Source organism: Trinickia sp., assembly GCF_051953955.1.
Lineage (GTDB): Bacteria > Pseudomonadota > Gammaproteobacteria > Burkholderiales > Burkholderiaceae > Trinickia.
The window spans coordinates 56,943-99,306 of record NZ_JBQCIF010000116.1 but is presented as its reverse complement, the minus strand read 5'-3'; the positions used below and the strand labels follow the sequence as shown (position 1 = coordinate 99,306).

Genomic DNA, 42,364 nt, shown 5'->3' with positions numbered 1-42,364 from the left:
CAAAAACTAAATAATGCCAACAAGCATCATAATTGAATTTTCTCCGGCATCATTTGCGTCGTGAATCCGAGCTTCGACGGGCGCAAGATATATCGTCACTTTGTCGATGATTTGCAAGTTAAGAGAATCCATTTTTTAAATCAGAATCATACACGCGATAGCGCGAGCGCAACGACGGCGGGCGCAGCAGCCCGGTTTTTATTGGGCGCTCTAGAGGAGTGGATCCGCGATGCCGACCTGACGGTTCACGTAAGACAGTTCACAGAGCCGCTCAAGCGCCTATGCGCAAGCGCGGCACCCGCCATTCCTCCGCCCCGCTATGTTGCCATGACGATAAGGGCGAACGGAAACGTCGCAATTGATGACGACTTACGCAACACGTTACCGCCTCTTTTCAAACTCGATCTTAATGTCAAATCCAGCACGCTAACTGATTTTCTCAACCACGCCGCAGTGGCGAGTTTTCACCGACTTTCCTGCGAGGTTCCCTCTGTCTGCTCGCAATGCGGAGCAAAAGAAGTGTGCCGCGCCGGTAGCGGGCTGGGAGAATCCGTGCTTCATCGATACAGCTTCGTCAAAAAATTCAACAATGCAAGTCTATTCTGCTCCAGCCACAAAGCCATCATCATTCGTCTGGAACAATTTGCGCTTTCACACGGCATTTCATGGTCAATCATCGAAAGAAACATGGCAAAGATGTCGACGCACTCCATTCAAATCCCTTGATGTCATCAGCCACAAAATCTCATGGAAAACCAAATTCTTGTCAGCCATCATTGCCACATTAATCTCGCTCACAACACCAACTCTTGCATTTCCAAAAAATGGGAACGATTTCATCCCCCATAGCAGCAACGATGCAAGAATAACTTTCACGGTGCCTACTGCGGACGGGACCAAATTTCCATTTTTCGGCAACGAAATTTTATCCTATGATGGTGCGCGCCTGCGGTACTACTCATCAGACAACTCATCAAGGGAATTACCGCTGGTGATCTTCCTACCCGGCAGCGGTTGTGCCGGTGCTTTTTCAATATCTGCCGACAATCATCGAACCGCCGGCCCGGAAGCGTTCGCCCTCCAATTCAAGGCGAATGCGCGGCTAATTGTCATGGAAAACCCCGGCATTGAAAACCGCTTCGCACGCGAAACCGGGATCGACTGCTCGCCGGCGTTCCAGCGAATGGAAAATCTAGAGGTGCGAGTGGCAGCGCTGCAAGCCGTCGTGGACGATGTCCGGAGTCGTAACTGGCTTCATCCGCATTTCATGATCGTCGCCGGGTCTGAAGGCGTGGCATGGGCCACGCGCTTCGCGACCTCGTCGACGAATGTATCGCATCTATTGTTGATCTCCGGGTTCGGAATCGGGCAACCCCTAGCGACCGTCCACGCTGCGCTCACGGGTTGGGGAAATTGGAGCTTCGTCGGCGACGAACCGAGCGGTGCGCAAGGACGACTGCGATCGACGTTGGCACGGTGGGAGCAAGTACGTCGAGGGACCGACCTCGAGGGAGGCAAGACAATCGCGGGCCACGATCAACGCTATTGGCGCTCGATTGGCACTGCTTCACCCGCCGAAGATGCATTAGGAACAGCGGCGCAGCTTTACGTGGTTCAGGGAGGCAGTGACGAAAGTTCGCCTGCCGTGAATTACGAGGCGGGCTTAGCCTACCTCGTGGCCCACAATCGCCCCTTCGTGTCCGAGTACATTCCGTGCGGTGATCATTTCTTGATCTGCCAAGGCGATGGCGGTGTTCCTCGAAATCTTCAAGACGTCATCACGCACGGCATGGAATGGTTCCTGACGGGCCGGTTGATGAAATCCTCGGTAGCCGTATTCAATCCCTTCGATGCACTCCGATAGGCGATGCCACATGCCGGCGAATGACCGACGATCTCCGTTTCGACGCGAGGCCAAGGATGCGCAGCGAGCACAACCATTCGGCGGAATCGTGCTCGTCCGCCCCGTGCCGCTGACTGTGCTGACGGTCACCGCGGCAAGTATGGCGTTCAGCTTGACACTGCTGCTTGCGCTCGGCAGCTACACGCGTCGCGTCGGCGTCGCAGGCATCGTCACGCCGGACACGGGACTCGTCAAGGTCTACGCCCCCTACCCCGGCATCGTCATTCGTAAAGCCGTGGTCGAAGGTGAGCGCGTCACGAAGGGGATGACGCTTTACACGGTTTCGACCGATCTTCAAAGCTCGACAGAAGGTCACACTCAGGCCGCCTTGATTAAGCAGGCACACCAGCGCAAAAACTCGCTGCTGCATGAGACCGAAACAATACGGCAGCTCCATGAGCGCGAGCGCGATACCCTAACAGACTCCGTAGCCAGTCTCCGCGTCGAACTTGCACGACTTGACGATCAAATCGCGAGCCAACAACAACGTATCTCGATCGCCGCCGAGGGTGTCGCCCGCTACCAGCGGCTGCTAGCGCAGGACTTTATCTCGACTGATCAATTTAGAGAGCGACAAGTCGACCAGCTCGATCAAAAATCGAAGCTGATCGCTCTGTGGCGCGACCGCGCCAACGCGTCACGCGCACTCAAGCAAGCATCGGGTGAATTAGCCAGCCTCGAGCTACGCCAGCAAAATCAGTTATTGCAGTTGAGCCGCACGACGATGGACGTTGACCGGATGCTCATCGAGAGCGAGGCCCGGCGCGAGCTAGCCATTACCGCACCCGAAACGGGCATCGCCACCGCAGTCATTGCGGAACCTGGGCAAATGGTCGATCCCACACATCCAGCGGCGAGCATTGTCCCCGACGGGGCCCGCTGGCAAGTTTTTCTGTTCGTTCCAAGCACCGCTGTTGGCTTCGTGCAGATCGGCGATTCCGTACGTGTCCGATATCTCGCTTACCCGTATCAAAAATTCGGCCAATATCACGCCCGCATAACATCCGTCGCTCGCACCGCATTGTCCGCCGAAGAACTATCGAAAAGCGGGATGATGGCGGCCACAAACACTCACGGAAGAGACGGCACTTTTTATCGCGTGACTGCGCTTCTCGATGAGCAGGGCGTGACCGTGCACGGCAAGCCACACCCACTGCAAGCCGGCATGATGCTCCAAGCAGACATCTTGCAGGAACGCAGACGCCTGTATGAGTGGGCGCTCGAACCACTCTACACCGTTACCCGCAAACTCTGATTCCGCCCGTCCTCATGCCCATTGTTCACGGTCTTTCGTTCGGCGTTGCCAGCAAGCTACCCATGCTCGTGCAAGCCGAAGCTTCCGAATGCGGACTTGCATGCCTTGCGATGATCGCCGGGTACTACGGCCATCACGTTGATGTCCCGACGCTGCGCGGCCGCTTCGCGACGTCGCTAAAGGGGATAGCACTTCCGAGAATCATCGAAATAGCACATCGACTCCAGCTCGGCACGCGTGCGCTGCAGCTCGACTTGCATCAGTTCGGGCAACTGCGAACCCCATGCATCCTGCATTGGGACTTCAATCACTTCGTCGTGCTGAAGGAAGTGAAGGGCAACAGTGCAGTCATTCACGATCCTGCGCAAGGCATTCGCAAGCTCTCTCTCGACATAGTCTCGCATTCATTCACCGGCGTCGCCCTCGAGCTCTGGCCAACCGGTAATTTCAAACACCGCAAGGCAGCGCCCATCGTCAAAATACGCACGCTGCTAGGCCCTATATCTGGATTGAGGCGCTCGCTCGCCATAATGCTCGTGCTCGCACTTGCGCTCGAGGTCTTCATTTTGGTTCACCCGTTCTTCTTGCAATGGGTAATCGACGAAGCGATAGTGAGCTCCGACCAGCAGTTGCTGACGTTACTAGCTTGCGGCTTCTGCGTACTGCTGTTGCTGCAAAAGGCGATCAGCGCGATCCGTACATGGGCACTCATGTACTTCGGCACGACCCTCAACATTCAATGGCGAGCGAATGCATTTGTGCGCCTTCTCGGCCTGCCCATGCGCTATTTCGAGCGGCGCCACCTGGGCGATGTCATCTCCCGATTTGGTGCAATCGACACGATCCAGCAGACGCTTACCACGTCGTTTCTCACCGCCGTCATCGACGGGCTGATGTCGGTTATAACGTTGGCGATGATGCTTGCTTACAGCCCTGCACTCGGCTGTGTCGCGCTAGCTGCGATGGCGCTGTATGCGCTAACGCATGCCGCCTGTCATCGGCCCCTGCAACGCGCGAACGAAGAGCAAATCGTATGCGCAGCAAAGCAGGAGAGTCACTTCCTCGAAACAGTGCGCGGCATAAAATCCATCAAGCTGTTCAACCGTCAAGATCAGCGCCATATGAGATGGCTATCCTTGCTTGTCGAGCAGATCAATGCCAACCTCCGAGTTCAAAAGCTGCAGCTGCTCTATCAAGAATTCAACGGCTTACTGTTCAGCCTCGAAAGCGTTCTCGTCATCTGGCTTGGCGCGCGCATGGTCATAAACGGTGAGTTCACAGTTGGCGCGTTGATCGCTTTCAATGCATACAGGATTCAGTTCGATAGTCGCGCCAGTAGCCTGATCGATAAGTGCTTCGAAGCGCGCATGCTGCGACCTCATGCCGAGCGACTTGCAGACCTCGTGCACGCTGAACCCGAGTCGAGCACGGACCTGCGCCACGAGCCCGACGAAGTGGAAGACCTTATTGCAAGTATCGAATGCGAACAGATCGTCTTTCGCTATACAGACGGCGAGCCTGCTGTGCTCGACGGGCTTTCCCTCTCGATCAAAGCCGGCGAATCCGTGGCGCTCGTCGGAGCGTCCGGTTGTGGCAAAACGACCTTCATGAACATCTTGACCGGAATGGTTAAACCGACGGATGGCAAGGTCCGCATAGGCGGCGTGGAACTCGAACGGCTAGGATTAGCTCGACTACGCAATCTTATCGGAACGGTACTACAGGACGACATCCTCTTTGCTGGATCGATCGCCGACAACATCAGCTTCTTTGATCCGCATGCCGACGCCAGGTGGATCGCCGAATGCGCGACGCTCGCCGCGGTACATGAAGATATCATCGCGATGCCGATGGGGTATAACACGTTGATAGGCGATATGGGCACCGTTCTATCGGGCGGTCAAAAGCAACGGGTACTGTTGGCTCGTGCACTATACAAGCGCCCGAAGATTCTTTTGCTCGACGAGGCGACGAGTCACCTCGATCTGCAGCGCGAACACCAAGTTAACGTCGCGGTCAGCATGCTAAAGATGACGCGGATCATCGTCGCGCATAGGCCTGAAACCATCGCTTCCGCCGGCCGAGTACTGACACTGTCCAATGGTCGGATCACGCCACGTGCTGAGACAGCCGAGGAAACACCCGAGGCGCGTGGTATCAAAGCGTCGAAGCCCCGTTAGGCAAGCGGCCGATGAAACGTCGATGCGCCCTTACTGCGGCAGCCGTCATGCTCTCAAGCGTCCCTGCCGCCGCAGGGCACACGCTCGATCATTATCGCGTCCGCGATAACGTCTCTGCGATCACAACACCATCGCCGGTTACCGGCATGCTATGCCCAACACTGCCGGACGCGCGACCGCTCAAGCTCGAGGATGCGATAGTGCGAGCGATCTGCGCGCATCCTCAAGCCCTCAAATCCTGGTCGGCGGCACGCGCACGATTCGCCGCGCTCGGCATCGCCGATGCGGCCTATTTGCCAACGCTCGCGGCGACTGCTGGGTACCAGCGCGAAACGCAATCTGCCCCCGACGACAGCGGCAAGCACGGACAGATTGCTGAGTCTCAGACCTCGTTCAATGCTTATGGGACGCTCAACATGAGTTGGACGCTCTTCGATTTTGGCAAGCGCAGTGCCACACAGCGGCAAGCTCGCGCCTTGTTGTTCGCCGCAAATTCGGTGCACGACGCGACGCTTCAGGCGGTTCTTTTCAAGGCCGTCGAAGCGGTCTATGCGGTGTGGGATGCGCAAGCGTCGGTCGACGGGGCGAGCCGGGCTGAATCGATCGCACGCAAGAGCCTCGCACAGGCAACTGCTAAGCATGTGTCTGGTGCAGGAACACGTTCCGATGAACTGCAGGCGCGCGCCAGCTATCGGCGCGCGACGCTCGAGCGCGTCAATGCCGAAGGGCATTTGCGGTCGGTAATCGGTGCACTCTGCGTAGCACTTGGGCTCGACGCGAACATGCCCCTCAGGGTCGCCGCCGAGGACCGAGAAGCGGACGAGGATGCGCTCGCACACATGGAATCCGACGTTGACGAGTTAATCGAGAGCGCAAAGCGGTACGCACCAAAACTTTTGGCCGCTCGGGCGAACTTGGACGCGTCGCGCGCGGAGATCGATATCGCGCGATCTCAGGCTCGTCCAACGATCGCATTGGTCGGCAGCGTGGCCCGAAGAAATCCGGGCTCCGCTTCGCGGTCCGGCAGCCCGGCCAGCAGCGGCACAGTCGGCATTCGGATGACGATCCCTCTATTCGACGGCCTGACATCCCGCTACGGCATCCAACGCGCCGAAGCGCGAGCCGAGATGCAAGAAGCCGAACTGCGCGATGGCGAACTTCAGGTATCGCTCGAGGTTTGGAGCAGTTATCACGACGTGCGGACCAGCGCAGCGAATCTCGTGAATTCGCGGGATCTACTTGATGATGCTCAGAGCGCGCTTGACATGGCGCGCGGCCGCTACGACGAGGGCGTTGGTACGTTCACGGAACTGCTAACTGCACAGTCGATGCTCGAGGAGGCTCGAAATCAGCGACTAAGAGCCATTTCAAAATGGCGTGACTCGCGTCTCAGACTGGCTGCAAGCCTCGGCAGACTTGGGCTTTGGACATTCGCTCAGTAACAAAATGCCGGCACGTGCATTGAGTGACCTGCCTCACTAGGAACCGTTATTCGCCCTCGTTTCAACGCTGCCTGCGTGGGGTCATGCAAAGCGCGCGTCACTGCGCGCGCTCGACGACAGCCCGCTACCTTCCCCAGCGGTACGCGAAGAGTAAATCCATCCTAAAAATGAGCCACGGACGGCCGCTATCCGCTTTCCATCTGCACTATCGCTTTGTCCACCTTGGACATTGCATCTGCCATTTCAACAGATGGCTTCAGCTTATCGAACACCCCATCCATTCGCTCATAGAGGAAACTGACATGCACCCGAAAGCGACTATTTCAGCCGTCTTCCTAGCATTTGGCTTCGCAACATCGGCCCATGCCACCTCCTCCATCGATTTCGTCGACAGGAAGGACTCCGTCCCGACCTATTCCGCCGTGCGCTGCGTCGCCGTTCATTCCGACGGGCACGCCTATCGCGCCGCCTCACAGCCGGACGGCAACGTCTCGGCCGTGCTCCTCGCCGATCTTCTCGTGGGAGACCCAGGCAAATACGCAGTCGAGTGCACGGCCTCGCTCGATCGCAGCCACGAGCGCTATACCGCAAAATTCGAAGCGGTCAAATTAAGGAAAAGCGAAACAGGAAATGAAGCACCCGAATATGATGAAAATAATTTTGGCTACGGCGTCAAGGTCCCGCTATCTCAAACCCGCAATCGCTGTTACGACAAGGACTCTCGCCAGATGAACCAAGCATGCCTCGACGATTACTATGGAAACGGGCGCTACTTTCTCGAAGCGTATTCCCCCGCCCCGGATGTGACGTTCAATGAGAACAGGGAATACAACTCCAACGTCGGCGTCTTCCTCAAGAACAATCCACGGCACCCGGAAGAAAATACCCGGCCCGTAAAGGCCCAGAAAGCAGCGAGCATCGTATCGCCGTTCCGATAAGCCCTCGCAAACCTTCGCAAACCTTCGCAAAAACGCTCGCAACCACGGCACGCGGGGCCGATCTCCGATCACCGGCAACGAGGCCGCCGCGAGAAACCCTCTCGCGCGGCGGCTTCCACCTCAAGGTCAAGGCTCCAAGTTCAACTCTTGGATCTTGCGCGTGATCGTATTGCGGCCGATGCCGAGCCGCTCCGCGGCTTCCACCTTGCGGCCGCGCGTGAAGTCCAACGCCTCGCGAATGACGGCTGCCTCGAAGCGCCGCGCAAGTTCGTCCATGACGTCGGCGGTGTTCTCGCGCAGCATGCGCGCCACTTCCGCACGGAGCCCGCTCTCCCACACGCTGACGGGCGAACTCGTCGCGACGCCGGCGAGCGCGGCCGGTGCGAACGCGCTGCCGTTGCGCTCGACGTCAGGTAGCGCCGCGGCGCTGGCCGAGGCCTGCACGGCCGCGGCAGGACCGGCAACGATGTCCGCGCTGCCCTCCGGCGTGCCGCCCGGCACGAGATCGGGAGGCAGGTCTTTGATTTCGATCGTCTGCGCCGGCGCCATCACGGTAAGCCAATTCGCCAAATTTTCGAGTTGACGCACGTTGCCCGGGAACGGCAGCGTCGCCAGATAGGCGAGCGCCGCATCCGACACGCGCTTGGGCTCCACGCCGAGGTCGCGTGCGCTCTTCTGCAGGAAATGACGCGTGAGCAGCGGAATGTCCTCGCGCCGTTCGCGCAGCGGCGGCAGACGCAAGCGGATGACATTGAGGCGGTGATACAAGTCCTCGCGGAACAAGCCCTGACGCACGCGCGATTCGAGATTCTGGTGTGTCGCGGCAATCACGCGCACGTTCGCGCGCAGCGGACTGTGGCCGCCGACGCGATAAAACTGTCCGTCCGACAACACGCGCAGCAGCCGCGTTTGCAGATCGAACGGCATGTCGCCGATTTCGTCGAGAAACAGCGTGCCGTTCTCGGCCTGCTCGAAGCGGCCTTGCCGCATCGCCTGCGCACCGGTGAACGCACCGCGCTCATGGCCGAACAGTTCGGATTCCAAAAGATCCTTCGGTATCGCGGCGGTATTCAAAGCGATGAACGGCCCGTTCGCACGCGGGCTGTGCCGGTGCAGGGCGCGCGCGACGAGTTCCTTGCCGGTGCCCGACTCGCCTGTGATCAAGACGGTCGCGGCGGAATGCGAGAGCCGGCCGATCGCGCGAAACATGTCCTGCATCGCCGGCGCCTGCCCGAGCATTTCCGGTGCATCGGCCAGGGCGATCTCGCCTGCCTGCGCACCGCGCAGGCTCTCGTCGACGGCGCGGCGTATCAGCTCGACGGCCTTGTCGATGTCGAACGGCTTGGCGAGGTATTCGAACGCGCCGCCCTGAAACGCGGCCACCGCGCTGTCGAGATCGGAATAGGCCGTCATGATGATGACGGGCAATTCGGGCATCCGCTCGCGTATCGCCTGCAGCAACTCGAGGCCCGAGGGGCCGGGCATGCGGATGTCGGAGACGAGCACTTGCGGGCTCTCGCGCTCGAGCGCGGCGAGCGCCTCGCGCACGTTGGCGAAGCTGCGTGTCGGGAAATTCTCGCGGGCCAGCGCTTTCTCGAGCACCCAGCGAATCGATTGGTCGTCGTCTACTATCCAGATCGGCTTCATGGAGTGGGTCTTATCAATTGACGAGCGGCAACAAAATCTGAAATTCGGTGTGTCCAGGGCGGCTCTCGACTTCGATCAAACCATCGTGCTGCTGCACGAATGTCTGCGCGAGCGTCAAGCCGAGCCCACTGCCGTCCTCGCGGCCGGACACGAGCGGATAAAAAATGCGATCGCGGATGTCCTCGGGAATCCCCGGCCCGTTGTCGATCACCCGCAAGTCCAATGCCAATCGGAACAGGCGTTTGGAGATCGTCACCTTGCGCGCGATCCGCGTGCGGAGCGCAATGCGCGCATCGCCCTGCCCGATCCGCTCGCGCAGCGCCTGCGCCGCATTACGCACGATATTGAGCAGCGCTTGAATGAGCTGCTCTTTGTCGCCGCGCAGGTCGGGCACGCTCACGTCGTAGTCGCGCTCGATCGTGAGACCGCGCGGAAACTCGGCGAGAATCACGGCGCGCACGCGTTCGCACACTTCGTGAACGTTGACGTCGCCGACGACGTGCGGATGCCGATGCGGTTCGAGCAAGCGGTCGACGAGCGTTTGCAAGCGGTCGGATTCCTTGACGATCACCTGCGTGTATTCGCGCAACTCCTGACGCTCGCGCCCGCCGAGCTCCAGTTCGAGCAATTGCGCAGCGCCGCGGATCCCGCCGAGCGGGTTCTTGATCTCGTGCGCAAGGTTACGGATGAGCTGCTTGTTGGCGATGGACAAATCGTGAATGCGCTCTTCGCGATCGGTGCGCAGATGGCGCTCGTTCTCGAACAATTCGAGCAGCACGTAATCGGGCGCGCTTTCGAGAAAGCCGATCACGACGTGCGCGTGCAACGGTTCGCGCCCCGGCCGCTCGAGCACCGCATCGAGGTGCGTCGCATGAAAACGATGCTCGGCGATCGCGGCAATCGTCGCAACGAGTTCGTCGCCGTTCGCGAACAGCTCGGGCCACGACATCTGCATCAATTGCCGGCGCGATAAATCGAGCATCGATTCGGCCGACGGATTGGCAAACGCGACGCGCAGCGCGCGCTTTTCCAGCACGAGCGTGACGGTCGGCAGCGCTTCGAGCCCCGGCAGCAGTCCCGATTGCGCAAGCACCGCATCGTCGGAAAGCGGCTCGGCACGGCCTTGTTTCGCTTTCATCAAGTTCTTGAGCACCATCGTCGACTCAGAAGCGCCAGCGCGCTACGAACAAAAAAGGGACGGCTCCGCCGTCCCTTCGAGACTGAGCTCGGACATGCGCTTCGCCGACGAAAACGACGAAGCGCATCGCATCGCTTACAGCGAGTAGTACATCTCGAACTCGATCGGATGCGTCGTCATGCGGAAGCGTTGCAGTTCGCCTTCCTTGAGTTCGAGGTAGGCGTCGAGCATCGAATCCGTGAACACGCCGCCGCGCGTGAGGAACTCGCGGTCCTTGTCGAGCGCTTCGAGCGCTTGCTCGAGGCCGGCGCAGACGGTCGGGATCTTCGCGTCTTCTTCGGGCGGCAGGTCGTACAGATTCTTGTCCGCGGCTTCGCCCGGATGAATCTTGTTCTGCACGCCGTCGAGACCGGCCATCATCAGCGCCGAGAAGCACAGGTACGGGTTCGCCATCGGGTCCGGGAAGCGCGTTTCGATACGGCGGCCCTTCGGATTGCTCACGTGCGGAATGCGGATCGAAGCCGAGCGGTTGCGAGCCGAGTAGGCCAGCTTGACCGGCGCCTCGAAGTGCGGCACGAGACGCTTGTACGAGTTCGTCGTCGGGTTCGTGATCGCGTTCAGCGCACGTGCGTGCTTGATGATCCCGCCGATGTAGAACAGCGCGAATTCCGACAGGCCGGCGTAGCCGTTGCCCGCGAACAGGTTTTGGCCGTCCTTCCAGATCGACTGGTGCACGTGCATGCCCGAGCCGTTGTCGCCGACGACGGGCTTCGGCATGAACGTCGCCGTCTTGCCGTACGTGTGCGCGACGTTATGGACGATGTACTTCAGTTGCTGCGTCCAGTCGGCGCGCTGCACGAGCGTCGAGAACTTCGTGCCGATTTCGTTTTGGCCTTGGCCCGCCACTTCATGGTGGTGCACTTCGACCGGAATGCCGATCTGCTCGAGCAGCAGGCACATCTCCGAGCGCATGTCTTGGAACGTATCGACCGGAGCGACCGGGAAGTAGCCGCCCTTCGTGCCCGGACGGTGACCCGTGTTGCCGCCTTCGAATTCCTTGCCCGACGACCACGGGGCTTCTTCCGAGCCGATCTTGACGAAGCAGCCCGACATGTCCGTATTCCACTGGACCGAGTCGAAAATGAAGAATTCGGGTTCCGGGCCGAAGAAGGCGGTGTCGCCAAGGCCCGTGCTCTTCAGGTACGCTTCGGCGCGCTTCGCGAGCGAGCGCGGATCGCGTTCATAGCCCTTGCCGTCTGCCGGCTCGACGACGTCGCACGTCAGCACGAGCGTCGGCTCTTCATAGAACGGATCGATGAAAGCCGTGTTCGGGTCCGGCACGAGCAACATGTCCGAAGCCTCGATGCCCTTCCAGCCGGCGATGGAGGAACCGTCGAACGCATGGCCGCTTTCGAACTTGTCGTCGTCGAACGCAGACAGCGGCACCGAGACGTGCTGCTCCTTGCCGCGCGTATCGGTGAAGCGAAAGTCGACAAACTTGACGTCCTCGTCCTTCACGAGCTGCATGACGTCGGCCACGGATTTACTCATATCCTCTTCTCCATTTAATAGGTTCGGCGGTTCTTCGCTTCTTTCTAGCTTCGGCTCATCGCGCCTGCCGACGCCAAAGCCGAGGTTGCAAGCGATCGCCGCCGGTAAAAGCAGCTTCCATGCCAAGCGACGCATCCGCCGCTGCAAACGGCCGGCCGGCGCGCGCAGCCCTGCGGTGCGCCGCGAGCGAGCGTGCACCGCTTCGCGCAGTGCGCCCCGTCAAGGAAGGGCGAACGCACAAATATGGTGCCTGATAGCCCGATGTTTGTGCGCGCATCCCATTGTGGTGCATGGCGCCGCAAATTGCACTTCTTTAGCGCGGTCGAACAGCGGGACCGCTAGCAAAGACCCGGGCGCAGCGCGCATGGACAGCCGGGCTAGAATGTCCCTTTAGGGATTACAGGAGACCCACGCGCCATGAGTTCGCTCGAACAAATCCTCGCACGGGCCGGCACGCGCCGCGCCGAACACCAACTGCCCTATGCGGGTGCCGTGTCGCCGGACGAAGCCTTCGAGCTCTTGCAGCTCGAGCCGAGCGCGCGCCTCGTCGACGTGCGCACGCGCGCGGAACTGGACTGGGTGGGCCGGCCGCTCGTCGGCGACGGACAGTACGTGCACATTGAATGGACACGCTATCCCGGCGGCGTGCCCAATGCCGAATTCATCGATCAGTTGAAAGAGGCCCTGCCGTCGGCCGACACGCCGGTCCTGTTCCTGTGCCGCAGCGCGGCGCGCTCGAAACTGGCCGCGGCGGCAGCCGCGCAAGCGGGCTTCGGCCGCGCCTACGATCTGCTCGAAGGATTCGAGGGCGACAAGGACGGCAACGGCCACCGCAAGACCGTCACGGGCTGGTGCTTCCGCGGATTGCCGTGGATGGGGGCGTAAGGCCCGCTCACGTTCATGGGAGGCGAGGCGGGCCGTACCGGCTCGCTTGTCGACATCGAACCCGCGCCGGCAGTAATGAAATCAAGCTTCCGGCTCGACGATATCGCCGCCGAGCAGATGCACGCCCTCTCTGAGCTTGACGAACGCGGCAGCGACCGCTTCCGGCTCCCCTTTGACGCCGAGATCGATGTGCCGCCGCGCGAAGACGCCGCCGCGCTCGGCATCCCCGACGCTCGGCAGGCTGAACACGCGCACGCCCGGAAAATCGGCTTCGATCCTCTCCATGAGCGGCGTCAGCGTCGATTCCATGAGTTCGAACACGTAGAGCGAGCGCTCGGCATGCGCAACCGCGTGGTGCAAATGCGCGTAGCGGGTGTCGAGCACCCATTCGATCATCGGCCAGGCCATGACCGGGAAGCCCGGCACGAAATGATGATCGCCCACCGAAAACCCGGGAATCTTGTTGTAGCCGTTCGGGATGATCGCAGAGCCGCGCGGGAACACGCCCATGTTCAGGCGATGGCGGTTCTCGGGCGAATCGAAATCGAGCGGCTGCGACGCGCCGGCCGCACCCGAGGCCGCCTGCATGTCCCGGATGCGCGTCCGAATCAAGTCGGCCGCCTCCGGATGCAGCTCTAGCGGCACGCCGAGGGCCCGGGCCGCGCACTGGCGCGTGTGATCGTCGGGCGTGGCGCCGATCCCGCCCGTCGAGAAGACGATGTCGCCGGAGGCGAACGTCCGCGCGAGCGTCGCCTCGATGCGCGCGGGATCGTCGCCGACGTATTCGGCCCAGCCGAGCGCGAGACCGCGCGCGCTCAGCAATTCGATGACCTTCGGCAAATGCTTGTCGACGCGCCGGCCTGAAAGGATTTCATCGCCGATGATGATCACGCCAAATGCCATAGACCGCCCTCAAGTGGATGGAAGCGCCTCGTCGGCGCGCAGGCGCTGCAACGCGTCCAGGCAATAGTGGCCGAACCACAGCGCCGAAAACACGAGGATAAACGCATAGATCCAAATCGTCGCGGCGGTGATCACCGGGAACAGTACGATGAGCCAGACGGACCAGGCCCAAATCAACGTGGGCACCGTCCCCATCAGCCCCGTTGCGATGCCGATCGCGAACAACGGCCCGCGATGGCGCCGAATCAGCGCCCGCCGCTCGGCGCGGCTCGCGTGCAGCGCGAGCGCGTCATAAGTCATGACGCGGTATGTCAGCCAGCCCCACAACAGCGGCGGAATCACGGCGAACAGCGGCGGAAACAGCCACAGCGGCAGCGTCACGACGAACAGCACGATGCACACGACCGTGGTGACGAGCGCATGGGCCAGCGATCCGTACCACGATCCGCCGCGGCGCTGCTCGAGATCGGCGAAACGCCGCAAGGACAGATGACGCATCACGAGCGGCATCGAGATCGTGGCGATGAGGAGCAACACCGTCGTGACGATGAGCGGAATCGACAGCGCGATGACGATGAACGGCGCGAGCGCCGCATGCAGCGCGGACAGGCCCACCCAGTCGAAGGCGTGGTCGAGCGTCGCACCGAGCCAAGAGAGCGCGAGCCAGCCGCGCGCAAGCCCCACGAGCGGCTGCCACATGAACCAGAAAAAGGCACCCCAGCCCACGGCGGCAACGAGGAACGGCATGAACGTGAGCCAGAGCATGCGCGGGTGCCAAATGCTGGCCGCGGCTTTGCCCAGCGCACGCAAAAAGTCGCTCATGCGCGCGCCCCTTCAAGCGGCGGACGCCCCGCCCTCGCCCGCGCGCCGCAGGCGGAGCCGCCGCGCGATCCGCACGAACGCGAGCCAATGCTGCGCGACGAACCCTTCTCCATACGTTTCGCCCTCGAATTGCTGGCGGATGCCGGTCGGTTCGACCGTGCGATTCCACGATGCCGTTCGAAACAGCATATCCCACCAGGGGAACAGCACACCGAAATTGCACCCGTAGGCCGTTCCCTCGTGGCCATAGCCCACCGCATGATGCCGGCGATGGAACGAGGGGCTGACGATGAGCCGCTCGAGCAGCGGGCCGAACGGCAGGCGAGCGTTCGCATGCTGCACGCTCTGAGCAAAATTGGTGACGGCCGTGAGCACGACGAACTGCGCCGGCGCGACGCCGATCGCAATCGCGATCGCCGCGAAAAAGCCGGCTTGCAAGACGTCGTCGAGCAGGTGATTGCGATCGTCGCTCCAGAGCGAAAGCTGCCGCTGGCTGTGGTGGACGGCGTGAAGCTCCCACCAGAGCCCGAACCGATGCTGCCAGCGATGAAACCAGTAGCCGGCAAAATCGAGCACGATCAGATAGATCGCGAACGCAACGAGCGGTTGCGACGTGACGCCCGGCCACAGCGTGTCGAGATTGATGTTCGCGATCCCGTGATAGCGCAGCCAAACCTGCGTCTTGTCGAAGATCGGCTGGAACAAGACGAAGAAGAACAGGTTGAACAGCCCGAGCTTCGAGAGCCACGTATAGAACACGTCGACGCGCACGCCCTTGCGGCTCGTCCAGCGCTCGACGGGCCGCCACGCTTCGAGCGGCCGCAGGAGCACGTACATCGTCACGATCGTGAGCAAGCCGACGATGACGGGATACAACGCGTCGTAGGTATCTTCGTCGTAGTCCATCCAACCGAACTTGAACAGCAGCGGCTGGACGAGGTCGATATAGAGCCACGTCTGCAGTGACGAAACGAACCCGTCGAGCGGCGAGGCAATCGAATGGAGCATCCGGCAACGCCCCCGTCAAGCGCCGTTCGGCGCCGTCACCGGCGCACGGTCGTAGAAGAAGATGCCGTGCGGCGAGCGGCCGACGGCAATCGTCTTGACGAGCTTGTGCGTTTTCATGTCGATGATCCCGACGTGCTTGGCGAAGCGGAACGTCACCCACAGATAGCGCCGATCGGGCGTGAGCTCCATGTCGTCGGGGCCGGGCATCAAGCCCGTGATGTCGCCGACGTTCGTGAGCGTGTTTTCGTCGATGATGCTGATCGTGCTGGCCACGCGGTTGCTCACGGCAACGTGCACGCCGTCGTCGAGCGAGCGGAAGTTGTGCGCGCCCTTGCCCGTTTGAATCCGCTTGACGATCGACTGCTTGCGCCAATCGATGACGGCGACGTCGTCCTCGCCCGTCATGCCGACGAGCAGGTATTTGTCGCCGGGCGTGAGCCACAGGCCCGCGGGCGTATTGCCGACGTTCATCTTCCACTTCACCGTCTGCGTCGGCAGATCGACGGCCGCCACTTGCCCCGAGATCTGCAGCGTGACGAACACGGTCTTGCCGTCTTTCGTGAAGGCCATGTGGCTCGGCATCGCGGCGAGCGGCAACCGCTTCACGAGCGTCGGCGTGTCGGTCTTCACATCGTACGAGTAGATGTCGAGATGATCGAGGCGCAGCCCGGTCGTCACGAACCACTTGCCGTCGGGCGAGAACCCGAGCTGATAGGGATCTTCGATGTTTTCGATCCGCTTTTGCAGAGCGCCCGTCTTCGGATCGACGAACATCAAATCGTTCGATACCGAATTGGCCACGATCAGCGAGCGGCCCTGGGGCGTGAGCATCAAATGGTGCGGCTCCTTGCCCGTCGGAATCTTCTGACCGACGATCTGGTCGGTCGCCTGATCGATCAGCGACAGCGTCGCTTCGCCGGAATTGAGGACGATGACGTCGTCCGCGTGTGCCGCGGGGGATGCCGCCGCGACCGCCACGCAGGCGGCCGCAAGCGCGCCGGCGAGCCGTTTGGCATGCGTCGCGCAAGAAAGAAAGGAAATCGACATGGGTACTCTTCTAGAAAACCGCCGCCATCATAAAACGTTTGCGCCACGGCGCGGTTGACCTGAATCCAAAAAACCGGCGACGTGTCGCGAAGAGAAGACGCACGACGTTGTGGGGCGGGATCGCCCCACCCCGGCTCATCGCTGCATCGACTCCCACACTTTGTGCAGCCGCTTGACGGAGACCGGCATCGGCGTGCGCAGTTCCTGCGCGAACAGCGACACGCGCAATTCCTCGAGCAGCCAGCGAAATTCCGCGAGCCGGGCATCGGCCACCCCGCCGCGCGCCGACTGCGCGCGCTGGTATTGCACGAGGAGCGGCTGCATGTCGGCGAACGCGCGCGCGTCGCGCGCCGGATCGGCCTTGAGCTTGTCGATCCGGTGCCCGATCGCTTTCAGATAGCGCGGAAAATGCGAAAGCTGCGCGTAGGGCGTGTCGACGACGAACCGCTTGCCGATCAGCGCCTGCAGTTGCTGCTGCATGTCGGCATGGGCGGCCGCGAACGGCTTGGCCTGCGCGAGCTTTTTCGTCACGGCCGCGTATTCGCCGAGGATGTGCCCGACGAGGCGCGCGATTTCCTGCGCGAGCAGCGACAACCGGCCCTTGCCCTCGTCGCGGCGCGCGTGGAAGCTCGCGTCGTCGTCGGGCAGCGGCGCTTGCAGGCAGGCCCGATCGAGCGCCGTTTCGATCAGTTGATCGCGCAGCATCTCCTGCGTGCCGAGCGGCATGAACTGCATCGCCATCTCGCGCAAGCCGGGCAGGTTCTTTTCCAGGTACTTGATGGGCTCGCGCAACTGCAATGCGAACAGGCGCCGCAGCCCGGCCCGGTGGATCTGCGCCGCTTGTTCCGGCGAATCGAACACTTCGACGTCGCAGTGCGTCGTCCGGTCGACGAGCGCCGGATAGCCGAACAGCGTCTGTCCGCCACGGCGAATCTCGAGCAGCTCGGGCAGCTTGCCGAAATTCCACGTCGTCAGATTGTCATAGAGCGCGGTCGCCGTGGCTGCCACGGCGGTACCGGCGCCCGGAGCCGCATTCGCCGAAGCGCCGGCATCGGGCCGGCGCGCATCGGCCGCCCGGGCACCGCCCGGCGGCGATGTGCCGTCCGGCGCACCGCGTGCAGGTCCGCCCACCGCGAGCGCCGCGCCCGCGGCCAGCCTCTGGAAGTGCCGCTGCGCGTCCGCGCCGAGCTCCGAGCGCAGCTGCGCGAGATTCCGGCCCATCGCCAGTTGCCGGCCGTGCTCGTCGACGATCTTGAAATTCATGAACAGATGCGCGGGCAGCGTCTCGAGCTTGAAGTCGGTCGACTTGAGCGCGATTTGCGTCTGCTCGCGCACGTCGGCGATCAGCGCCTCGACGAGTCCGCCGGCGCCGAATCGCGCCTCGTGACGTGCGGCAAACCCCGCCGCGTACTCGGGCAGCGGCACGCAATGCCGGCGCAGCTTCTGCGGCAACGACTTGAGCAGCAGGTGCACCTTCTCCTTCAGCATGCCAGGCACGAGCCATTCCACGCGGCGCGGATCGACCTGATTGAGCGCGTACAGCGGCACCGTGAGCGTGACGCCGTCGCGCGGCGAGCCCGGTTCGAAATGGTACCCGAGCCCCATCTCGCTGCCTGCCATCGTCATGCGCTTCGGGAATAGGTCCGTCGTCACGCCGGCCGCCTCGTGACGCATGAGGTCGTCGCGCGACAGATAAAGCAGGCGCAGCTTATCTTCGGACTGCCCGCTCTTGTTCACCTCGTCGCGATACCACCGCTCGAACGCGGCACCGGTATGGATGCCCCCCGGCAACGCCTGATCGTAGAACGCGAAGATCAGTTCGTCGTCGACGAGCACGTCCTGCCTGCGCGACTTGTGCTCGAGCTGTTCGATATCGTGCAGCAGCTTTCGGTTGTGCGCGAAGAATGCTAGCTTCGTGTCGAATTCGCCTTCGACGAGCGCCCCGCGGATGAACAATTCCCGCGCCCGCGCGGGGTCCTGGCGCCCGAACGCGATGCGGCGACGGTGATAGATGGGCAAGCCGTAGAGCGTTGCCCGCTCGAATGCCGTCACTTGCGCCGCCCGTTTTTCCCAATGCGGCTCGGACAACTGCTTTTTCAGCAGATGGCCCGCTACTTTTTCGATCCACTCGGGCTCGATCTTGGCGAGGCAGCGCGCATAGAGCCGGCTCGTCTCGACGAGCTCGCCGGCCACGACCCACCGCCCGGCCTTCTTCACGAGCGTCGAGCCCGGCCAGAGGAAGAACTTGATGCCGCGCGCGCCCAAATAGTGCGGCTCGTCGTCGGCCTTCAGGCCGATGTTGCCGAGCAAGCCCGTCAGCAGCGCCAAATGGATCTGCTCGAACGTCGCCTCGCTCTCGTTCAAGCGCCAGCCGTGCTCGCGCACGACCGTCAGCAGTTGTGAATGCACGTCGCGCCACTCGCGCAGCCGCAAGTGCGACAAGAATTGCGCACGGCATGCGTCGACGAGCTGCCGGTTGGACTTTTTGTGCGCGACGGCCTCGCCGAACCACTTCCAGATACCGAGCCACTGCAAGAACTCCGAGCGTTCGTCGGCAAAGCGCCGGTGCGCCGCATCGGCTTGCTCCTGTGCATCGGCCGGCCGCTCGCGCGGATCTTGCACCGAAAGCGCACTCGCGATGATCAGCACCTCGGCAAGCGCGTGCTGATCGCGTGCGGCCAGGATCATGCGCCCCACGCGCGGATCGAGCGGCAAGCGCGCGAGCTCCTGGCCGAGCGGCGTCAGCGCGTTGTCTTCGTCTACGGCACCGAGCTCGGCCAGCAATTGATAACCGTCCGCGATGGCACGGCCCGGCGGCGGCTCGATGAACGGGAACGACTCGATCTCCGCTAGACGCAGCGATTTCATCCGCAAGATGACGGCCGCCAGCGACGAGCGCAGGATCTCGGGATCGGTAAAGCGCACGCGCCCCTGGAAGTCGGCTTCTTCGAACAGGCGAACGCAGATGCCGTCGGCCACCCGGCCGCAGCGCCCTGCCCGCTGATTCGCGGCCGCCTGCGAGATCGGCTCGACCTGCAACTGCTCCACCTTGTTGCGGTAGGAGTACCGCTTCACGCGCGCGAGGCCCGTATCGACGACGTAACGGATGCCCGGCACGGTCAGCGAGGTCTCGGCGACGTTGGTGGCGAGCACGAGCCGCCGCGCATTCGATGGCTTGAACACGCGCGATTGCTCCTCGGCCGACAGCCGCGCGAACAGCGGCAAGATCTCCGTATGCGGCGGATGATGCTTGCGCAGCGCTTCCGCGGCTTCGCGGATTTCGCGCTCGCCGGGCAAGAAGACGAGGACGTCGCCCGGACCTTCGCGGCACAGTTCGTCGACGGCATCGACGATCGCCTCCATGAGGTCGCGATCGGCGTCGCGGCTCGTGCGTGCGCGTTCGGCCCGCTCCGGGCCGTGCCGCTCGCGCCCCGTCGTGCCCTGCGCCGACTTGATCGCCGCGCTGGCCTCCTCGACGGGCCGATAGCGAATCTCGACCGGATAGAGCCGCCCGCTGACCTCGATCACCGGCGCCGGCCGCTCCTCGGTGCCGAAGTGGCGAGCGAAACGGTCGGCATCGATCGTCGCCGACGTGACGATGAGCTTCAGATCGGGCCGCTTGGGCAGAATCTGCTTCAGATAGCCGAGCAGAAAATCGATGTTCAGGCTGCGTTCGTGCGCCTCGTCGATGATGAGCGTGTCGTAGGCGCGCAAAAGCGGATCGGTTTGCGTCTCGGCCAGCAAGATGCCGTCCGTCATCAGCTTGACCGATGCGCCCGGTGCGAGGTTGTCGGTGAACCGCACTTTGTAGCCGACGACTTCGCCGAACGGCGTGCCGAGCTCCTCGGCGATACGGCGCCCCGTCGCCGATGCCGCGATCCGGCGAGGCTGCGTATGGCCGATGAGGCCCGTGCCGCCCGCGCCGCGGCCGCGGCCGAGCGACAGGCAGATTTTCGGCAGTTGGGTCGTCTTGCCCGAGCCCGTCTCGCCCGAGACGATCACGACCTGATTGTCGCGGATCGTGCGCGCGATCTCCTCGCGCCGCCCCGAGACGGGCAGCGCGGCCGGAAAATCGATCGGTGGAACGGGATTGGGCGGGACGGCGGGACCGCGCGAATGCTCGGCGCGCTTCGCGCTCGGCGCGCGCGGTGCTCGGACCTCATTCGCGGCCGGACTTTTGGATACGTTCGACATGGGGGCGCATTATAATCCCGGGATGAATTCGCAAACCGACCTCGCCCCCCCGCCGGAAAGCGCTCCGGCCCGTTCACCGGCGCCCGAGCCCGCCGCCGTTTCGCCCGCCCAGTTCGTCGACTGGATGCGATCGGTCGCACCGTATATCCACGCGTTCCGCAACAAGACGTTCGTCGTCGGCTTCGGAGGCGAAGTCGTCCATGAGGGGCTGCTCAGCGCGCTCGTCTCGGACATCGCGCTGCTGCAGGCCATGGGCATTCAGATCGTGCTCGTGCACGGATCGCGCCCTCAGGTCGAAGAGCAGATGAACTTGCACGGCGTGCAGTCCGAGTTCTCGCACGGCATGCGCATCACCGATGCGCGTGCGCTCGAATCGGCCAAGGAAGCGGCCGGCGAAGTGCGGCTCGACATCGAAGCGGCGATCAGCCAGGGCTTGCCGAACACGCCGATGGCCCATGCGCACATCAGCGTCGTCTCGGGCAACTTCGTCACCGCGAGGCCCGTCGGCATTCTCGACGGCGTCGATTTCCAGCATACCGGCATCGTGCGCAAGGTCGACGCCGAATCGATCAAGCATTCGCTCGCGAGCCGCAAGCTCGTGTTGCTCTCGCCGCTCGGCTTCTCGCCGACGGGCGAGGCGTTCAACTTGTCGATGGAAGACGTCGCCTCGGCCGCCGCGATCGCGCTGCGGGCCGACAAGATCATTTTCCTGACCGAAACGCCGGGCCTCGTCAACGAGGCGGGCGAGCTCACGCAGGAACTCTCGCTCGACGACGCCTACAAGCTGCTCGACAGCGGCGAGGTCAAGGGCGACTCGGCGTTCTATCTGAAGCATGCGGTGCGCGCGTGCCGCGGCGGCGTGCCGCGCGCGCACATCATTCCCTATTCGCTCGACGGCAGCCTGCTGCTCGAATTGTTTCTGCACGACGGCGTCGGCACGATGGTCTCGTACGAGAACCTCGAAAGCCTGCGCGAAGCCACACCCGACGACGTCGGCGGCATTCTCACGCTGATCGAGCCGCTCGAGTCGGACGGCACGCTCGTCAAGCGCGGCCGCCATCAGATCGAGCGCGACATCGATCACTTCTCGGTGATCGAGCACGACGGCGTGCTGTTCGGCTGCGCGGCGCTCTACCCGTACCCGCAGGAGCGTATCGGCGAAATGGCGTGCCTCACGGTCGCGCCCGACGCGCAAGGCGCCGGCGACGGCGAGCGGCTGCTCAAGCGCATCGAGCAGCGCGCTCGCGCGCGCGGGCTCACGCGAATCTTCGTGCTGACGACGCGCACGGAGCACTGGTTCTTGAAGCGCGGCTTCGTCAAGGTCACCGTCGACGATCTGCCCGAAGACCGGCGCCGACTCTATAACTGGCAGCGTAAATCGCTCGTTCTGATGAAGCAGCTCTGAGCTGCGAACGACCACGCTGCGCAACGGGCCCCTCAACGGCCCCCCCATTCGGCCTCATAGGCATGGCTGCCTGGCCCACCGACCATAGGAGAAACTAACAATGGCCCGCACGGTTCAATGCGTCAAACTCGGCAAGGAAGCCGAAGGACTCGATTTTCCGCCGCTGCCCGGCGATCTGGGCAAGCGCATTTACGAAGGCGTATCGAAGGAAGCGTGGCAAGCTTGGCTCAAGCAACAGACGATGCTCATCAACGAAAATCGTCTGAACATGGCCGATCCGCGCGCGCGCCAGTATCTGATGAAACAAACGGAAAAATTCTTTTTCGGCGAAGGTGCCGATCAAGCGGCCGGATACGTGCCGCCCACGCAGGGCTGAACGTTCGGCCGGCTGGCGCCGAGCCCGAGGAGGCTCGGCCCGAAAGCGCCTCTGAAACGCTGAAACGCCTCCTCCGTATCTCCGTCAACGAAACGTCGCCGTTACCAGGATTGGCTAGACGTCAACTGGGCACTAGAGGGCATTCAGGCGGCCGCCGCGACATGCCTTGCGTGATGACCGAGCAGCCCGCGCGAACGGTGCAATGCCGCACGCGCGCCGCGCGTCGCCATGACGGCGCCCACCTGCCCGAGATTGAAATCGAGCGACACCATCAATTCCATGAGCTCGACCATCGGCAAGACGACGGTCGGGCTATACAGCCGTTGTTCGATGAGCTTCTTCATGGCGACTCTCCTGGGGTCTACCAGCGGGGCAGCCTATGCCCTGTCTGCAACCTTGATCGCCATTGTAGGGACGCGCGCGAAGCCGATAAATGCACTAAATCGAAAGTCAGAAGTCATGAGAAGCGAACAATCGCGGCTCACGCCCCCCGCCGCGCCTAAACACCGAAGCAGCCGTCATTCGAGCGGCGCCCCGACGAACGCAGGGAGCGCCTCGGCGCGCGCGGACAGCGCGGCCAGCGCCGGATAACGGGCGGGCTCGATCGCGCCCGGCAGGATGTGCTGCGTGAAGCGCCAAGCCACGGCCACGGTGATGTCGGCCTGCGTGAGCCGTCCACCGCACAGCCAAGCGCCCGCCCCCGCCGTCGCCACGTCGCGCTCCAGCGTGCCGTAGGCGGCCGCCAGTTGCGTCTGCAGGCGCTCGAGCCACGGCGCATGCTGCTTATCTTGCGGGCGCAGGTTCCGCTCATAGACGATCTGCACGGTCTTCTCGCAGGCGGCCAGCGCGAAACCGATCAAATGCAGTGCATGCCGGCGCACCGTCGGATCTTGCGGCATCAGTCGCTCTTCCGGCGCGGCGCGCTGATCGAGGTAGTCGAGAATGAGCGTGGAATCGATCAGTTGCGTGCCGTCGTCGTCGATGAACGTCGGCGCCTTGACCGTCGGGTTGATCTCGCGAAATTGATCGAAATGACGAAACACGGACAGGGACCGGTGCTCGAACGGGATCTCGAGCACGGCCATCGAAACGGCGACGCGACGTACGAATGGGGAATCCATCATGCCGATCAATTGCATCGAGGCCTCTCTTCTGGGTGGGAATTGACGAATCAAACGGGAACGGCGTAGCAAACGGCAGTTTGCCGCGCCGCGAGAGACGCCCGCAAGCCGGTGATCGGCAATTGGCAGAAATTGGCAGAAAAAAGCGCAAGCGTGGGCAATCGGCTCGGGACGGCGGATCGGAGTGTCAGCCATGCCCGCTCGCCGGTCATTCGCCGGTCATTCGCCGTTCACTCGTCGGCGCACACCTGCAGTTCGTTGTCCCTCGCAAATCGCATGACGAAGTCGAACGCCTCGGGGCAGGTCTCGGCTAGGGCCGCCGACACCCTCAAGCACCTGTGCCCGCCGTCGACGAACGGCACGGCCAGCCAAGCCGAAGCCACGCTGCACCCGGGCTTGCGCTCCTTGACGAACAGCGTGATGACGCCGGCGAGCCGCTCGGCCCAGTCGCCCGGGCGGAACGGCTTGCCGCCGTGTGTCGTGCCGATGATCCGAAAGCCGGTACCGCGGGAGAGTGCGGGGTGATCCGGTTGATGATCGAGGGTCGTCATGCGGGGTTGAACGAGTGAGTCTGCGGCCCGCCGTGCGGTATCGCCGCACGCACCGGAGCCGTCGCGCCGTCCCCGCGCAAGCGAAAGGCAGCCACCGCTTCGTCGAGCATCCGAGCCTGCTCCTCGAGCGAAGCCGCAGCGCCTGCCGCCTCTTCGACGAGCGCGGCGTTTTGCTGCGTCGCGCGGTCCATGTGCGATACGGTCCGGCTGATTTCGTCGATGCCGGACGATTGGCGCTCCGAGGCCGCGCTGATCTCGGAGACGATCTGCGTCACTTCGCGCGCGGCTTGAACCACCTGCGCCATCGTGGCGCGGGCGCGCTCGGCAAGCTCGGTTCCGCCTTGCACCTTCGCCACGGACGCCGTCATCAAGGCGCGGATCTCCTTGGCCGCGGCAGCCGAGCGCTGTGCCAGCGCACGCACTTCGCCGGCCACGACGGCGAATCCGCGCCCTTCTTCTCCCGCACGCGCGGCTTCGACCGCTGCATTGAGCGCGAGGATATTGGTTTGGAACGCAATGCCCTCGATCGCTCCGATGATGTCCACGATGTGCTCGGAATCGGCGGACATATCCGCGATCGCGTCGACGATCTCGCCCACGACCTCGCCGCCGCGATGGGCCGTCGCCGATGCCGTCTCGGCGACGGCGTTCGCTTCACGCGCATGGCGGGCGTTTTCCGAGACGGTCGCCGTCAATGCTTCGAGGCTGGCGGCCGCTTGCTCGAGCGCCGCTGCCTGGCGTTCCGTTCGCTCCGACAAGTCGGCATTGCCGCTCGCGACGTCATGCACGCCATGGCGGATTTCGGCGGTGCCGTCGCGCACGCGCGTGACGGCGGCGGCCAAGCTCAGCTGCATGCGCGCGAGCCCTGCCATCAGCCGGGCCATCTCGCCGCCGTGCGACGCCTCGATCGTCGACGTCAGATCGCCCTTGGCGATGCGCTCGAAATGATCGATGGCCGCACCGATCGGTTTGATCACGGCTGCACGCAAGAATGTGCGTGCGAGCACGGCGAATACCACCGACGCCAAGCCGACGACCGTAAACAACCCGAGCAGGTTGCGAAAACGTTCGTGCAAGGCCGTGAAGTGCCGGCTTTGCGCCTGCACCTGAAAATTCATCAGTTGCCGAGCCGCGAGCTTGTAGTCCGCGAAAACGGTCTCGGGCGCCTGCCGCTCGACCATTCGAAACGACGCGAAGTCGTCCTGATCGAGCGCCGAGACCTCCGGCCCCACCACCTGCTTGATCAGCTTCTCCCGCGCCGCGCGCAATGCGTCGGCGAGCGAGGCCTCCGCGGCGTCGGAGACGGGCAGCGCGTTGAACGTCGCGAGCGCGCGCTCGCTCTCGGCCAGCGCCGCATGGACGCGCTCGAGCGTGGGACCGGTCGGCTTGCCCTGCGCGACGAGCGTTTCGTAGGCGCCGAGATCGACGCGCGCCTGCAGCAAGGCGTCGGTGCTCTCAGAGAGCGAAGTCAATGCGGCAGTCTCGCCGTGATACATCCTCTCGAACGCGACGTTGGCCGATTGAAGTACCGCTATCGACGCGGCAATGACCAAAATGAGCGCCCCGGTGTAACCAAGGACCGTCGCGGTCAATGCAGCACGAATATTTGTCGTCTTTGCCATGCTGTCTTCCCAGCGTTGCATGAGACCGGAGTGACGTGCTCGAGCACCAATGCGGCTGGATGCTCGGCACGGGATCGGAGTCGAGCGATAGAGCGCTCACTTCGATCGACGAAAAAAAAGCGGCAAGCGAATCGCTCGCTGCCGCCTTTGAATTGCCGGCCGAAGCCGGCAACGTCTTGGAGGAGGTCAGGAGAATCAGAAGCGAGTGCGGATGCCCGAGGTCAACTCGAGCTGGGTGTTTCGGCGGAACGTCGTACCGACCGTGTAGCCACCATGCAGTTTCATGTAGTCGCCGGCCAAGTACAGTTCCGTGCGCTTCGAGAGGTGATAGAACGTCGAGGCGTAGAGCGTTTCCTTGAAGCCGTTGTGGACGCCTTGCGTGGGATCGAACGCGGCAGCGGTATTGGCGTTGAGAATATTGCCGTCCGTGTTGTAGGCCGCGTTGTGCACGCGCATTTGCTGATAGCCGACTTCGTAGTCGAGCGCGCCCTTCGGCGCGAGCTTGAACGACACCGTCCAAGCATTGTCTTGACGTTGGCCGAGCGAGCCTTGATTGCCCAAGTAGCGGAAGTAGCCGGCGTTCACGCGCGCGATACCGAACGTGTAGTTGCCGCCGATCGACCACGCTTGATTGGTGTTGCCCGAGTTGTTGACGTGGTTGTAGAAGCTGGCCACGTTGAACGGACCGCCGTTGTAGCCGACTGCAGCTTGGTACGTGCTACCGTTGGCGAATGCCGTCGAGTTGCTGAAAGCGTAGCCCGCGCTCAAATACAAGCCGTTTCTGAACAACTTCTTCCACGCGAGACCGTTGTTGTAACGGGTACCGGTTGCACCGGCCGCGTAGAAAATCATCTGCTTGAAGTTGTTGGAGTTCGTCCAGCCGCCTTCTTCGTAACGCAGCTTGGCGCTGCCGTACGGGTCGCCGTAGATCGCGGCGGCGTCGCGAGCGATCGTATTCTGGAAGCCTGCCGTGAACTTACCGATGGTGTCGTTCTCGAGGCCGACCCATGCATCGCGGTCGAAAATCTGGCCCGAGTCTTCCATCTGGCCGTTCGCAACGACATATTCGCTCTCGAGCCGGAAGATCAGCTTGTTGCCGCCACCCAGATCTTCCTTGCCCTGCACGCCCCAGCGGCTGCCGCTGAACCACGGCTCGCCGGCGTTGCCCATGCCGAGCACGTGATCGCCGTTCGCATTGGCATGCGTGATATAGGTCGGGACGCTCAAGTCCATCAAACCATAGAGCTGAACGCTCGATTGCGCGTGCGCGCCCGTTGCCACCAAAGCGCCAGCCGTCAGCGCCAATGTACGATACGTCTTTTTCAAGATCGTCTCCTCTTTACTGCGTTGAAATTGTGTTCTTGCGCAAGCACGCCGTGCATCGATCAGGTGCTTCGCTTGGCATCGCCGCAATGGAGACAATCGTATGCGCCGCTATCCTTCACGCTCCTTTCGTGTATGTTTAGTACAACTAAGTACTTTCACTTAAAGTTCGTCGATCGAATCGATTACACCGATCATTAGGAGCCGTCCTTGGCGCGCAACACATAGCCAAGTCCGCGCAGCGTCATGATTTGCGCTGTCGAATGAGTCAGGTGCTTACGTAAGCGATGAATGTAAATATCGATGGCGTCCGCGCTCGGCTCGTCCTCCAAGCTGTAGACGCTATCCATCAGCGCCGTCTTCGATACGGTCTTGCCTTGCTTGAGCATCAGCGCTTCGAGAATCGCATGCTCGCGCCGGCGCAGGGCCAGCGGCACGTCGCGGTGGCTGAACTCGCGCGTATTCATGTTGTAGTGCAAATCGCCGCAGACGAGCGACGTCGACTTGCCGCCCGCCTGGCGGCGTATCAGCGCCTTGATGCGTGCAATGAGCTCGCGCGCATCGAACGGCTTGACGACGTAGTCGTCGGCGCCCGCGCTGAAGCAATCGACCTTGTCGTCGATCGATCCGTGGGCCGTGAGCATCAGCACCGGCGCGTTGTCGCCACGGCGCCGCAGCCGCGCGAGCACATCCTTTCCGCTCATGCGCGGCAACCGCATGTCGAGCAATATGACGTCGTAGCGTTCCGTGAGCAGAACGGCATCGGCCGATTCGCCGTCGGGCACGCAATCGACGGTGAAGTTCTCGCCTTGCAGGAAATTGACGATCCAGTGCGATAGATCGGCGTTGTCTTCCACGAGCAGCAGCTTCATCGTTTCAATCCTTCCAAGCCGGCAAGCGCACGGTGGCCACCAGCCCCACCCGCCCTTCGCCCGGCGCAACCGTGGCCGTCCCCCCGTGCGATTGCGCGATGCGCTGCACGATGGCAAGGCCGAGCCCCGTTCCTTCCACGTCCGACTTCCCGCGGTAAAAGCGTTCGAAAACATGCGCGCGCATTTCGGGAGGAATGCCGGGGCCGTTGTCGATGACGTCGAGGACGACTTCCTCGCCGATGCGCCGGCAGCGCGCCGTGACGGCACCACCCTTCTGCGTGTATCGAATCGCGTTGTCGACGAGATTGTCGACGAGCGCGGTCAACAGCTGCTCGCTGCCCGCCACGCGCAGATCGCCCTCGAGTTCCGCGCCGAGATCGATTTCGCGGCGCTGCGCGGACAGAATCAATTCCTCGAGCACCGACGAGACAACGTGCGTCATGTCGACTGCGAGGTTCGGCGCCGGCGACGGCGCCGATTCCGCCCGCGCGAGCAGCAGCAACTGATTCGTGATTTCCGTCATCTTGCGGCTCGTGCGGTGAATGCCCACGAGCGCATCGGACAGCGCAGGCCCATCCGCCAGACATTGGCGCGCGCACTCCACTTGCGTGTCGAGCAGCGTCAACGGCGTGCGCAACTGATGCGCGGCATCGGCGATGAACTGCTGCTGAGTGACCGTGTGCAGCTTGAGCCGTGCGATGCACTGGTTGATCGCATCGACGATCGGACGCAACTCGGTGGGCAAATGATCGGCGCGCACGGGCTCGAGCTGCATCGGATCGCGATCGGCCACGTCGTTCTTCAGCTTCATGAGCGGATGCAGCTCGGTCGTCAAACCGATCAGCACGAGCAGCAATGCAAGCACGAGCATCGCGCCCTGCCGCATGACTTGCGGGTGCCATAGCTGCGCCAGCATGCCTTCACGGGACGCCTGGGTCTTGCCGACGACGACGACGACCGGAACCGCCTCACCCGCGTTGTAGACTTGCCGCCGAAAGGCTACGGCGCGGATCGATTGCCCGTCGAGCGTCGTATCGTAGAACACCGGATAGGAAGCATGCCCGTCGCTCGGCAGCTCAAGCTCGGGCGTGCCGCCCAACAACCGATCGCCGCCCGCTTCCACCCGATAGAAAACATGATCTTGATAAGGCGACTCGAACATTTCGAGCGCCGCGGGCGGAATCTCGGCGATCAATTCGCCGTTGATCCATTGAACGTCCTCGCCGATCGTGCGCGCCGAATCGAGCAGCGCGTTGTCCTGCGTGAGATCGGCCGTCTCGCGCGCCGCATCGTAGGCCATCACCCCCGCCACGAACATGAATGCCGCCAATGGCAGCAGCACCCAGCAAAGCAAACGGGCGCGCAAACTATGCATCATCGATCGACGCCCTCTAAATGTCGTTAGGCTCGCGCCGTGCCGACGCGCGCGGCGTCGGCACGGCACGAGCCGGCCGGATCGAGCGCGCCGCTCGGGCGCGATACGCTCAGAACGCGGCGGGTCTCCATTTCAGCAAACGCTTCTCCAACCGGGTCAGCAAGAAGTCCGTGGTCAGCGCCACCACGGCGAGCACGATCATCGCCGCGAATACGCCGCTCGAGTTGAACGCGCCTTGCGCCGTCGAGATCAGCAAGCCGATGCCTTGCTTGGAACCGAGGAATTCGCCGACGACGGCACCGACGAGCGCGAAACCGAAGCTCACGTGCAAGCTCGCCAAGATCCACGACAGCGCCGACGGAATGACGACGGCCGTGGTCAGCTGCCGCTTGGACGCGCCGAGAATCTGTGCATTCGCAATCATATAACGGTCGGCTTCGCGCACGCCTTGGAACGCATTGCCGAAGACGACGAAGAAGACCATGACGACGGCCAGCGCGACCTTCGATGCCATGCCCAATCCGAGCGCGATCACGAACACGGAGCCCAGCACCACGCGCGGAATCGAGTTGGCAATTTGAATGTAGAGGCTGAAGACGTCGGAGAGCAGCTTGTTGCGCCCGAGGATGACGCCGCACACCACGCCGGCCACGGAGCCGATCGCAAAGCCGATCATCGTTTCCTCGAGCGTCACCCAGACTTGCACGAGCAGCGGCCCCTGCGAGGTGCCGTTCACGAACCAGTCGACGATCTGAGCGAAGATCAGCGAGGGCATCGAGAAGAAGAACGGATCGATCCACTTCAATCGGCCGGCGACCTCCCAGCCGCCGAGCCAGACGACCAGCACGAGCAGGCGCAGGCCGATGATCAGCGCGCGGCGTTGGCGCAGCCGGCGCTGTGCTGCTTTTTCCACCTCGGCGAGCGACGTGTCGGCTTCGCTCGCTTTGGGTTGTTCGAAGGTAGTAGCCATAGTGGACATCTCAGTCTTTCCGGTATTCAGAGTCAAGCAATCTGCACTTCTTCGCGCAGGTCGTGCCAAATGTCGCGCGAGAGCTCGATGAAGCGCGGTTCGTAGCGAATCTCCGAAGTCACGCGCGGGCGCGGCAGGTCGATTTCGTAGACCTTCTTCAGCGTCGCGGGACGCGCGGTCAGCACGAACACGCGGTCGGCGAGCGCGATGGCCTCTTCAAGATCGTGCGTCACGAAGACGACCGAGCCTTGGTTGGCCGACCACAACTGCAGCAGCTCGTCTTGCATCAGCGTGCGCGTTTGCATGTCGAGCGCCGAGAACGGCTCGTCCATCAGCAGAATCTCGGGCTTGTTGATGAAGGTCTGGGCCAGCGCGACGCGTTTGCGCATGCCGCCCGAGAGCTGATGCGGATAGTGGTTGCCGAATTTCTCGAGGCCGACGCGGCGCAGCCAATCCTTGGCCTCTTCGTAGGCTGCCGCCTTCGAGCGGCCGCGGAACATCGGGCCGGCGGCGACGTTGTCGAGCACCGAACGCCAGGGGAACACGGCGTCGGCCTGAAATACGAAGCCGATGCGCGGATCGATGCCGGTGACGGGGTTGCCCATGACGCGCACGCTGCCCGTGGTCGGCTTCAGCAGGCCCGTGATCATGCTGAGCGTCGTCGACTTGCCGCAGCCGGTCGGACCGACGATAGCAATGAATTCGCCCTTCGCAACGGACATGCTGAAGTCGCGCAGCGCGATCGTCGCTTTACCGTCGGGGGAAATGAAGCGGCACGACACCGAGTCGAACTCGATGACGGGTACGTTAGAAGAAGCAGCGTGGTTCATCAGAGCAATCCAAGCATTGGGGGGTGGGCACCCGAACCGCGGTGCCCGGGGTACGACAGGGGGAGACAGGGTTCGGGCCGGCCAGCCCTCGCTCGATGCAAGGACCGGCCGGCCGGTTGATTCTTACTTCGCGGCGACGAATTCGTTCGTGTACGTCTTCGACAGATCGACGTGCTTGCCCTTGACCGACGGGTTGAAGCCCGACAGCACCTTGAGCACCGTTTCGGGGCCGTCCGCCGGCATCTTGCCGTCCACCGTATACATCGGCAGCGAGGCCTTCAGCGCATTCACGTAGAGCGCCTTGTCCTTCTGATAGTCGGCCGGCATCTTCGCCGCGATTTCGTCGGCGCTGTGCGTATGGATGAACTGCATCGTCCGCACGAACGCATGGGCGAGCTTCGCGGCTTCCGCCTTGTGCCCGTCCGCCCACGCCGATTGAACGTACAGGCTCGAGGCGGGATAGGTGCCGCCGAGCGCCGCCTTCGTGCCTTCGACCGAGCGCATGTCGACGAGCACCTTCGCGTCGCCGGTCGCGAGCAGCTTCGAGACGGTCGGCTCGGTCGTCATGCCTGCGTCGATGCGCGATTGCTTGATCGCGGCGATGAAGCTCGCATCGGCGCCGACGGGCAGCATCGTGTATTGCGATGAGGTAATGCCGTGCACGCTCGCCAGATACTGCGTGAGGAAGCTCGTCGACGAGCCGAGGCCCGTCACGCCGAGCGTCTTGCCTTTGACGTCGGCCATCGACTTGAGCGTGTCGGCCGCTTTCGTCGATACCATCTCGACCTCGCCCGGAACCTGCCCGAAGACGACGATCGCCTTGACGTCCTTGCCTTTCGTCTGCAAGTCGATCGTGTGATCGTAGAACCCGACGACGGCCTGCACGGCGCCGGCGAGCAATTCGTTCTCGGCATCGACGCCGGCGGGCTGCGAGAGCAGTTCGACGTCGAGACCTTCATCCTTGAAATAGCCGAGTTGCTCGGTCAGTTTCGCCGGCAAGTAGATGAGCTTGGTGATGCCCCCAACCATGATTGTGATCTTGCCGCTGTCCGCGGCCATCGCGCCATGCGAAGCCATGCCGAACAGCATGGCGGAAGCGAGAGCGAAAGTGCGGATTTTCCGCGTCGTCGGGTGCATTCGAGTGTCTCCTCATTGTGTCGGCGCATTCGTGCGCCGGGTTGCATCGATGGAGCGATTCTAGGCGGAACAATCCTTCCCGAGCCTTTCACAGCACCGGGCGAAACATACGGGATTACCATGATCCGTCGCACCGCGTCCGTCCTCCTCAGCCCCCCCTGCGCCTATGCCGATATCTTCATGCCCGCTCGTTCGCCACGGCCAGTGCCGATCCCTGCTCAGGGAGCAGGCCCTAATTCATTGAGCCGCGCGAGTCAAGCGATATAAACCTCCCCCTCAAGCTTTATATCTCAAAGCCGATAAAGAGGCAGGCACACATTAGATGAACGAACGCTGTCCCCTCTTTGCTCCATGCTCTCGGAACACTTCAGTCGCTGGCGGAACCCGCACCCGCTGTGCCGCCTTGCGCTCGCGCTGTCGATGTCGCTCGCCGCAAGCGCGGCCGACGCAGCGCAAGCCGACCCAGCAGACTTGAGCTCGGCCGTCGATTTCGCATCGATGCCGCTCGAAGCACTGATGCAGGTCAAAGTCAAGAGTGCCACGCTGCTCAGCCAGTCCGTCACCGACGCGCCGGCGGCCGTCGTCGTGCTGACGGCGAAAGACATTCAAGCCTTCGGCTGGCGCACGCTGGCCGACGCCCTCGCCTCCCTTCCCGGGCTCTATACGACCTACGACAGAACGTACTCGTACCTGGGCGCGGGCGGGTTTCAACGGCCGGGCGACTACAACAGCCGCTTCCTGCTGCTGATCGACGGGATGCGCTTGAACGACTCGGTCTACGATCAAGCGCCGATCGGCGACGACTTCCCGCTCGACATGGATCTCGTCGAACGGATCGAATACGTGCCGGGCCCCGGCTCCGCCGTCTACGGCTCGAATGCGCTGTTCGGCGTGATCAACGTCGTCACGAAGAAAGGCAGCGACATCCACGGCGCACAAGCCGCGGCATCGGCCGGCAGTTTCGGCGAAAAGCGCGCGCGCGCGAGCTACGGCTGGCATGGCAGCGGCGGCGCCGACCTCGTGCTCTCGGCGACGACCTACGAGCGCAACGGGCAGGATTTGTACTACCCCGAGTTCGACACGCCGGATCAGAACAACGGCGTCGCACAGCATCTCGACTACGACCGCGCGCAGTATTTGTTCGCGAAATTCGCCTATCAAGGCTTCAAGATCAGCGCCGGCTACGGGAACCGCACGAAGGGGATGCCCACGGCTGCCTATGCCTCGGTGTTCAATGCGCCGCAAAGCACGACCGACACCCATAGCTTCATCGACGCGACCTACAGCCATGCCGTGGCGAGCGGCCTCGAGATCGCATCCGAAGTCTATTGGGAGCGTTACGACTACACGGACACCGGCCCATTCGGCGCGCCGCCGATCACCAACGTAGACGGCGACAAGGCGATCTGGTACGGCGCCGACGTGCACGCCACGCTTTCGACGATCCCGCGCAACAAGCTCGTCGTGGGCGTGAGCGCCATGCGCGACGCGGCGCGCGATCAATACAACTACAACATCGATCCGTATCAACTGATCTTGAACGATCGGCGCAGCCGCAATTCCGCCGGGGTGTACGTCGAAGACGAAATCCGGCTGCCGTGGCGCTTCACCCTGAATGCGGGCCTGCGCGTGGATCGCGATTCGACGGTCGGCACGAACGCGAGCCCGCGGCTCGCGCTGAACTACAAGCCGACCGATACCGATACCTTCAAGCTCGTCTATGGGCGGGCCTACCGCGCACCGAACGCCTACGAGCTCTACTACACGATTCCGGGGCCCGGCGGCCAAGGCAGCAATCCGTCCTTGAATCCGGAGCACATCACGACGACCGAGTTCGTCTATGACCGCGCCTTCGGCGAAAACGCCCACGCGACGGTATCGCTGTTTCGCTACGACGTCCGGGGCCTGATCACCGAAACGCTGGACCCGTCGGGCGTCTACGTTTTCGAAAACGTCAACCGCGCGGAGGCGCGCGGGATCGAGCTCGCGTACGAGCAAAACGTCGGCTCGCTCGCACAGATCCGGGCGAGCTATTCCTGGCAGCTCGCCCGCGACGGCGATACGGGCGCCGTCCTGCAAAATTCGCCGCGCCACCTAGGCAAGCTCAACGTCATCGTGCCGCTCTTTCACCATGCCGCACGCGTGGGTGCCGAAATGCGATGCGAATCGGCCCGCTTGGCCGAGGTCGGGTCGGCGGCCGGATACTGCCTCGGCAACGTGACGATCGGCAGCAATCGCCTCATCCCGCACGCGGACGTCTCGTTCTCGATCTACAACGTGACCGATAAGCGGTATGCCGATCCGGCAGGACCGAATTTCACGCAGAACGTGATCCCGCAGCAAAGCCGGACGTTCTTGCTCAAGCTTGTCTATGGTTTCTGACATGCAAGCCGCGAGAACTCTGCTCTATCGCGCCGTGGCCATCTCATTGGCGGCCTGCGCGTGCTCGCGAATGCCGGTGCACGCGCAAGTCGATCTCTATACGCTCGAAGCGGCCTACATCTACAACTTCACGGAGTTCACGCAATGGCCGGCCGCCCACGCCGATGCCACGGCCCTCGTCGTCTGCGCCAATCCGCACACCCCGCTCGGCGCGACGCTGGCCAAGCTCGACGGTCGCAAGGTGGAAGGTAAGGCCTGGAGCGTCAAGCCGATTCCGGAAGGCGCGGCCATCACTGCGTGCGACGTGCTGATCGCCGACGATGCGACCTCCAGCGCCGCGACGAAAGCCGCACCCGCACACGATTCTCCGATCCTCGTGGTGCGTACGGCCGATGCCGAGACCGGCGACGCTCGCTCCATCGTCACGCTGGTGCGCGACGGGGACCGCCTTCGGTTCGACATCGACAACACCGAAGCGGTACGCCGCCACCTCGGCTTGAGCTCGAAGCTGCTCCGTTTGGCAAGGAACGTCACATGAAACAGAGCGATGACTTTGCACCGAGCCCGATGAAGGAGATCTCGCGCGTCAAGCTTGCCGGCTTCGGCGTGGCGCTATTGATCTCGGGTCTCGTCTTGCTCGTTTATCAAGCGATCGCGCTGCGCTCGGCCTTGACGGCTGACGCGAACGTCCAAGCCGACATGATCGCCGACAACGTCTCGGCCTCGGTGTTGTTCGACGACGTGCGCTCGGCGCAAGAAACCCTGCATTCGCTGCGCAAGGTGCCGTACATCGAAAGCGCCGGCATCTACACGGCCGACGGCAAGCGCTTCGCGACCTACGAGCGGCCGGGATCGTCCGGGCACGCACGCTTCGAAGCGCGACCGGCCAACGTCGAGACCGCGCATCGCCATCTTTTGTTCGACGATGTCTTCGTCGCCGCGCGCATCGCGCAGAACGGCAAGACACTCGGCACGGTCGTCGTCGTCGCGACGACGACGCAGATGGCCGGGCAACTGCTGCACTTCGCCGTGTTCATCCTGGCCGCTTCGCTGTGTGCGCTTTGGATCGCGTTCGTGATCACCTCGCGGATGAGCGCGCGCATCGCCCAGGCCGAGCAGAAGCTCGAGTACTTGGCATCGACCGATCCGCTGACCGGCTTGCCGAATCGGCGCGCGTTTTACGACGCGTTGACCGACCGATTGCAGCGCGGCGCGCAAGGCGGAGTGCGCGCCGCGTTGATCCTCGTCGATCTCGACGACTTCAAGAACGTGAACGACACGCTCGGGCACGGCGCGGGCGACGAATTGCTCAAGCACGTCGCCGTCGCGCTGCGGCAAAGCGTTCGCTTGGCCGACCTCGTGAGCCGCATCGGCGGCGACGAGTTCGCGGTGCTCGTCGCGATCGCGAAAGAAAAGGCCGAAGGCATCCGCACGGCCGAACGCATCGCGCGCGCCCTCGCCCGCCCGTTCGACCTGCCGCGTGCGAGCATCGTGGCCAGCGCGAGCGTCGGCGTGAGCGTGTATCCCGACGATGCGGCCGACGTAGCGTCGCTCGTGAGCAGCGCCGACATCGCGCTCTATGCGGCCAAGAGCACCGGCAAGAATGCGGCCGTCGAGTTTCATCCGAGCATGACCGTCGAAGCGCGCCGCCGCGCGCGGCTCGAAACCGAGTTGCGCAAAGCAATCGAAACGAATGGGCTCAGCCTCGTCTATCAGCCGCAATTCGACTGCCGCACGGGGCGCCTCATCGGAGTGGAGGCGCTCGCGCGCTGGATTCATCCCGTCGACGGCGAAATTTCGCCGAGCGAGTTCGTTCCGGTGGCCGAGGACAGCGAGCTGATCGTCGCATTGGGACGGTGGGTGCTGCGCCGCGCATGCCGCGATTGCGCACGCTGGAACGCGGAGCCGGGCGTGACCATTCACGTGGCCGTCAACGTCTCGGCACGTCAGTTGCGTCAAGCGCAATACAGCGAAGACGTGAAAGCGGTGCTCGCCGAAAGTGGCCTTTCTGCGCATCTGCTCGAACTGGAGCTGACGGAGAGCCAACTGATGGCGAACATGACCGCCGGGGTCGAGGCGATGCGTCAACTGCGCGCGGCAGGCATCGGCTTATCGCTCGACGATTTCGGCACGGGTTACTCCTCGCTGTCGTACCTGCAGTCGTTCCCGGTCAACAACCTCAAGATCGACCGCGCCTTCGTGAAGCCCCTGCCGCGCGCCGGGCAGCCAATCGTGACGGCCATCATTTCGATGGCGCACAGCTTCGGCATCGCCGTCGTCGCCGAAGGCGTCGAAGATCACGCACAGCTCGCTTGGCTCACCGACGCAGGCTGCGACATCGTTCAGGGCTACCTGACGGGCAGGCCGATGCCGTTCGACGGCATCACCGATCTCTTGCGCAGCGAATGCGAGGACTCGGAACCCTTGGCTTAGGGCCTAGCCTGTTCACGCAACCTACAGATCGGCGTTGCCCGCGGTGAACGCGCTGAACGTCGTATGGGTCGGCTGAATCGGTGCGAGGTCGTTCATGACGATCCCGAACGTTTGGTCGCCGCTGATCAAGTCGTAGTACATCACCGCCTGGATACCTTCGTTCTTGCGAGCTGCGTAAAAGCGCTGCAAGTGTTGTTGGACGTAAGTCGAGCGGAACTGCTCGTTTTCTTCCGGTGCCGCATTCCACTCGGTGATCATGAACGGAACACCGTAGCGGGCCTTGCAGTACGCCGGCAAGTTGAAACCCGGGCCCGCGCCGTCGATCCCGATGTTCAGGATGTCGCCGTACGGCTGATAGTTGTGCCACGTCGTGATGTCCCAGCGCATCTTGCGGTAGCCGCCCGATCCGTCGGGCTGCTCGCCGTCCCACAGCATGTCGGACGCACCGATGTCCGCCACCGTGAAGTTCACCGCGCATTTCGCGTTCGGCTGCACCGATTTGACGCCGTCGATCATCCCCTGGATGGCGCCGCGCAGGATCGGCCAATTGGCGTTGTTGAAGTCGTGCGGCCCGGTGCCCGCGAACGTCGAGTTGACGATGATCGCGCTGTCGCGCGTGAGCTCGTTGCCGCACTCGTACATCGTGACGCCGTGCGGCGCGAGCGCCTTCGCGACGGCGGCCGCGCCCGCGCGCGTGGCGAAATAAGCGGCGCTCTCGCTCGGGTACAGGTGACCGTTGCCGTCGCGCAGCCCGAAATTGAGCAACGGCAAAAGCGTGAAGTTGACTGAGCGGAAGGCGTCGGCGAGCCCGATCATCGCGTTCAATTGCTTGGATGAGGCATCGCAGCCGACACGATAGCTCGTGCAGCCGAGCGACTGCAGCGTCGCCACGATTTGCTGCGGCGTGTACGGATAGTCGTAATGCCCGTTGATGCCGTAGAACATGCCGGCCGGCACCGAAAGTGCGATGCGCGGATCGGCGCACGGCAGCCAGCGGTTCGCCCACGTCATCACGTAGAACTGACCGCCCGTGCCGCGCTGGTAGATCATGCCGCCATACCAGAGCAAGAGACTCACGTTGTAGGAGTCTTTGTCCTTTACACCATTTTTGTAAATGAAGCCGTTGCTGAGCTTCCAAACGTTCAAGAGCTTATCGACGATCGAGGTAGCGGAAGGAATGACCGTACCATCGACGGATACGGAAAGCGCGGCATTAGTTACCGCCGACGTTCCCGTAACGTTGCTCTGAGCGATAGCTTCGTCCGCTCCCAAGGCACCCAATGCAACCAAAGCATGGCCGCCGGCAAGGGCGGCCACTTGGCCCAGGAATCGACGTCTCTTCATCATCACGTAATGCCTCCATGGCTGAATCGCTGTGAGTAGGTATGACCCTTGCGAGGTCGGCCACTCTGACCATGCGGCACCTAAAAGAGTTCGGCGCTTATTCCGAATTTCGTCGAATTAATTTTTCTTCAGACGTAATGGCGCGCTATCTAATTTTGCGTTCCGCCCGCATCGTGAAACGCGCCACCTGCCCCGCATTTTCGTATCGCGGCACCGCGAAGGCGTATCATCGAGCATTCAACGTTCTTCCATGCTGACGCTGAGATCGACCGCCTGTTTTTCACGCTTATGAATTCGCCCGACCTCGAACGCCTCGTCACGCTCGCCATGCCGTTCGGCAAATACAAAGGTCGACTCATTGCTGATTTGCCCGGCCATTACCTCAATTGGTTTGCGCGAGAGGGCTTTCCGCCCGGAGACATCGGCCGCCTGCTCGCGCTCATGCAAGAGCTCGATCACAATGGGTTGCGGACGCTGCTCGAACCGCTGCGCAAGGGCGGGAAAAGTCGGCCCGAAACGTGAGCGAGTGAGCCAGCGGGCCGCGATCGTCGTCAAGGTGGCCGTCAAGGCGGTGGCCCCGCGCGCGAGCCTGCATGATGCGTGAGACGTGCTGTTCATGGTCCGATACCCCATTGCTCGTCTCGTGCACTGTCGTTCGTTCTCGTGCGCCGGGACGATGCGATGGACGTTGCCGAGCACCGAGCGTGGCTCATGCCAATCACCTGGCGTCGCGATGCCTGCGACGCGGTTCGCCCGCGCTTTCAGATCGCCAACGCGGCCGCCTGCGAAAGCGCTTCCCGGCGCGGATGCAACCATGGCGCAGCCCGCTGCGCCGCCAGCGCGATCCGTTCGCGTAGCGCTGCGCTCGTTACTTCGTAGTTCGTGAAATCGTGCGTCGATGCATAGATGCCGATCGGCAGTGTGCGGGCCTCGAAGAAGCTGAACAGCGGCCTCAGTTGATGCTCGAGCACCAGCGCGTGGCGTTCGCTGCCGCCCGTCGCGGCGAGCAGCACCGGCACGTCGACGAGCGCATCCTGGTGGACGAGATCGAATAAATGCTTGAACAGCCCGGTGAACGATGCGCGAAACACGGGACTTGCGACGATGAGCGCATCGGCCCCTTCGATGGCGCGCAGGTGCACCTCTACCTCGGCGGACACGTTACGGCGATCGAGCGCGACGCCGACGTCCGCGGCTATTTCGCTCAACGCGACGATGTGCAAGTCGACGGGAACGGCGTCGGCAATCCGTGCAACGATGGCTTCGACGAGCGCCAGCGTGCGCGACGGGCGTTGCAAACCGCCCGAGACGGCCACGAGCTTGGATTTTTTCGACATGTTCATCACCCCTCGAGAATTGGCTCGGCAGCGCGCGCTGTCCGCACTGCATCCTGCCGCATTGATTTAGTCCACCCGTGCAGCGTCCTGCCCGCTCGGCGCCAGCATCCGTTGCAGCACGCGCTCTTCGATTTCGGCCACCGCGGCAGCCGCCGGCGCTCTCGGCCTCGCGAGCGCGACCGGCTGATCGAGCGCGATTCGCCCGTCTTCGATGAGGACGATGCGGTCGGAAAGCGTCACGGCTTCGTGGACGTCGTGCGTGACGAGCACCGCGGTGAAACGATGCTCGCGCCACAGGCGCGTGAGCAGCGCATGCATCTCCAGCCGCGTGAGTGCATCGAGCGCCCCGAACGGCTCGTCGAGCAACAGCAGCGAGGGGCGATGCACGAGCGCGCGAGCGAGCGCCACACGCTGCCTCTGCCCGCCCGATAGCTGCGCGGGCCAATCGCGCTCACGCCCGCCCAAGCCGACTTCGCGCAGGGCCGCACGGGCCTCGTCGCGCTCGCTCGACGCACGGCCGAGCATCACGTTCGCGAGCACCGTCTTCCACGGCAGCAGGCGCGCGTCTTGAAACATCATGCGCCTGCGAGCCGCTCCTTGCATCGTCCCCAGCGTACCGTTCGCATCGCTTACGTCGACCGCGCCGCCGTCGGCGGCGTCCAAGCCCGCGACGAGACGCAGCAACGTCGACTTGCCGCAGCCGCTGCGGCCGATGACCGACACGAAAGCGCCTGCTGCGATCGACAAATTCAAGCGATCGAGAACGAGCCGCTCTCCGAATCGCTTCGACACCGATCGCAATTGCACGGCCGAGCGCTCCACGGCTTCTTCGATCGCCGCACTCATGCCTTCGCTCCTCCCCATGCTATGGGGCGCTTGAGCGCTTTGGGCCATCGCCCGGCGAACGAGGCAGGCCAACGCGCCGGCCGGCGTTCGGCATGCGGAGCACGCCACGGCAGGAGCCATGCCTCCAACGCGCGCGCAGCCCAATCCGCCAGCTTGCCGAGCAACGCATAGAGCAGAATGCCGACGACGACGACGTCGGTTTGCATGAACTCCCGAGCATTCATCGTCATGTAGCCGATGCCCGATTGAGCGGAGATCGTTTCCGCGACGATCAGCATGACCCACATGAGTCCGAGCGCGAAACGCACGCCGACGAGGATCGAAGGCAGCGCGCCCGGCAGCACCACGTTCCGATACAACGCCAAACCACGCACGCCGTAGCTCCGTGCCATTTCGACGAGCCCGGCATCGACCGATCGGATACCGTGAAACGTATTGACATAGACCGGAAAGAAGACGCCGAGCACGACGAGAAACAGCTTGGCCTGTTCTTCGATGCCGAACCAGAGAATCACGAGCGGAATCATTGCAAGCACGGGGATGTTTCGGACCATCTGCACCGTCGAATCGAGCAGGGCCTCGAGTGGCTTGGAACAACCCGTTGCGAGCGCGAGCACGAATCCGATCGCGCCACCGATCGCAAAACCGCCCAACGCGCGCGCCGCGCTGATCTTCACGTCTGCCCACATCTGGCCGCTTTGCCATAGCGCCCACGCGGCCCGCGCCACCGCCCACGGTTCCGGCATGACACGCGCCGACAACCATCCCGCCCGCGCGCTAGCCTCCCACACGATGAGTGCAAGCATGGGCACGATCCAAGGCACGAAGCGCCCGCTCCAAACGGCTCGTGTCGTCATCACTCACTCTCCTTCCGATCAGTGCAATCACAGGGACCGCTTCGATTGCCTCAACAAATAGATCACCGGCCCTGATCGATACGGTCGTTGCCGATTTCGACCGAAGCCGACCAAGGGCAACCGAAGTCAGCTTTGCGATACCTTCGGCAGATACGAATTGCCGACGACCTCGCCGAACGGCCCCGAGAGCGGGGTGTCGACGTGCTGCTTGACGTACCCGGGCAGCCGCGGAAACACGAGTTCCGCAAAACGATAGGCTTCCTCGAGATGGGGATAGCCCGACAAAATGAACGTCTCGATGCCGAGGCTCGCATACTGTTCCATGCGCGCCACGACTTGCTCGGGCGTCCCGACGAGCGCGGTCCCCGCGCCGCCGCGAACGAGCCCCACGCCAGCCCACAGATTCGGATAAATCTCCAATTCGGCACGCGTGCGTCCCTTTCCGCCGTGCAATGCCGCCATCCGTCTCTGCCCCTCTGAGTCCATTCGAGCGAACGCCGCTTGGGCACGCGCGATCGTTTCTTCGTCGACACGGCTGATCAGCCGATCGGCCGCGGCCCATGCCTCGTCTTCGGTCTCTCGAACGATGGCGTGCAATCGAATGCCGAACTTCATCTCGCGCCCCTTGGCATGCGCGAGCGAGCGAACGGCGGCGATCTTTTTCTCGACG

At 62.9% G+C, this 42,364-nt stretch carries 36 protein-coding genes (1 of these 36 running past the window's edge); 13 read left to right on the top strand and 23 right to left on the bottom strand.

Features of this window, described 5'->3' with window-relative positions:
- Positions 1–60: 60 nt before the first annotated feature.
- The 6 genes from ACTHNZ_RS21760 to ACTHNZ_RS21735 all read left to right on the top strand — a co-directional run bounded on the left by ACTHNZ_RS21760 (position 61) and on the right by ACTHNZ_RS21735 (position 7,718).
- Positions 61–726 (top strand): hypothetical protein, encoded by a 666-nt coding sequence (locus tag ACTHNZ_RS21760; RefSeq protein WP_440544657.1) that lies wholly within the window; start codon positions 61–63, stop codon positions 724–726.
- Between the two features lie 37 nt (positions 727–763).
- Entirely contained in the window at positions 764–1,864 is a 1,101-nt protein-coding gene (locus ACTHNZ_RS21755; protein WP_440544656.1) for a hypothetical protein, read from the top strand.
- A gap of 10 nt (positions 1,865–1,874) precedes the next feature.
- Positions 1,875–3,158: an HlyD family secretion protein gene (locus ACTHNZ_RS21750; RefSeq protein ID WP_440544655.1), complete on the top strand. Its 1,284-nt coding sequence runs from the start codon at positions 1,875–1,877 to the stop codon at positions 3,156–3,158.
- A 14-nt stretch (positions 3,159–3,172) separates the two neighbouring features.
- Positions 3,173–5,338, top strand: a complete 2,166-nt coding sequence (locus ACTHNZ_RS21745; protein WP_440544654.1) for a peptidase domain-containing ABC transporter — start codon at positions 3,173–3,175, stop codon at positions 5,336–5,338.
- A gap of 47 nt (positions 5,339–5,385) precedes the next feature.
- Complete coding sequence (locus ACTHNZ_RS21740; RefSeq protein ID WP_440544653.1) at positions 5,386–6,780, top strand: TolC family protein; 1,395 nt, start codon at positions 5,386–5,388, stop codon at positions 6,778–6,780.
- A gap of 302 nt (positions 6,781–7,082) precedes the next feature.
- Positions 7,083–7,718, top strand: coding sequence for a hypothetical protein (locus ACTHNZ_RS21735; RefSeq protein ID WP_440544652.1), 636 nt, complete (start codon positions 7,083–7,085; stop codon positions 7,716–7,718).
- 126 nt (positions 7,719–7,844) lie between these two features.
- Here the strand turns inward: ACTHNZ_RS21735 and ntrC are convergent, their stop codons facing one another.
- The 3 genes from ntrC to glnA form a co-directional block, all read right to left on the bottom strand.
- Positions 7,845–9,365 (bottom strand): nitrogen regulation protein NR(I), encoded by a 1,521-nt coding sequence (ntrC, locus tag ACTHNZ_RS21730; protein ID WP_440544651.1) that lies wholly within the window; start codon positions 9,363–9,365, stop codon positions 7,845–7,847.
- A 13-nt stretch (positions 9,366–9,378) separates the two neighbouring features.
- Entirely contained in the window at positions 9,379–10,521 is a 1,143-nt protein-coding gene (gene glnL, locus ACTHNZ_RS21725) for a nitrogen regulation protein NR(II) (RefSeq protein WP_440544650.1), read from the bottom strand.
- Positions 10,522–10,638: 117 nt separating this feature from the next.
- Positions 10,639–12,054 carry a type I glutamate--ammonia ligase gene (gene glnA, locus ACTHNZ_RS21720; RefSeq protein ID WP_440544649.1) on the bottom strand — a complete coding sequence of 472 codons (1,416 nt, stop codon included), beginning with the start codon at positions 12,052–12,054 and terminating at the stop codon, positions 10,639–10,641.
- Positions 12,055–12,471: 417 nt separating this feature from the next.
- On the opposite strand from glnA, the gene ACTHNZ_RS21715 reads away from it, so the two are divergent.
- Positions 12,472–12,939, top strand: a complete 468-nt coding sequence (locus ACTHNZ_RS21715; RefSeq protein WP_440544648.1) for a rhodanese-like domain-containing protein — start codon at positions 12,472–12,474, stop codon at positions 12,937–12,939.
- Between the two features lie 81 nt (positions 12,940–13,020).
- Here ACTHNZ_RS21715 and ACTHNZ_RS21710 read toward each other — a convergent pair whose 3' ends face one another.
- The 5 genes from ACTHNZ_RS21710 to hrpA all read right to left on the bottom strand — a co-directional run bounded on the left by ACTHNZ_RS21710 (position 13,021) and on the right by hrpA (position 20,913).
- The gene (locus ACTHNZ_RS21710; RefSeq protein WP_440544647.1) at positions 13,021–13,842 is read right to left on the bottom strand and encodes a competence/damage-inducible protein A; all 822 of its coding nucleotides are present in this window, start codon (positions 13,840–13,842) and stop codon (positions 13,021–13,023) included.
- A gap of 9 nt (positions 13,843–13,851) precedes the next feature.
- On the bottom strand, positions 13,852–14,664 hold the full coding sequence (locus ACTHNZ_RS21705) for an EI24 domain-containing protein (RefSeq protein ID WP_440544646.1): 813 nt from the start codon (positions 14,662–14,664) through the stop codon (positions 13,852–13,854).
- A 12-nt stretch (positions 14,665–14,676) separates the two neighbouring features.
- A complete protein-coding gene (locus ACTHNZ_RS21700) occupies positions 14,677–15,672 on the bottom strand; it encodes a sterol desaturase family protein (RefSeq protein ID WP_440544645.1) in 996 nt (331 codons plus the stop codon).
- 15 nt (positions 15,673–15,687) lie between these two features.
- Positions 15,688–16,719 (bottom strand): YVTN family beta-propeller repeat protein, encoded by a 1,032-nt coding sequence (locus ACTHNZ_RS21695; protein WP_440544644.1) that lies wholly within the window; start codon positions 16,717–16,719, stop codon positions 15,688–15,690.
- 135 nt (positions 16,720–16,854) lie between these two features.
- Positions 16,855–20,913, bottom strand: coding sequence for an ATP-dependent RNA helicase HrpA (hrpA, locus tag ACTHNZ_RS21690; protein ID WP_440544643.1), 4,059 nt, complete (start codon positions 20,911–20,913; stop codon positions 16,855–16,857).
- Between the two features lie 22 nt (positions 20,914–20,935).
- On the opposite strand from hrpA, the gene argA reads away from it, so the two are divergent.
- Together argA and ACTHNZ_RS21680 are read left to right on the top strand one after the other, a co-directional pair.
- A complete protein-coding gene (argA, locus tag ACTHNZ_RS21685) occupies positions 20,936–22,318 on the top strand; it encodes an amino-acid N-acetyltransferase (protein ID WP_440544642.1) in 1,383 nt (460 codons plus the stop codon).
- Positions 22,319–22,418: 100 nt separating this feature from the next.
- Positions 22,419–22,694, top strand: coding sequence for an oxidative damage protection protein (locus ACTHNZ_RS21680; protein WP_440544641.1), 276 nt, complete (start codon positions 22,419–22,421; stop codon positions 22,692–22,694).
- A gap of 143 nt (positions 22,695–22,837) precedes the next feature.
- Here the strand turns inward: ACTHNZ_RS21680 and ACTHNZ_RS21675 are convergent, their stop codons facing one another.
- The 10 genes from ACTHNZ_RS21675 to ACTHNZ_RS21630 form a co-directional block, all read right to left on the bottom strand.
- Positions 22,838–23,038, bottom strand: coding sequence for a hypothetical protein (locus ACTHNZ_RS21675; protein ID WP_440544640.1), 201 nt, complete (start codon positions 23,036–23,038; stop codon positions 22,838–22,840).
- A gap of 174 nt (positions 23,039–23,212) precedes the next feature.
- A complete protein-coding gene (locus tag ACTHNZ_RS21670) occupies positions 23,213–23,833 on the bottom strand; it encodes a glutathione S-transferase family protein (RefSeq protein WP_440544639.1) in 621 nt (206 codons plus the stop codon).
- Positions 23,834–24,045: 212 nt separating this feature from the next.
- Positions 24,046–24,366, bottom strand: coding sequence for a DUF3579 domain-containing protein (locus tag ACTHNZ_RS21665; RefSeq protein WP_440544638.1), 321 nt, complete (start codon positions 24,364–24,366; stop codon positions 24,046–24,048).
- On the bottom strand, positions 24,363–25,988 hold the full coding sequence (locus tag ACTHNZ_RS21660) for a methyl-accepting chemotaxis protein (RefSeq protein ID WP_440544637.1): 1,626 nt from the start codon (positions 25,986–25,988) through the stop codon (positions 24,363–24,365). The genes ACTHNZ_RS21665 and ACTHNZ_RS21660 overlap by 4 nt, the downstream gene beginning before the upstream one ends.
- Positions 25,989–26,183: 195 nt before the next feature.
- Positions 26,184–27,314 (bottom strand): porin, encoded by a 1,131-nt coding sequence (locus ACTHNZ_RS21655; protein ID WP_440544636.1) that lies wholly within the window; start codon positions 27,312–27,314, stop codon positions 26,184–26,186.
- A gap of 194 nt (positions 27,315–27,508) precedes the next feature.
- The gene (locus ACTHNZ_RS21650) at positions 27,509–28,183 is read right to left on the bottom strand and encodes a response regulator (RefSeq protein WP_440544635.1); all 675 of its coding nucleotides are present in this window, start codon (positions 28,181–28,183) and stop codon (positions 27,509–27,511) included.
- Between the two features lie 4 nt (positions 28,184–28,187).
- A complete protein-coding gene (locus tag ACTHNZ_RS21645) occupies positions 28,188–29,561 on the bottom strand; it encodes a sensor histidine kinase (RefSeq protein ID WP_440544634.1) in 1,374 nt (457 codons plus the stop codon).
- Positions 29,562–29,667: 106 nt separating this feature from the next.
- Positions 29,668–30,528, bottom strand: coding sequence for an ABC transporter permease (locus ACTHNZ_RS21640; protein WP_440544633.1), 861 nt, complete (start codon positions 30,526–30,528; stop codon positions 29,668–29,670).
- Positions 30,529–30,560: 32 nt separating this feature from the next.
- Positions 30,561–31,358, bottom strand: a complete 798-nt coding sequence (locus ACTHNZ_RS21635) for an ABC transporter ATP-binding protein (protein WP_440544632.1) — start codon at positions 31,356–31,358, stop codon at positions 30,561–30,563.
- Between the two features lie 123 nt (positions 31,359–31,481).
- The gene (locus tag ACTHNZ_RS21630) at positions 31,482–32,495 is read right to left on the bottom strand and encodes an ABC transporter substrate-binding protein (protein WP_440544631.1); all 1,014 of its coding nucleotides are present in this window, start codon (positions 32,493–32,495) and stop codon (positions 31,482–31,484) included.
- A gap of 420 nt (positions 32,496–32,915) precedes the next feature.
- Between ACTHNZ_RS21630 and ACTHNZ_RS21625 the strand changes: the two genes are divergently transcribed.
- Genes ACTHNZ_RS21625 through ACTHNZ_RS21615 form a run of 3 tightly spaced genes read left to right on the top strand, consistent with a single transcriptional unit; the run spans position 32,916 to position 37,310 of the window.
- Complete coding sequence (locus ACTHNZ_RS21625; protein ID WP_440544630.1) at positions 32,916–34,877, top strand: TonB-dependent receptor plug domain-containing protein; 1,962 nt, start codon at positions 32,916–32,918, stop codon at positions 34,875–34,877.
- Between the two features lies 1 nt (position 34,878).
- Positions 34,879–35,415, top strand: a complete 537-nt coding sequence (locus tag ACTHNZ_RS21620) for a YfiR family protein (RefSeq protein ID WP_440544629.1) — start codon at positions 34,879–34,881, stop codon at positions 35,413–35,415.
- Complete coding sequence (locus tag ACTHNZ_RS21615; RefSeq protein WP_440544628.1) at positions 35,412–37,310, top strand: putative bifunctional diguanylate cyclase/phosphodiesterase; 1,899 nt, start codon at positions 35,412–35,414, stop codon at positions 37,308–37,310. The genes ACTHNZ_RS21620 and ACTHNZ_RS21615 overlap by 4 nt, the downstream gene beginning before the upstream one ends.
- Positions 37,311–37,331: 21 nt before the next feature.
- Here the strand turns inward: ACTHNZ_RS21615 and ACTHNZ_RS21610 are convergent, their stop codons facing one another.
- Positions 37,332–38,657 (bottom strand): hypothetical protein, encoded by a 1,326-nt coding sequence (locus ACTHNZ_RS21610; protein ID WP_440544627.1) that lies wholly within the window; start codon positions 38,655–38,657, stop codon positions 37,332–37,334.
- Positions 38,658–38,942: 285 nt separating this feature from the next.
- On the opposite strand from ACTHNZ_RS21610, the gene ACTHNZ_RS21605 reads away from it, so the two are divergent.
- Complete coding sequence (locus ACTHNZ_RS21605; protein WP_440544626.1) at positions 38,943–39,176, top strand: DUF3820 family protein; 234 nt, start codon at positions 38,943–38,945, stop codon at positions 39,174–39,176.
- Between the two features lie 239 nt (positions 39,177–39,415).
- Here the strand turns inward: ACTHNZ_RS21605 and msuE are convergent, their stop codons facing one another.
- The 4 genes from msuE to ssuD form a co-directional block, all read right to left on the bottom strand.
- On the bottom strand, positions 39,416–39,991 hold the full coding sequence (gene msuE, locus ACTHNZ_RS21600) for an FMN reductase (protein ID WP_440544625.1): 576 nt from the start codon (positions 39,989–39,991) through the stop codon (positions 39,416–39,418).
- A gap of 66 nt (positions 39,992–40,057) precedes the next feature.
- Positions 40,058–40,837, bottom strand: a complete 780-nt coding sequence (locus ACTHNZ_RS21595) for an ABC transporter ATP-binding protein (RefSeq protein WP_440544624.1) — start codon at positions 40,835–40,837, stop codon at positions 40,058–40,060.
- On the bottom strand, positions 40,834–41,694 hold the full coding sequence (gene ssuC, locus ACTHNZ_RS21590; protein WP_440544623.1) for an aliphatic sulfonate ABC transporter permease SsuC: 861 nt from the start codon (positions 41,692–41,694) through the stop codon (positions 40,834–40,836). Before ssuC ends, ACTHNZ_RS21595 begins: the two co-directional genes overlap by 4 nt.
- 126 nt (positions 41,695–41,820) lie before the next feature.
- Positions 41,821–42,364: the 3' end of an FMNH2-dependent alkanesulfonate monooxygenase gene (gene ssuD / locus ACTHNZ_RS21585; RefSeq protein ID WP_440544622.1), read on the bottom strand. It continues 614 nt past the right edge of the window; the window shows 544 of its 1,158 coding nt (coding positions 615–1,158); its start codon lies off the right edge, out of view — the gene reads right to left on this strand; it ends in the stop codon at positions 41,821–41,823.

Coding starts and splice junctions, on each gene's coding strand:
- ACTHNZ_RS21750 (WP_440544655.1), top strand. CDS start 1,875: ATGCCGGCGAATGACCGACGATCTCCGTTTCGACGCGAGGCCAAGGAT.
- ACTHNZ_RS21745 (WP_440544654.1), top strand. CDS start 3,173: ATGCCCATTGTTCACGGTCTTTCGTTCGGCGTTGCCAGCAAGCTACCC.
- ACTHNZ_RS21740 (WP_440544653.1), top strand. CDS start 5,386: ATGCTCTCAAGCGTCCCTGCCGCCGCAGGGCACACGCTCGATCATTAT.
- ACTHNZ_RS21735 (WP_440544652.1), top strand. CDS start 7,083: ATGCACCCGAAAGCGACTATTTCAGCCGTCTTCCTAGCATTTGGCTTC.
- ntrC (WP_440544651.1), bottom strand. CDS start 9,365: ATGAAGCCGATCTGGATAGTAGACGACGACCAATCGATTCGCTGGGTG.
- glnL (WP_440544650.1), bottom strand. CDS start 10,521: ATGGTGCTCAAGAACTTGATGAAAGCGAAACAAGGCCGTGCCGAGCCG.
- glnA (WP_440544649.1), bottom strand. CDS start 12,054: ATGAGTAAATCCGTGGCCGACGTCATGCAGCTCGTGAAGGACGAGGAC.
- ACTHNZ_RS21715 (WP_440544648.1), top strand. CDS start 12,472: ATGAGTTCGCTCGAACAAATCCTCGCACGGGCCGGCACGCGCCGCGCC.
- ACTHNZ_RS21710 (WP_440544647.1), bottom strand. CDS start 13,842: ATGGCATTTGGCGTGATCATCATCGGCGATGAAATCCTTTCAGGCCGG.
- ACTHNZ_RS21705 (WP_440544646.1), bottom strand. CDS start 14,664: ATGAGCGACTTTTTGCGTGCGCTGGGCAAAGCCGCGGCCAGCATTTGG.
- ACTHNZ_RS21700 (WP_440544645.1), bottom strand. CDS start 15,672: ATGCTCCATTCGATTGCCTCGCCGCTCGACGGGTTCGTTTCGTCACTG.
- ACTHNZ_RS21695 (WP_440544644.1), bottom strand. CDS start 16,719: ATGTCGATTTCCTTTCTTTCTTGCGCGACGCATGCCAAACGGCTCGCC.
- hrpA (WP_440544643.1), bottom strand. CDS start 20,913: ATGTCGAACGTATCCAAAAGTCCGGCCGCGAATGAGGTCCGAGCACCG.
- argA (WP_440544642.1), top strand. CDS start 20,936: ATGAATTCGCAAACCGACCTCGCCCCCCCGCCGGAAAGCGCTCCGGCC.
- ACTHNZ_RS21680 (WP_440544641.1), top strand. CDS start 22,419: ATGGCCCGCACGGTTCAATGCGTCAAACTCGGCAAGGAAGCCGAAGGA.
- ACTHNZ_RS21675 (WP_440544640.1), bottom strand. CDS start 23,038: ATGAAGAAGCTCATCGAACAACGGCTGTATAGCCCGACCGTCGTCTTG.
- ACTHNZ_RS21670 (WP_440544639.1), bottom strand. CDS start 23,833: ATGCAATTGATCGGCATGATGGATTCCCCATTCGTACGTCGCGTCGCC.
- ACTHNZ_RS21665 (WP_440544638.1), bottom strand. CDS start 24,366: ATGACGACCCTCGATCATCAACCGGATCACCCCGCACTCTCCCGCGGT.
- ACTHNZ_RS21660 (WP_440544637.1), bottom strand. CDS start 25,988: ATGGCAAAGACGACAAATATTCGTGCTGCATTGACCGCGACGGTCCTT.
- ACTHNZ_RS21650 (WP_440544635.1), bottom strand. CDS start 28,183: ATGAAGCTGCTGCTCGTGGAAGACAACGCCGATCTATCGCACTGGATC.
- ACTHNZ_RS21645 (WP_440544634.1), bottom strand. CDS start 29,561: ATGATGCATAGTTTGCGCGCCCGTTTGCTTTGCTGGGTGCTGCTGCCA.
- ACTHNZ_RS21640 (WP_440544633.1), bottom strand. CDS start 30,528: ATGGCTACTACCTTCGAACAACCCAAAGCGAGCGAAGCCGACACGTCG.
- ACTHNZ_RS21635 (WP_440544632.1), bottom strand. CDS start 31,358: ATGAACCACGCTGCTTCTTCTAACGTACCCGTCATCGAGTTCGACTCG.
- ACTHNZ_RS21630 (WP_440544631.1), bottom strand. CDS start 32,495: ATGCACCCGACGACGCGGAAAATCCGCACTTTCGCTCTCGCTTCCGCC.
- ACTHNZ_RS21625 (WP_440544630.1), top strand. CDS start 32,916: ATGTCGCTCGCCGCAAGCGCGGCCGACGCAGCGCAAGCCGACCCAGCA.
- ACTHNZ_RS21620 (WP_440544629.1), top strand. CDS start 34,879: ATGCAAGCCGCGAGAACTCTGCTCTATCGCGCCGTGGCCATCTCATTG.
- ACTHNZ_RS21615 (WP_440544628.1), top strand. CDS start 35,412: ATGAAACAGAGCGATGACTTTGCACCGAGCCCGATGAAGGAGATCTCG.
- ACTHNZ_RS21610 (WP_440544627.1), bottom strand. CDS start 38,657: ATGATGAAGAGACGTCGATTCCTGGGCCAAGTGGCCGCCCTTGCCGGC.
- ACTHNZ_RS21605 (WP_440544626.1), top strand. CDS start 38,943: ATGAATTCGCCCGACCTCGAACGCCTCGTCACGCTCGCCATGCCGTTC.
- msuE (WP_440544625.1), bottom strand. CDS start 39,991: ATGTCGAAAAAATCCAAGCTCGTGGCCGTCTCGGGCGGTTTGCAACGC.
- ACTHNZ_RS21595 (WP_440544624.1), bottom strand. CDS start 40,837: ATGAGTGCGGCGATCGAAGAAGCCGTGGAGCGCTCGGCCGTGCAATTG.
- ssuC (WP_440544623.1), bottom strand. CDS start 41,694: ATGACGACACGAGCCGTTTGGAGCGGGCGCTTCGTGCCTTGGATCGTG.